The organism is Cohnella fermenti, from assembly GCF_004801405.1.
GTDB lineage: Bacteria > Bacillota > Bacilli > Paenibacillales > Paenibacillaceae > Cohnella > Cohnella fermenti.
Window position 1 is genome coordinate 173,014 of the sequence record NZ_SSOB01000005.1, and the last position, 57,671, is coordinate 230,684.

At 60.0% G+C, this 57,671-nt stretch carries 38 protein-coding genes, 1 tRNA gene and 3 pseudogenes (2 of these 42 only partly in view); 15 read left to right on the forward strand and 27 right to left on the reverse strand.

Going from position 1 to position 57,671, the window contains the following annotated elements; all coding sequences use genetic code 11:
* From E6C55_RS05530 to E6C55_RS05555, 6 genes are all read right to left on the reverse strand, one after another.
* Positions 1-7,083, reverse strand: the 5' portion of a protein-coding gene (locus tag E6C55_RS05530) for an S-layer homology domain-containing protein (protein ID WP_136368792.1). Its footprint begins 585 nt before the window's first position; 7,083 of the gene's 7,668 nt are visible here — the first part of the coding sequence; it begins with the start codon at positions 7,081-7,083; its stop codon lies beyond the left edge, outside the window.
* Between the two features lie 24 nt (positions 7,084-7,107).
* Entirely contained in the window at positions 7,108-12,288 is a 5,181-nt protein-coding gene (locus E6C55_RS05535; RefSeq protein ID WP_136368793.1) for a hypothetical protein, read from the reverse strand.
* Positions 12,285-12,980 (reverse strand): S1 family peptidase, encoded by a 696-nt coding sequence (locus E6C55_RS05540; protein ID WP_136368794.1) that lies wholly within the window; start codon positions 12,978-12,980, stop codon positions 12,285-12,287. Before E6C55_RS05540 ends, E6C55_RS05535 begins: the two co-directional genes overlap by 4 nt.
* A 480-nt stretch (positions 12,981-13,460) precedes the next feature.
* Complete coding sequence (locus E6C55_RS05545) at positions 13,461-16,499, reverse strand: hybrid sensor histidine kinase/response regulator (RefSeq protein ID WP_136368795.1); 3,039 nt, start codon at positions 16,497-16,499, stop codon at positions 13,461-13,463.
* The gene (locus tag E6C55_RS05550) at positions 16,496-17,647 is read right to left on the reverse strand and encodes a response regulator (protein WP_136368796.1); all 1,152 of its coding nucleotides are present in this window, start codon (positions 17,645-17,647) and stop codon (positions 16,496-16,498) included. The genes E6C55_RS05545 and E6C55_RS05550 overlap by 4 nt, the downstream gene beginning before the upstream one ends.
* A 120-nt stretch (positions 17,648-17,767) precedes the next feature.
* Complete coding sequence (locus E6C55_RS05555) at positions 17,768-18,664, reverse strand: helix-turn-helix domain-containing protein (RefSeq protein WP_136368797.1); 897 nt, start codon at positions 18,662-18,664, stop codon at positions 17,768-17,770.
* 144 nt (positions 18,665-18,808) lie between these two features.
* Here E6C55_RS05555 and E6C55_RS05560 point away from each other — a divergent pair, with 144 nt between their 5' ends.
* From E6C55_RS05560 to E6C55_RS05585, 6 genes are all read left to right on the forward strand, one after another.
* Positions 18,809-22,144, forward strand: a complete 3,336-nt coding sequence (locus E6C55_RS05560; protein ID WP_136368798.1) for a glycosyl hydrolase — start codon at positions 18,809-18,811, stop codon at positions 22,142-22,144.
* A gap of 67 nt (positions 22,145-22,211) precedes the next feature.
* Positions 22,212-24,035, forward strand: coding sequence for a cache domain-containing sensor histidine kinase (locus tag E6C55_RS05565; RefSeq protein WP_168735475.1), 1,824 nt, complete (start codon positions 22,212-22,214; stop codon positions 24,033-24,035).
* Positions 24,010-24,906 (forward strand): response regulator transcription factor, encoded by an 897-nt coding sequence (locus tag E6C55_RS05570; RefSeq protein WP_136368800.1) that lies wholly within the window; start codon positions 24,010-24,012, stop codon positions 24,904-24,906. Before E6C55_RS05565 ends, E6C55_RS05570 begins: the two co-directional genes overlap by 26 nt.
* 152 nt (positions 24,907-25,058) lie before the next feature.
* Complete coding sequence (locus E6C55_RS05575) at positions 25,059-26,585, forward strand: ABC transporter substrate-binding protein (protein ID WP_168735476.1); 1,527 nt, start codon at positions 25,059-25,061, stop codon at positions 26,583-26,585.
* Positions 26,586-26,677: 92 nt separating this feature from the next.
* The gene (locus tag E6C55_RS05580; protein ID WP_211093528.1) at positions 26,678-27,559 is read left to right on the forward strand and encodes a carbohydrate ABC transporter permease; all 882 of its coding nucleotides are present in this window, start codon (positions 26,678-26,680) and stop codon (positions 27,557-27,559) included.
* 18 nt (positions 27,560-27,577) lie between these two features.
* Positions 27,578-28,405, forward strand: a complete 828-nt coding sequence (locus tag E6C55_RS05585) for a carbohydrate ABC transporter permease (protein ID WP_136368802.1) — start codon at positions 27,578-27,580, stop codon at positions 28,403-28,405.
* A 64-nt stretch (positions 28,406-28,469) separates the two neighbouring features.
* Here E6C55_RS05585 and E6C55_RS05590 read toward each other — a convergent pair whose 3' ends face one another.
* The 3 genes and pseudogenes from E6C55_RS05590 to E6C55_RS35195 all read right to left on the reverse strand — a co-directional run.
* Complete coding sequence (locus tag E6C55_RS05590) at positions 28,470-28,730, reverse strand: hypothetical protein (protein ID WP_136368803.1); 261 nt, start codon at positions 28,728-28,730, stop codon at positions 28,470-28,472.
* A gap of 737 nt (positions 28,731-29,467) precedes the next feature.
* On the reverse strand, positions 29,468-29,776 hold the full coding sequence (locus E6C55_RS34560; RefSeq protein ID WP_330999601.1) for a hypothetical protein: 309 nt from the start codon (positions 29,774-29,776) through the stop codon (positions 29,468-29,470).
* Between the two features lie 397 nt (positions 29,777-30,173).
* Positions 30,174-30,824 (reverse strand): annotated as a pseudogene (locus E6C55_RS35195) (radical SAM protein); the annotation flags it as partial.
* 162 nt (positions 30,825-30,986) lie between these two features.
* Between E6C55_RS35195 and ilvB the strand changes: the two are divergent.
* From ilvB to nrdD, 3 genes are all read left to right on the forward strand, one after another.
* A complete protein-coding gene (ilvB, locus tag E6C55_RS05600; RefSeq protein WP_136368804.1) occupies positions 30,987-32,672 on the forward strand; it encodes a biosynthetic-type acetolactate synthase large subunit in 1,686 nt (561 codons plus the stop codon).
* A gap of 120 nt (positions 32,673-32,792) precedes the next feature.
* Positions 32,793-33,524 carry a radical SAM protein gene (locus E6C55_RS05605; protein ID WP_136368805.1) on the forward strand — a complete coding sequence of 244 codons (732 nt, stop codon included), beginning with the start codon at positions 32,793-32,795 and terminating at the stop codon, positions 33,522-33,524.
* 20 nt (positions 33,525-33,544) lie between these two features.
* The gene (gene nrdD, locus E6C55_RS05610) at positions 33,545-35,479 is read left to right on the forward strand and encodes an anaerobic ribonucleoside-triphosphate reductase (RefSeq protein WP_136368806.1); all 1,935 of its coding nucleotides are present in this window, start codon (positions 33,545-33,547) and stop codon (positions 35,477-35,479) included.
* A 213-nt stretch (positions 35,480-35,692) separates the two neighbouring features.
* Here nrdD and lpdD read toward each other — a convergent pair whose 3' ends face one another.
* Together lpdD and E6C55_RS05620 are read right to left on the reverse strand one after the other, a co-directional pair.
* Positions 35,693-36,022 (reverse strand): prenylated flavin chaperone LpdD, encoded by a 330-nt coding sequence (gene lpdD, locus E6C55_RS05615; protein ID WP_136368807.1) that lies wholly within the window; start codon positions 36,020-36,022, stop codon positions 35,693-35,695.
* A gap of 112 nt (positions 36,023-36,134) precedes the next feature.
* On the reverse strand, positions 36,135-37,583 hold the full coding sequence (locus E6C55_RS05620) for an L-fucose/L-arabinose isomerase family protein (protein WP_136368808.1): 1,449 nt from the start codon (positions 37,581-37,583) through the stop codon (positions 36,135-36,137).
* A gap of 178 nt (positions 37,584-37,761) precedes the next feature.
* On the opposite strand from E6C55_RS05620, the gene E6C55_RS05625 reads away from it, so the two are divergent.
* Together E6C55_RS05625 and E6C55_RS05630 are read left to right on the forward strand one after the other, a co-directional pair.
* Positions 37,762-38,586, forward strand: coding sequence for a helix-turn-helix domain-containing protein (locus E6C55_RS05625; protein WP_168735477.1), 825 nt, complete (start codon positions 37,762-37,764; stop codon positions 38,584-38,586).
* Positions 38,587-38,686: 100 nt separating this feature from the next.
* The gene (locus tag E6C55_RS05630) at positions 38,687-39,784 is read left to right on the forward strand and encodes an SGNH/GDSL hydrolase family protein (protein WP_136368810.1); all 1,098 of its coding nucleotides are present in this window, start codon (positions 38,687-38,689) and stop codon (positions 39,782-39,784) included.
* A 380-nt stretch (positions 39,785-40,164) separates the two neighbouring features.
* Here the strand turns inward: E6C55_RS05630 and E6C55_RS05635 are convergent, their stop codons facing one another.
* From E6C55_RS05635 to E6C55_RS05660, 6 genes are all read right to left on the reverse strand, one after another.
* Positions 40,165-40,797, reverse strand: coding sequence for a hypothetical protein (locus E6C55_RS05635; RefSeq protein ID WP_136368811.1), 633 nt, complete (start codon positions 40,795-40,797; stop codon positions 40,165-40,167).
* A 425-nt stretch (positions 40,798-41,222) separates the two neighbouring features.
* Positions 41,223-43,277: a glycosyl hydrolase family 28-related protein gene (locus tag E6C55_RS05640; RefSeq protein ID WP_136368812.1), complete on the reverse strand. Its 2,055-nt coding sequence runs from the start codon at positions 43,275-43,277 to the stop codon at positions 41,223-41,225.
* 87 nt (positions 43,278-43,364) lie between these two features.
* Complete coding sequence (locus E6C55_RS05645; RefSeq protein WP_136368813.1) at positions 43,365-43,694, reverse strand: aspartyl protease family protein; 330 nt, start codon at positions 43,692-43,694, stop codon at positions 43,365-43,367.
* Complete coding sequence (locus tag E6C55_RS05650) at positions 43,684-43,941, reverse strand: hypothetical protein (protein ID WP_136368814.1); 258 nt, start codon at positions 43,939-43,941, stop codon at positions 43,684-43,686. The genes E6C55_RS05645 and E6C55_RS05650 overlap by 11 nt, the downstream gene beginning before the upstream one ends.
* Positions 43,942-44,045: 104 nt before the next feature.
* Positions 44,046-45,290, reverse strand: a complete 1,245-nt coding sequence (locus tag E6C55_RS05655; RefSeq protein ID WP_136368815.1) for a multidrug effflux MFS transporter — start codon at positions 45,288-45,290, stop codon at positions 44,046-44,048.
* Between the two features lie 43 nt (positions 45,291-45,333).
* A complete protein-coding gene (locus E6C55_RS05660) occupies positions 45,334-46,383 on the reverse strand; it encodes an NAD(P)-dependent alcohol dehydrogenase (RefSeq protein WP_136368816.1) in 1,050 nt (349 codons plus the stop codon).
* A 182-nt stretch (positions 46,384-46,565) separates the two neighbouring features.
* Here E6C55_RS05660 and E6C55_RS05665 point away from each other — a divergent pair, with 182 nt between their 5' ends.
* Complete coding sequence (locus tag E6C55_RS05665; protein ID WP_136368817.1) at positions 46,566-47,114, forward strand: TetR/AcrR family transcriptional regulator; 549 nt, start codon at positions 46,566-46,568, stop codon at positions 47,112-47,114.
* 15 nt (positions 47,115-47,129) lie between these two features.
* On the opposite strand, the gene E6C55_RS05670 is transcribed toward E6C55_RS05665, so the two are convergent.
* Positions 47,130-48,647: an MDR family MFS transporter gene (locus tag E6C55_RS05670; protein ID WP_136368818.1), complete on the reverse strand. Its 1,518-nt coding sequence runs from the start codon at positions 48,645-48,647 to the stop codon at positions 47,130-47,132.
* 166 nt (positions 48,648-48,813) lie between these two features.
* Between E6C55_RS05670 and E6C55_RS05675 the strand changes: the two genes are divergently transcribed.
* Positions 48,814-49,245 (forward strand): MarR family transcriptional regulator, encoded by a 432-nt coding sequence (locus E6C55_RS05675; RefSeq protein WP_230986557.1) that lies wholly within the window; start codon positions 48,814-48,816, stop codon positions 49,243-49,245.
* Positions 49,246-49,266: 21 nt separating this feature from the next.
* Positions 49,267-49,701, forward strand: a complete 435-nt coding sequence (locus E6C55_RS05680) for a flavodoxin domain-containing protein (protein WP_136368820.1) — start codon at positions 49,267-49,269, stop codon at positions 49,699-49,701.
* Here the strand turns inward: E6C55_RS05680 and E6C55_RS05685 are convergent.
* The 8 genes and pseudogenes from E6C55_RS05685 to E6C55_RS05720 form a co-directional block, all read right to left on the reverse strand.
* On the reverse strand, positions 49,670-50,737 hold the full coding sequence (locus tag E6C55_RS05685; RefSeq protein ID WP_136368821.1) for an NAD(P)/FAD-dependent oxidoreductase: 1,068 nt from the start codon (positions 50,735-50,737) through the stop codon (positions 49,670-49,672). The genes E6C55_RS05680 and E6C55_RS05685 overlap by 32 nt on opposite strands.
* A gap of 32 nt (positions 50,738-50,769) precedes the next feature.
* Positions 50,770-52,413, reverse strand: a complete 1,644-nt coding sequence (locus E6C55_RS05690; RefSeq protein ID WP_136368822.1) for an AraC family transcriptional regulator — start codon at positions 52,411-52,413, stop codon at positions 50,770-50,772.
* 57 nt (positions 52,414-52,470) lie between these two features.
* Positions 52,471-53,421: an ABC transporter substrate-binding protein gene (locus tag E6C55_RS05695; RefSeq protein WP_168735478.1), complete on the reverse strand. Its 951-nt coding sequence runs from the start codon at positions 53,419-53,421 to the stop codon at positions 52,471-52,473.
* Between the two features lie 284 nt (positions 53,422-53,705).
* A pseudogene (locus E6C55_RS05700) lies at positions 53,706-54,026 on the reverse strand (VWA domain-containing protein); the annotation flags it as partial.
* A gap of 417 nt (positions 54,027-54,443) precedes the next feature.
* A tRNA-Leu gene (locus tag E6C55_RS05705) sits at positions 54,444-54,531 on the reverse strand.
* A 167-nt stretch (positions 54,532-54,698) separates the two neighbouring features.
* Entirely contained in the window at positions 54,699-54,917 is a 219-nt protein-coding gene (locus tag E6C55_RS05710) for a hypothetical protein (protein ID WP_136368841.1), read from the reverse strand.
* Positions 54,918-55,019: 102 nt separating this feature from the next.
* The gene (locus E6C55_RS05715) at positions 55,020-55,349 is read right to left on the reverse strand and encodes a hypothetical protein (protein ID WP_136368825.1); all 330 of its coding nucleotides are present in this window, start codon (positions 55,347-55,349) and stop codon (positions 55,020-55,022) included.
* Positions 55,350-55,481: 132 nt separating this feature from the next.
* Positions 55,482-56,051, reverse strand: coding sequence for a xanthine phosphoribosyltransferase (locus tag E6C55_RS05720; protein WP_136368826.1), 570 nt, complete (start codon positions 56,049-56,051; stop codon positions 55,482-55,484).
* Between the two features lie 281 nt (positions 56,052-56,332).
* On the opposite strand from E6C55_RS05720, the gene E6C55_RS05725 reads away from it, so the two are divergent.
* Positions 56,333-56,938: a hypothetical protein gene (locus E6C55_RS05725; RefSeq protein WP_136368827.1), complete on the forward strand. Its 606-nt coding sequence runs from the start codon at positions 56,333-56,335 to the stop codon at positions 56,936-56,938.
* Positions 56,939-57,437: 499 nt separating this feature from the next.
* Here E6C55_RS05725 and E6C55_RS05730 read toward each other — a convergent pair.
* Positions 57,438-57,671, reverse strand: a pseudogene (locus E6C55_RS05730) (ArsB/NhaD family transporter); its annotated part runs 1,008 nt beyond the window's last position; the annotation flags it as partial.

Consider the following 57,671-nt stretch of genomic DNA (forward strand, 5'->3'; position numbering starts at 1 on the left):
CAGCGCATAAACGCTGTTGCTCATGCTGCTGACATGCGCGTAATACTTGCCTTCCCTCACGACGATTCGAGTCGGCGCGTGCCTCGGCGTTCCGTCCTCTTCGGCGGCGATCGCCGTGGAGACGCCCTGCTCGGTCACACCCGCCGGAAGCGGAATCTCCCGCTCGACGAACGACGCCAATCGACGGAGCTCGGCGGACTTGCCGTTCGCGGCCGCCTCGATCCGGAATTCGACCGGCTCTCCGACGAGAGTCGTCTTCTTATCGAGCTTGATCGACTCGGCCGATGCCTTCGCCACCGTCACCGAGATCGCGATCTCCTTAAGCGCCTTGCCCAGGTACAGCGCCGCGATCTCCTTCAGATCCAGCGCTTGCGGATTCAGAATGTAGCGGCCCGAATCGGTCTCGATGTCGAGCGTGACGTTGTTCCGCTGCATCGCTTGAATCAGCTCGGCGTCGAGCTCGAAGCTCAGCGAGCCGATTCCGCCCTTCACCGGAAGGGACAGCGTCAGGTTCCCCTTCTCGATGCTGGCGAGGAACGCCTCTCTCGCAGGCTTGACGGTCAGCCGGTACGTTCCCGCTTCCGCATCGACGTCGGCGACAATCAACCCTTCCGTCGACGTTCCGTTTAACAGCAACGGAAGCTTGATGCTGCTGCCGCCTCGCGAGATATCGATGGACACGCCGCCGATCGTGATGATGCCGGCCGCTCCGCTTGTCGGAGAAGCGATGTATTCGTAAACCCGAATCGCCGGCGACGACGCGACGGTCAGCTTCGGCTCGTCCTTCAATCGCTTCGCGACGACGACGTATTCTCCGTCGTTCGCCTCGATAACCCCGCTTGCGGGAAGGGTTCTCCACGCGGAGATGTCCTGGTCGAACGTCGGCAGAACGGCTTGATCCTTGTCGGAATAAATTCTGTACGCCAGCTCGCTGCCGGTCATGTTGCCATTATGGCCGACGGACGTCACCAGCACCCGGGACTCGCCCTTGCGACCGGTTCCCGCCGTCGAAGCCTTGATCGTTCCCATCGTCGTCGGGACGGACTCGCCCTCCGCTGCCGAGATCGATACGACGTCGCTGCTCGTCAGCGTCAGGCCTTCCCATGGCGTGTAGTCGACCGTAATCAGCGCGCTGCCTTCCCGGCGGCCGACGAGTTGGCCGTCCGCGGACAGAAGCGCGTTCGAATCGCCTTGTTCGACGGCGAACGTCAGCTTGGACGCGTCCGCAAGGCCGCGGCTGCCGTCCTCGTATTCGACGACCGCTTCCAGTTGCACCGGCCCTCCGCCGCTTGCGATCTCGCTAGGAGCGGACAGCTTCAGCTTCTTCGGCAGCTTAAGATCGTCGTTAAGCACTTCGGTAACGGCGCTGTTCGCATTGCCCGCTTCGTCGCGGGCTTCGATCCGCAGCCGAATCGTCTTGTTCGCGGACGACGTCGGCACGTCGATCGCGAATTCGCCCTTGTCGTCAGGCTTGTAGGTCGCCAGCGCCTCCCGGGTGTCGGCGTTCGATACCGTCAAGGTCGCGTCGGCATTGGACGTCCCCTTCAGCACGACTTGGCCGCCGACGGAGCGGAAGCCTCCGTCCGGAGCGTCCAGATAAATCATCGGCGCCGTCGTGTCGACCGTCAGGTACAGCATGGACACGGAATAGTCGCCCGTCGCCTTGTTGCGGGCCCGCAGCTCCACCGCGTATGTCCCGTCGGTCGCGAAGCGGGTCAGCTTCAGCTTGCCGGCGGTTCCCTTCGCTCCCAGTTCGACGCTGCCCAGGCTCTCGTCGTCCGCATAAGCCTCGACGATCACGTTCGGCTGGTCGGCGGACAGCGAGATCTCTTGCACCGTCTCGTTCGTCATCAGGTCATAGCGGTTGTTCTGGAGCGTCTTCCCTTCGATGGACAGAACCGGCTTGGCCGGAACGGGCAGCAGCACGGACGCGGAATAAGCCGTCTCCGCGAACCTCATGTTGTCGCTCGCCCCGTCCCCATCGGACGGAATGCGCACCGTCTGGATGCCGATGCTGTATTGCTTCCCGGTCTCCAGCCCCGTATAGCGGTCCTCGACGTTGTCCATGACAATGTTGCCCGCGCTATCGCGCAGCAGATTGCCTTCCTCGTCCAGCTTCGGCTTGCCGACGAGGCTCCAGCCGCCGAGAGTCAGGCGATACTCGCCGTCCTGCAGCGAGCTCTCCAGTTGCTCCTCGGTGTACATCACTTCGCCGAACGGCTCGTAGACGTTGCCGTCCTTGTCCAGCGCCGTGAAGACGTACCCGTACTGGGCATCCTCTTGACCGGCCTTATGCTCCACGGGGCGGAACGCCACGTCGAACATGCCGTTGCCTGCCGCCTTGAGGTCGATCGCCTCCACCTCGTCCGGCGCAAGCGGATCGACGATCCGGAACGTATCCGCCGAAGACAAGGCGGAGAAAGCCGTCTCGGTCTTCAGCTCCGTTCTCAGGTAATACTCTCCTTGCGGCAGAAGACCGCGAATGTCGACGCCGCCGAGCGTGTCCGCCGAGCTCGCGTCGATAACGATCGTGCCCGACGCGGTTCCGTCCGCCGCAATGTCGCTTGCCTGCACTTCGATGTCCCGGGCGATAAGCAAGCCGGGATCGACTTCCTCGTCGGGATTCGGAACGGCGGACAGCTTGTCCTTGGACAGGTACAGGCTGACCGCATCGCCGACCGACGCGTTCTTGACGGTCCAGCTTGCCGTGAACCGGTCCGAATTGGCGGAGTCCGTCGCAAGCGCAGTCTCCGTCAAGGCCGGCTGAACGGGAACGTTCATCAGCTTGGTGCGGATCGGCCGATCGCTCGTCAGCGTCCAGTTGCCCGTCTTCGCTTCGCTCTCCGGCACCGCAATATAAAGCCTGCGGACGTCCGTCGATGCCAACGCCTCCTGCTTCGTCACCGTCGTACCGTCGCTCTTGACGTCGCCTTCCCGAAGCGCCGGAATGATCTGCTCGAAGGCGGTCGCCCCGGAGTCGGTGATGTCTCCGACGACGATGCCGTACTCGCTTCCATCCTCGCGGGTCAGCTTCAGCTTCGGACGCTGCGTCTCGTCGTACTCGACCTCGAGCAGCGCATCTCCCGTTACCTTGTTCATCGGGATGCTGTGCACCTTGGAGCCATTGGACGTAACGATGCCGCCAATGCCAAGATTGCTCGATCCGTCGTCGATAAGAGAGATTCCCTCTCCGACGGCGGTGTACTTGATCTCCTGCGTCTCGTTCTCGTCGATCGCCTCGTTCTCCCAGGACGTCGCCAGCACCTCGACGCCTTCGCCGATCGCCATAACCGTCGGGCCCAGCTCGGGGTCGTCGACGAGCAGGTACATCAGCGCGTCCTTGCCTTCCGGCGAGCCGTCCGTTCCGAAGGCGATGCCGCCGCCCCAGTAGTACGTGACGCCGAGGGAGAAGAACAACAGGCTGATGCCCGCCCACACCTTATCGTTGTTGGCGCCGGCGCGAACGCCGAAGCCGATCCCGCCGACAACGGGAACGCTCTGGGGCACCTGCAGCTTGGCGCTGATCATGCCTTCGAAGTCGGTGCGATGCTTTTCCAGATTCTCGCCGATGAAGATGCTCGCCTTGCCGACGATAATGCCCCAGCCGGCCACGTCGACCGTGGCCCGCGCCGTGAGGAACATCGGACTTGCCCATTGGGTCTGGATAAGCGCCTCCGTCAGCATTTTGATCACGTCGTCGTCTTCCCCGAGCCCCAACGTGCCGACAACCTTAAACCCGGTCGACTTCAGCGTCAGATCGACCGTGCCGGAGAACACGGCGGGCTTCACGCCCACCTTCATGTCGACGCCGGCCTCCAGCGTCAGCGGGATGTTCCGCTCGCCTCCGGCGATCGTGTTCGCCAGCTCGCGGACGGCTCCGCGAATGCTCGTAATGTAGGTAGCCACGGCCACCGTGATGCCCGGATCGGGCAGATCGGTTCCGAAGGCGATGACGTCGGGCAGTATTCGCCCGTCCGCTACCTGCTTAAACGCGAGCTCCGCCGTGATGCTCATCACCTTCTCCAGCTTGGCCTCGAATTTGATGCCGTAGCTGTTCTGAACATCGTACTTGTTCGGGTCCTTGTAATGCGTAATGTCGATCTCGCCGCCGACCTTGTCGTCGCTGGTCGGCTTGAACAAGCCGATCGTCTTGTCCAACTGGAACTTCAGCGACGTGTCGATGCCGACGAAGCCTTCCTGGTTGAAGATGACGTTCTTCACTTCGCCGTCGACGATAGCCAGCTTAATCGAGCCGCCGAAGGACACTCCGTCCTCTCTCAGAATGAAGTCTCTCAACTGTAGAGAGAAGCCGCTGATCGAGAAGCTAGGCGTCGCGAACAGCGATTGCCGGTTGAAGTAGACGTGGGACACCAGCAGGTTCTGGAACGGATTGATCGCATCGGCGATCAGACCGTTCGCCCATTGGAGGTTGCCGTTCAGCGAATCGTCGCCGGGGTTGCGCGCGGATTCCCACTCCTCCTGCTCCGGCTCCACGGAGTAGCCCGTGCCGAGGCTCTTGTCGAAGCCATTGTAGAAGTCGACCGTCCATTCCCCTTTGTGGAAAATAAACCCGCTGTTCGCGATGCTTAACGTGCCGTCGCCGACCGCGAACAGGGAGTGGAGGAACGGAGTATCCGTATTGCCGCCCACGCGCGAGGCGAGCGGGAACTCGCCGACCGGGAAGCTCAGATCCTTGCCCTTGTAGGCAACGCTCTTGTTGATAATGGCAGGCTCCGCGTCGGTGCTGACCGTGTATTGAGCGTTCGCGCCCTCGCCCGACTGCACGATGCTGCCGCGAACCTCCAGCACGATCTCCTGATGGTCGTCTTCCTCGGCCAGCTTGTCCTTGAACGCAGCCAAGGCATCTTCGGAATCGAACGCGTTCACCGTGTAAACGGGCACGGCCGAGAGGTCGATCGCGTCTTTAAGGCTCAGGTCAGGATTCACCTTCTTCGCTGCGGTTGCGATCGCTCCGCTCGCGGCTTCGAGCACGGCCTTGTCGGACGAACGCTTGGCGATGAACTCGGAATCGCTTAAGGAACCGTACTCCTTCGGCAGCGCTTCGGCGAACCTCTCGCGATCCTGCGCCCCGCTCGCGGTCAGATCGAGCAGCCGCTTGGAGACGGCCAGAATGCTCGCCTTGCGAAGGCGGGTCTCCTCGTTCACGGTCACCTGGAACGTCGTCTCCGTCTCGAAGCTCAGCGCTTCCGCAATGTCGGCATCCGACTTGTCCTTGAAGTCGACGACAACGGAGTATTCGCCGAGCGGCAAGCTCTGGGCATCGATCGTCTCGATCGTCTTGCCCTCCGAGTCCACCAGCTCGCCGCCGCGGAAAACAATTCTCATGTCGCCGGCGAATCCGTTGCCGAGCGGCTGCGTCGTGACCGAGCTGCTCACGGGCACCTTGTAGCGATCCCCGCTCTTCGCATTCTTCAAGTAGAGTTCGAAGTTGGAGGACGAATTCAGCTCGACGCTTCCCGGGTCGTACGCCGCAATATTGGACACGTTGAGAGAGATGTGCTTATCGTCCTTGTAGTACAGCTCTCCCGGAGTCATCGCGTATACGATCGTCGGGCTCAGCTCGCCGACCGGTGGCAGGAACACGAAGTTCGCCTTGGAGGATTCATAGACGGCGCGAATCTCTGCCTCTTCCTCCGGAGCGGCTTCCGCGAGCTTGGTCTCAAGCTTCTGCTCCGTCTCGGGACTGCTCACCGATACCAAGTATTGACGGGTCGTCGGCCACGGCCGGCCGGACGCCTTCACCCTCCACTTCGCCGAGATGATCTCGCCAGGCTTGTAAGGGATAACCTCGATCCCTTGGGAGGCTTCCTCCGGCGGAATGTCCTTCTTGAACTCCAACGTCTGGGCGGAGCCTCCCAGCTCCCGGCCCGACTCGTCCACGAATGTCAGCCCGTTCTCAAGCTGCAGCGTGACCGTAATCTTGCTGTGCTCCATGTCGTACATGGCCAGGTTCTCGATCTCCGCGTTGATCTCGAAGATGCCGTCGTTCTCGTAACCGGTCTCCTCTTCGTTCGCGGCGAGCTTCTGAACCGTGTCGAGGAAGCGCACGTCGAACACCTTGTCCGGAGCGACGATCTCCCCGAGCCCGTAGACGACCTCGTACGTCTTGCTCGCTCCCGCCGCGATCGGATCGGGCTGCCAGTAGTAGGCGACAGCCGTGTCGGCCGTGCCGTATTCGTTCGTGTTCAGGGTAAAATCCAGGTTCTCGTTCGGCTCGTAATCCCACTTGGAATTGGCCAGGCCGTTCCAATGGCCGACAATCATCTCGTCGACGATGTTGATGCCGCCCTCGAACAGGTTGTTGAAGCCGTAGGCGATCACGTTCGTCGCCAGCGGATTGCTCAGGTCGAGCCGGTCCCGCATGACCCAATACGCGGGCAGCTTGTGAAGGTTGTAGGCTTGCTCGTCGACATTGATATCGTAGCCCAGATCCTCCGGCTCGTGGACAAGCTTGCGCTCCACGGAGAGAGGCTGCAAGTAGTTCTGCCCGATCTGGAAGGCGGGCCCGTCGTTGCCGCCGATCGACGTGTCGAGCAGCACACGGGTGCCGACCTCGACCGTCGAATCGGTCGTGTTGTCCACCTGATAGGAGATTCGTACGTTGCCCGCGTTCTCCAGATCGTCCGTCAGGATCAGCGTGATGATCTGACTGATTCGGATTCCCTTGATCGTCCATACGGTGATCAGGCTCTCGGTGCCGTCGTCATTCTTGACGATAACCGGCTCGGTCACCTCCGAGAACCAGTCGACTGCCAGCTTGTACGGGTTGCCGAAGATAAACTCGGTGCCGTCGATCTTGAACGTCGTGAACGATGTCTCGGGATTGTCGCCCTCGAAGATCAGATCGACGTTGCCGTCCTTCTTGCGGATCGGTTGGCCGTCCACCGTGCGGACGCTGTAACGGCCGCTCGCATTGTCGACCGTAACCTTGACGTAGCCGTTCTCGATCGAGGTCGTCTCGGCCGAGGCGACGACGCCGGCAATCGAATGCAGGGGCACGCTCGTCAGGATCAGGACGGCTGCCAAGAGCATCGCAATCGCTCGTAATGCAGTTCTATTCATGGATTTGCTCCTTTTGCCTTCCGTTTAGTAGACCTTGCTGACGAGCAGAGTCGCATATATCCGTTCCCTCTCCTGGTTGCGGACGATAATCGTGTACCATCCCGCCTTCGGGAAGGTCACGGTGAAGTTGCCTTCGACAAGCTGCTTATACGTCAGCTTGGTCGCGATATACTTCATCTGTCCTTCGCGCACGAGACCGGAATAGTACAGCAGGTCGAACGTTCCCGCTTCGTTGATCGCCTTGCCGGTTCCGCCGTTCGTCTTGATGACGTTATAATTCAGGACGTTAAAGGTTACGGTCGCACTGCTTACGATCGCCGTCTCCGATTCCACCTCGGACAGCGGTTGCCCGTTCGCCGTGACGAACATGCCGTCCGTCGACCTTGCGTAGACGATCTGGGTCGCCGTGCTCTCGTTGCCAACCTGATCCCGCGCGATGTACTTCACGAGATGCTTGCCTGCCTTCGACAGGTCGAGCGGCCGGTCCTCGTATTGGCCGCCGACCAGCACCTGCTCGACGATCCGGACGGCGATGTCCTCGGTAGCGGATACGTTGTCCGTCACGGCATAGCCGCCCAGATCGGTCGCGAAGTCGAAGTCGGCCTTGTTCAGCGCGACAGAGACCGACGATTGGTTCAGCTTCAGTGTCGGCGCCTCGTTATCGAGCCCTTCGATGACGAACGATTGGCTTAACCGGTTGCCCAACCGGTCCGTCAGCACCAAGGTCGCCTTCTGGTTGTCCGCATAATCCCGCCTGAACGAGGAGACCGGCTCGCTGCCGATGGTGATGGTGTTCTCCGGTATCGAAGACGCCTCCAGCTCGAACGAGACACGAATCTTGCCCTTGGAATACGTCTTGCCGTCGATGGTGGCCAGATTCTCGGCCGACACCTCGTTGCCGTTGCCGTCGACTCGGGTCAGAGTCGTCTTCTTCAGCTTCGGCAGACTCGTCACCAGCGCCTGGAGCACCGGCGTCTTCACGACCGTCGTGTTGCCCGCCCTATCCATAATGGTGAACGAGGCTTGCTTGCCGCCGGTCATGACAATCGTCGAATCCAGCCCGCCCGCGCTGTTCGCGGACACTTGATAATCCAGCTCTCCGCCTTCCTTCGGCTTGATCTCCGCAACGATCCGGCTGGTCGCCAGCACGTTGTCCGTCGTTGGAAGGACCCCATAATTGACGCTATTGCCCTGCGAGTCGTAGCCGTTCCCGAGGCTGTCCACGACGATCATCCCGAATTCGGATGAGATCAGCGCCTTCAGCTCGTTGTCATTGTAGTGAAGCGCGATGTCCGCCTCCGGAGGCATCGTATCGATGTTGCTCACAACCGCCGTCGCCGTGCCCGTGAACCCGACCGCGTCCTCGTATTCGAACGTGAATTCCCCGTTCTCCTTGAACGTCTTGGACGACGTATCGAGATTGGTGATGCGAATCGGCTCGCTCGACTTCAGGCTTGCAACGACCGAACCGTTGGTTGGGGCGATCGTGGAATACTTCACCTGGACGACCGGCTCCGTATCGTCGAAGTTCGAGACGACGATGAACACCACGGCCTCCTTGCTCCCGTCCTTGACAGCGAACGAGTAGCTTCCGTTCTGATAGATCCGGTACCGCTCTCCCGCCGCGATCGTCTCCGGCATCTCCGGATTCGCTTCGGTCGGTTCAATCGTCTTGCCCGCCGTCTGGTCGAAGACAATGTCGAGGCCGTCGTTCTGCCCTCCGGCCGACCGCTTCTCGCCGCCCCGCACCGGCTCGATCTTCTCCAGCGAAGCGAGCGCATACGCCGGTGTTTCTTGCAAATTCAAGCTCGGCGAATAAATCTCGCTGATGTTCGTTCCGTAATACCCCTTGAACTTGACCTTGATCCGATCCGCCAGAACGTCGGCATCGTCCGTGTCGACCGGCACGCCCACATAGTTCGTATAGGGGCGCCAGGTGCTCCAGTTCGTCCCTCCGTTCGAGGAGACGGAATAGAAGTAGCCGACCTGGGACGGCACGTCGACCTCCAGCTTCAGGATCGCTTCGTATTCGCCGCCGCCTTCATCCTCCACCTTGATTAATCCGGCGCTGCCGACCGGAGGCTCGTCGCTCAGCAGGAATGTCGCGAACACGCTGCTCGTCTTGTAGATCGCGCCGTTGCCCAGGCTGTCCTTGGCGTATACGTACAGGCGATAATTGCCGTTATCCGCCTTGTCGTCCACAGAGAGCGCAATCTCGCCGCTCGAAGGCGCCTGCTTCCAGCCTGAGGAGTCCTTGTCCGGCGCCGTCTCTTCAACGCCTTCCGTCACCTTGACCCATTGGTAGAGCACATTCTTCGCGGCGACGCCTGCGAAGTCGACAAGCGAGTCCTCGACGGCAATCATCGTCGACTGCTCCGGCATCGGGTACAGATAACCCTGGCTGCTGAACGTTACCGTCGGAGGCAAATGGTCGAACTTGTACTCCTTGAAGTAATAGTAATAACGGTTCATGTCCTGCTGCTTCACCTTGATGTGCACGTAAACCGTGCCGTTCCAGGTCTGATCGGGCGATATCTCGTACTTGGCTCCCGCCTCTCCGCTCAGCGTCGCTTCCGCGGCAGGCTTCTCGAACGTCTTCCAGCCGGTCGCCGCATCCGGGCGCTCGGAGGAAGCCGAGTATTGGTATTCGATCGTGTCGATCGGCACGCCCGCAATCGTGAAGTCCGGTCCGTCATTGATCGCATACGTGCCCGGATACGTCTCGAATTGCGTGAAGATGACGAGCACGTCCACCTCGAGCAGCTTCGCAACCGTCTCGTTGCCGGCTTCGTCGATCGCCTTGCCGTAGAGCTCGTACATGCCGCCCTTGTCGATGGCCGGGTCGTTCAGCGTCGACACCGTGGCCTTGCCCTGCTCGTTAAGCGCGGCATCCTGCCACGCGCCCGAATCGGGCTGCTCTCCCGGCTTGACGAACTGATACTGAACCTTCCCGTCCTTGATCGAAGAGGTCGGGTCGGAAGCCGTGATCGTGGCCCGTACATTGTCTGTCTTGTTGTCGGCGATATCGCCTCCCGAGACGGAAGGCTTGTCGTTGTCGAGCTTCAGCTCGCCTACGCTATACGCCCAGTTGGAGTCGTCCTCCATGAAGTCGGACAGCGGCCACTGCTCCAGGTTGTCGTATTCGGCCAGCCCTGGCAGAATGTTCTGCCGGAAGTTCGTCTCGATCTCCATCGGCGTCGCGTCCGGATTCTGAGCGAGGTATTCCGCCCGCTGGGCGCTGCCCTTCTCGTACTGCTTCAATTGGCGCGCCGAATCCCAAGTCATGTCGGCCGCCCAAGTGTGCAAGTACCACGAGCCGCTGCCGCCTTCCGCTTCCGGCGGAAGCGGGATGGTTGCGCCATTCTCCGCAACGCCCAGAACGACATCCTCATAGCCGGACGGATACAAGTCCTCGGAAGGCTGCTTCAGTGCCAACGAGTAGCGCTTGATCGCCGCGAAGCGATCGTCCTCCTTGCCCGCGAACGGATCGTCCGGGCTGCGGCTGATCCAGTAATACACCAAGCCCGAGCCGGAGCCGGGACGGAACAAGCCCTTGCTCGCCTGGCCGTTCAGATCGGGATCGCTCGCCTGAAGGACGAAGGAACCGCCGCTCACATATTGTCCGGCCGGCACCTCGACCCCCTTCTCGTTCTTGAAGCCGAAGCCGATGTCGGGGGCGGTGTTGTCGATCGACAGGTCGGCCCAGGCGATCGACTTGACCGTCTCGGTCAAGTAATTGTGAGCGTAGTCCCAGAGCGCCTTGCCGTCTCCCGGAGCGTCCGGGTGCTCCAGTGCCGTCGTGTTCAGCGTTGCCGTCTCCACGTCCTTGCCGTCCGGCACCGTGGCGACGAACGTCCAGGTCGCGGTGTTCGAGCCGCTCTCGTACTCGGCCGTCATGCCGTTCGCGAATGCAAGCCTCGTGTTCTCCGTCGACGAGTTGGCGGCCAGCACCTTCTCGTTCAGGTTGACGTCGAAGCGAATCTGCTTGCCTCTGTTCAGCACGAGCCCGGTCAGAATGTCCGGCTGCACGCCGTTCTTCACCGCCGAATATTGCGGCGGCCGCGCATCGATGATCGTGCGATAGGTTCCCGCGGGGTTCGCATTGTCCGCGAACGGAACGACGCCGATTCCGGTCAACGTTGCAAGCGGATTGCCCGCCCCGTCGACGAAGCCCGCGTCATTGATGCGCTGAAGCAAGGTCGGGCGATCCTCGTCGGATGCCTTCGTCAGGCGCGTCGGGTCGAGCGGCGCGTTGCCGGAGCTGTCGTTCGCCGCCGCCGTGTACTTCAGGTTAAACGACGTTCTTGAGTTGTCCAATAGAGTCAGAGCACCGGAAGCGAAGCTCGAGTAGCCGGCGTCCACGCTTGATAGATAGTAAATCGAGGGATCGAAGCCGTCTCCTCCCGGATTGTTGAACAGCTCCGTGCGCAGGAAGTTGTACTTGCCGTCGATCCGGTCCGAAGCGTCTTCCGCCGTGGAGGGGAACACCGGCTCGCTGAAGTTGAGCGCCAGGTTGGCCGACGTGCCCGCTTTGAGGAACAGCTCGTTCTTCATAACTGCGGGGTCGTCGTTGTAGCGGACCGTACCGTCCGTCGTGAACGTGTTGCCTGCGTAGGTCGGCACGTCGATGTCCGCGAAGTAGAGTTGCAGGTCGTTGAATTCGCCGGAGAGGATAAGAGAGTTGAGATTAATCTCGATTGTATCGTTCTGTCCGAATGGAATCCAACCCGATGTAACGCTTTTTCCATTTTCGGCAATTCCGCCGTATTTTTCGCTGCCGTTTACGAACACTTTGACTTCCGTCCACGCGTCTCCAATAAATTTGCCGGAATTGAACAGCAACCGTGCGGTACCGCCTTGAGCTAACCGTTTTAAGGTCGGATTTTGACTGACGTTGATTTTAGCACTGAATTCGTTATTCTTGAATAATTCGAAGACGACTCCCGTAGAGGAATACGATCTGGTTGTCGTGACAGACGTTCCTTCAGCCTTGCCCTTGAACATCGGGAAGCTGTTCGCGCTGAAGTCGCTGAAGCTCGTATTCCAGCTCGTCATGTCGCTCCGGTTGACAATCTTGCCGCCGCCCGGCACCACAACATCCACGTAATCGGTTGCCGCCGATACGCCGGAAACAGACGGCCATCCGGACAGCATTAATGCGCAAGCCAATAGTGCAGCGATGACTTTCCTGATTCTCCTCGTCATTTGCCAGCCTCCATGCTCAGTACTTGTCTGATTTGCGACGCCGAAGCGCACAGGTGAATGTTGTCCATCGTCCGGAAGGAGCCGGAGATGATTCCGGCCACCCGGCCGTACCGGTCGAACAGCGGCCCGCCCGACATGCCGCTCGCGATCTGCGCGGACGTCAGCAGCCGCGCGACGCCGTTGACCTTGGCCGCGGGAGCGTTGACGATCCCTTCGGTGACGATCTTCGTCTCCTTAAGCGGGTAACCCATCGCGTAAGTCCGCTGCCCGTAGCCCGCATCGTCCGCCGCCAATTCAAGCGCCTTCCGCCCCGCCGCCGACACGTTCAGCACCGCGACATCGAGCTCCTCGTCCGACCTCGCGACGGACAGCCCGCGAATTGTCGTTCCGTCGTCGAACACCGCCTCGAACGCCGCGCCGTCCTTGACGACATGGGCTGCCGTCAAAGCCTGTCCGCCGCCGATCAAGAAGCCGCTGCCAACCGTCTTGAGCGTCCCGTCCTGCTTGTACGTCTTCAGATAGAACACCGACGCCGCCCGCGATTCATAGAGCTGGGCCGCCGTCATCTCCGTCTCTGCGGAGGCGTCCATCGCTTCCCAACGCCCCCCAAGCAGCACTCCCGCCGCCAGCAGCACCGCCATGATCGCCATCGTCCATTTTGCCAGCCTGATTCTCCTCGTCATACGGTTCATACGGTTCCTTTCCCTCCGGTGAGCGCGGCCATTCCCGCCGACTGTCCGGATATCTTCTGCTTGGGAGAAGTATACAAATGGAAATCTTAAAGAAACCTTAAAAAAACCGTCCGCACGCACGCGGTCCAAGGCGAACCATGTCGAGTCGAGCCGGTTTTATGCGGTTTTTCACATTCGCTGGTTGGGATTGGAGGGAATTGCGACGTTTTATGCGGTTTTTAGCATACATCCCGCATTTCCTGCCGGATTTTTCTCCACGAATGCGGTTTTTCGCATATAATCGTCCAAACTGCCCGTTATCGGGTGCTGCGAATGTGATTTTTCACATAAATCGGTCAGTCAGCGGCCGCCTGGCGATATCGGGAGCATCTCGGGCCGGAACCGGCTCCGCGAATGCGATTTCTCGCATCGAGCCGCACAAATAAGAATAAAAAAACAGGCCCCGTCGTCATCGACGAGAGCCTGATCTTCAATTCCCCATTACCCGGAGGAGGCGGGAATCCATAGCGTTACGGTCGTTCCGGTCCCCGGCTCGCTCTCCACCGTCAGCGTGCGCCCGTATTCGTACCTTAGCCGCTTGTCGATATTCAGCAAGCCGACGCCTTGCCGCCCGTCCGCCGCAATCGGATCGAACAGCGTCTTCACCTTCTCCGGCGGAATGCCGACGCCATCGTCGGAGATCGCGAATCGCCACCCGTCTTCCGTATGCTGCGCCGACAGCTTCACCGTTCCTCCCTCGAGACGGTCTCCGATGCCGTGGCGAATCGCATTTTCCACCAGGGGCTGGAGCGACAACGGCGGGATGCGGACTCCGAGCGCACCGTCTTCAATCTCGTATTCGAAGCGAATGCGGTCCCGGAACCGCGCGCGCTCAATCTCCACATAGGTATGGATCAAGCCGAACTCTTCCGCGAATTCGACGCTCCCCTCCGCATTGCTGAACCGGAAGCTCCCTCTCAAGTAGTCGGCCAGCGCGACGATCGTTCGCCTCGCCCGCTCCACGTCCGTGTAGCTGGAAGCCAGGATGCTGTTCAGAGCATTGTATAGAAAATGCGGCTTGATCTGAGACTGCAGAAAAGCCACTTCCATATGGATCGCCCGCCCGTGCGAAGCCTTCATCGCCAGCAAGCTGCCGATCCGCGCTCTCAGCTCCTCAAGATCGAACGGCTTCGGCAGGTAATCGTTCGCCCCGGCCAGGAAGGCCGCCACCTTGTCCTGCGGTTGAATGGCCGCCGTCACCATCAGCACCGGGAGCTCCAGCAGCGAATAGCGCTTGCGGATGTCCTGGCATACTTCAAATCCCGACATCCCCGGCATCATCAGGTCGAGGACGACCAGATCGACCTTCTTCGCCCGGTCCAGCTCGCCGAGAGCTTCATAGCCGTCCTTCACCGCGATCACATGGTAATCGGGGCCCCGCAGCGCATCGAGCAGCACTTTGAGGTTGACGAATTGATCGTCCGCGACGAGGATCGTGTGCTTGCCGTTCGCATTCGCATGGTGCGGCGTCGCGAAGGAATAATCCGGCTCCTTCGGGCTGATCTCGTCGTACGAACGGGTCGCCGCCGGCATCACGCCTTGCTCCGCCGCCGGCAGCGTAAACGTGAACACGGACCCGGCGCCCGGAGCGGAGACGGCGGACAGCTCGCCTCCCTGAAGCTCGACCAGTTGCCTCGCGATCGACAAGCCCAAGCCGAAGCCCTGGCCTTGCGAGCCTTCAAGCGACTTGAACGGTTCGAAAATATAGGGAAGATCGCGCTCCTCGATCCCTTTGCCCGTATCCTGCACCGAGATCTCCAGCCAGCCGTCGCGGCTCGTCCCCGTCACGACGACGCTTCCCTGCTCCGTATGCTTGACGGCATTGTCCAGCAGATTGCCGATGATCTGACTGAGGCGGCTCTCGTCCGCCAGCGCCAGCGGAAGCTCCGCGGGAATGCCGTTGACCAGTTGAAGCCGCTTCTCCGTGGACAAGTACGAATAGAACCGGACTTGCATCTCCGCCACGGCATGAACGTCGACCGGCACCGGCGTCAGGCTCAATTGCCCTTGCTTCAGCTTGGACAGGTCCAGAATGTCGTACACAAGCCGGGAGAGCCGTCTGGAGATGTCCGAGACGAGTTCAAGCTTCTCCCGCTGCTCGGCCGTCGGCGGCGAAGCGAGATCGTCAAGCATGGAACGGGAGATATTCATGATGCCGTGAAGCGGCGTCTTGAACTCGTGCGAGGTGCGCGCGAGGAAGTCGTCCTTCATCTTGTCCGCCTGCAGAAGCTGCTCCGACAGGTCCTCGATTTTGCGGAAGGCGTTCGAGAAGCGCAACGACATCAGCAGCGCGAGCATAAGAAGAACGAGGAACGGCTCGACCGGCGGCAGGGAATAGATCGGCATGCCGAAGTACACGTTCAAGTTCTGGTTCATCGTCAGCGCGTTCAGCGCAAGGGCGGCTATGGCCAGGTACGCGCTTCCCGCGATCCGATGCAGCGCCGTCAGGACGAACACATAAGTGGCATAGAGCAGCGAGACGGTCACATAGATGGAAGAGAGCTGACGCCACGGCTCTGCGGTAAGCAGCGAGGCGAAGCCGATATTGAGCGCGAGGAACGCGAGTCCCGCCGCCAGCCCGCCCCGGACAAGCCAGCGGAAGCAATAAGGACGGAATGCCGTATATACGTACAGAAGGAAGCCGAGCCCCACGCCGAAGACGGAAATAATCTGAAGGCGATAATAGAGCCAGAACGGAAGCGGACCGATCGCGGTGAGCAGCACCCGTTCTCCGCTGACGCTCGTGTACAGCGCAATGAAGATGCAAGCCGCGCCGAAGACGACGTGGGACGGATCGTTCCGCCGCTGCGTGTACAAGCCGACAAAGTACAAGCCCATGATCAGAAAAGCGGTCAAGGCGACCCAGTCGTGCGCGAGCGCCCGTTCGCGCACGGCGGCGACCTGGCCGGCTTGCCCGAACACGATCGATTGGAGAATGCCGCTGCCGGCCTTGAAGTCGTAGTTCGCCACTTGAATCCGGATCTCGTTCCAGCCCGGCTGCAGCTCGAAGTAGCTGACGTAAGGCTTGTTAAGCGCCGAATAGTTCGCCTTGTCGGCCGGATTCCCGCTCTCCCCGACGACTTGGCCGTTGACGATAAGCCGATTGGCCAACTGAATCGCTGCGGTCTTGAGCCCGAAGACGCCGTCCGCCTCGCCCAGCCGAATCCGCAGCCGGTACGTCGACGCGCCAAGCGTGTCGATCCCTTGCGCCGCCCAGGAACCGGGCACTTGAACGAGGACGGCTTCGGAGGGAAGCGGAACAGGCTCCCGCTCGCCCAGCAGCTTGCCCGGGTACAGCTCCCATTCCCCGTCCAGCCGGATCGTTCCGTCCTCCTGGAAGCGCCAGCCGCTCAGGTCGAGAACGCCTTCCGCCGCTTTGGGCATCGATCCCTTCTGCACGTTGAAGTAAGCGAACAGCAGACCGTATGTGACAACGAGCAACATCAGCGTGATAAGCGCCGCCGCTGTTTTTCTCCTCACGTGCTCTGCCGCCGCGCCTTCCCTTGGACCTGTCGAATGAGCGCCAACGTCATCTCCTCCAATTCCGCCCCGAGCTGCATCCGGACCGCTTCTTCGAGCTGCCGGCAGACGCGGAGCGCTTCCTTCCGATTGCCAGCATCAACGTGCAGGCGAATCAATTCGCGCCCGTCCGGCTCCGATTCGGGAACAAGGGCCAGCACTCGCTGCAGGCTGTCCGCCGCAAGCGAAAGATTGCCCTGGCTGCGGAACTGCGAGTGCCCCGTTCGAAGAGCTTGGACGTACGAGGACTTGATCTTGAGCTGCCTCGCCGTCGCCCAGCGGTAATCGCAGCCATCCAGGTAATCCCCTTGATAGAGAAGATTCAAGCGCTCGTACAGGCGGCCGTCCAGCCGCCTTCCCGACAATATGCCGCTCAGCAGCCGCTCGAACACGACTGCGTCGATGGCCGCCTCCTCCGCTTGCGCAACGTAGCCCTGACCGACCTTCTCGACGGCGATGGGGATGCGATGCTCCGACAGCGTTCTCCTCAAGTAGGACAAGCAGGTGTAGAGATACGACTTGGCCTTGTCCAGATCGTGCATCGGCCATAGCGCTTCCACGATCTCCGCAGTGCCGACGGGCTTGCCCGCCTGATGAAGCAGGTAGGCGCACAGCTCCTTCTCCTTCTTCGTTCTCCAGGCAACGCCGCCGGCTTCCCCTTCCGGCGCTTGAATATGGAACCCGCCCAGGCACTGGACGATGGGAGAATCGCCCTCGTTCGCATCCGGCGGTTGCCCGGCGTAAAGAGAGAGCGATTGCCGAATGCGCTCCACCGCGGCATACAGCCGCTCCGGCTTAAACGGCTTGAGCAGATAATCCGTGGACTGAATCTCGAAGGCCTCCACCGCATATTCCGCATAAGCCGTCGTGAAGATGATGGGAATGCGGGGCAGCGCGCCGCGAATCCGTCTGGCCGCCTCCATGCCGAGCATTCCCGGCATCTGGATATCCAGGAACACCGCATCGACGGGAGTGCTTCCGATAGCTTCCAGAGCCTGGACCGGACTCAAGTACCGGCCAGCCACTTCGATATCGTCCATCTGTTCGAGCAAGATGCCGAGCAAGTCCAGCGCATCTTCTTCGTCGTCTATGAGCATGATGCGAATCATCGGTGTTTGTCTCCTTACCCTCATTCCTATTCTTCGGCGCAGTTCCGCCGAATTCGTTCCTGTCCTTGCTACTTCGACAACTTGCTACTTCGACACGCGCGAAGCGAATTCCCCCTTGCGCTATTCCTGAGGTTCGGGACGCAAGCGGAATTCCGACGGCGACAGTCCGGTCGCCTCCCGGAAGCTTCGCGAGAAGTAATGCACGTCGGCGTAGCCAAGCGCCGCCGCGATCTCGGTGATCCGCTCTCCGGTCAGCAGCAGCCGCTTGGCGCTGGCGATGCGCTCCCGCATGGTGTATCCCTTGGGGCTTAGCCCCGTCGCTTCTCGGAAGATCTCGGCGAAGTAGGTGGGATGATAGCCGCACAACTGCGCCAGCTCCCGGCTCGACCAGCTGCGCCCCGGCTCGCGGGCGATCGCGTCCAGCGCGGGCGCGACTCGCCGGGCGGACGGGCCGGGCCGCTCGTGCAGCTGCCGACGCACGAGCGCGACCAGCAGCGCGGCCATATAACCGCGCATCGCAGCTTCGCAGCCGAGGCGCTGCTCCCGGTACTCGTCGATGATCGGCCGGAACAGCGGCTCGAGCTCGGGGGCGTGCAGCACATCCGCCAGCGCGATCGGCGAACCTCCGCGGCCGGCGGCGATCCGGTATTCGACCGGCGGCGCCTCCCGCTGCGCGCCGACGCACGGGCGAATGGCCGGCGCAGGATGCACGGAGACGGGCGCCCCGCCCGTCCAATCGAAGTGAATGCTGTACAGCCCCGTCGACTCGTTCGCAGCCGTCTCGATGCGATGCGGACTGCCGCTTCCGTAGAACGCGCAGTCGCCCGGAGACAGCGAATAGCGCTTCGGACCGAGCGCCAGCTCGGCCCGCCCGAACAGTACGTACAGCAATTGGCAGTCCGGGATGACGCGATGCCCCCAGACGAAGCCCGGTTCCGGAACGGCGCGCTCGGCGAAGTGAACGATCGGCCGAATCGACGCCAGCTCGATCGACCGGACTCTCTCGCTCGTTTGCATCGGCACAGCTCCTTCCCGGCATTATAGGCAAATTATAAGGCATCCCCTGGCAAAAGTGCACCTCATTCCCGTCGCCGCTGCAAAGACAAGCGCGAAGCCGCCGATTAAACTGAGCTGGAACATCGACAAGGAGGTTGTGTCTTCATGCTTATTCCTGCAAGGCTTGCCGACAAGCACCGCACCGGCTTCGCCGATCCCGCCGCCATCTATCGCCCCGCCCCGCTATGGGTGTGGAACGACGATATGGAGCCCGAAGCGATTCGCTTCCAACTGCGCGAGCTCGCCTCGCACGGCTTCGGCGGCGCCTTCGTCCACCCCCGTCCCGGCCTGGTGACCGAGTACCTGTCGGAGACGTGGTTCGAACGCTGGGGCGACGCGCTGGAGGAAGCGTCCCGACTCGGCCTGAAGCTGTATATTTACGACGAGAATTCCTATCCCTCCGGATTCGCCGGCGGCCATGTGCCCTCGGAGCTGCCCGACTGTCTCGCGAACTCCGTGCTGTTCCGCGATTATGGAACCGACGAGCTGACGCGGATGCTGGAGAACTCGTCGCCGATGCTGAACCGTCCCGGACATCCGATCAAGGCGTTTGCGGTGCGGGAGAAGCCGGGCCGGACGCCGGCCTGGGAGATCGTCCGCGACGTCACGCTGCTGCCGCTGCCGCAATGGCAGGAGCACGGCGAGCGCTTCTGGGTGTTCGAGCTCGGAACGCCGATGACGAACAATTGGCTCGGCGGCTTCGCCTACACGGACCTGCTGCGGCCGGAGGTGACGGCGCGCTTCCTCGCCGTTACGCACGAGCCGTATCGCGAACGCTTCGGTGACCGGTTCGGCTCGCTCGTCCCGGCGCTGTTCACCGACGAGCCGGAGATCTCGCCGGGCAATCTGTTCGAGCACGGCTCGCCGCTGCCGTTCAGCTTCTGGTTCGCGGGCGAGTTCGAGCGCCGCAACGGCTACGACCTGCGCGATTATTTGCCGTTCCTGTTCCGCGATGCGGCAATGGCGGGCGAGGCGGGGACCGCCGTCGATCCGCCCAAGGTTCGGTTCGATTACTTCGAGACGATCCGCGAGCTGTGGGTGAACAACTCGGTGCGTCCGATCTCCGAATGGTGCGAAGCGCACGGCCTCGCCTACACGGGGCACTATATCGAGCATCAATGGCCGCACCCGTTCCACCGTACGTCCCCGGCCGTCATGTCGTTGTACGAGTACATGCATTGGCCGGCCATCGACTTGCTGGAGACGAAGCTGCTCCGTTCCGACGGCAACGCCGGCGGCGCGGGGTTCGCGCCGCCGCAGGAAGCGCAGCGCGCCCAGGGCGCGTACAACGATCCCGCGGCGCTGCTGATCGTCCGCGAAGCGCACAGCGCCTCCAACCAGTTCGGCAAGGAGCGGGTGCTGTGCGAGGCGTACGGCGCCGGCGGCTGGGACTCCGTGTTCGAGGATTACAAGCGGATCGGCGACTGGCTGTATGTGCACGGCATTAACTTTCTCAATCAGCATCTGACCTACGGCACCATCGTCGGCGCGCGGAAGCGGGACCACCCCCAATCGTTCGACTGGCGCCAGCCCTGGTGGGACGAGTATACGCAGATGAACGACTATTACGGCCGTCTGTCGTATGCGCTGTCCCAAGGGCGAACGGTCAACCGCATCGCCCTGCTGAACCCGACCACCTCCAGCTTCGTGATCACGGCCGAGGATGTCGACGGCGATCCGGCGTACCGGCAAGGCATCGCCGACATGCTGGAGCTCGTGCAGACGCTGTCCGACCGGCAATGGGACTACGATCTGTGCGACGAATACATCATGGAGCGGCACGCTCTCGTCGAGGAATCCCGGCTGTGCGTCGGTCAAGGCCGCTACGGGATCGTCATCGTCCCGGCGGCGATGACGCACATGAAGGCCGCGACCGTCGGCCTGCTGCGCCGCTTCCTGGAAGGCGGAGGCATTGTCCTGGCTGCGGGTCCGGCGCCGACGCGGGTGGACGGCGCGCGCAGCGAAGAGGCGGCCGAGCTGGCCCGCCATCCCGGCTGGCATGCGGCGGAGCATACGGCGGCGCTGCTTGCGCAGTTGTCCGCCTGCTTGAAGCCGCGCCTCCGCCTTGCCGGCGAGGAGCCGGAGCCGCCGAGCGGGATCGCGCATCTGCGGCGCGAATGGGACGACGGCTCCGTCTGCTACTTCATCGCCAATTCCCGGAGCACTCGCTTCGACGGCACGGCGACGCTGCGCGGCCTGCGGGCCGAGCTGTGGAACCCGATGGACGGCGGGGTCACGGAGCTCGGCACGGCGCAGGACGGCGACGGCCAACTGACGCTCGGGCTGTCGCTGAACGCCTCGGGCTCCTTGCTGCTGCGCGTCTGGGAAGACGAGACGGCGGGCGGCGGAACCGGACCGGACATCGCCGGTGCGGCGGCAGCCGGAGACGGCCGATCCGAATCGACGGCCGCGGGCGCAGCGGGATGCGCTCCGCAGCCGCTCGCGCGCCGGCCGGCCGCAGAGCGGCGCGTGCGGGTCGAGTTGTCCGCGCCCGACATTGTGCCGGAGCGCGACAACGTCCTTCCGATCCTGCACTGCGACCTGCAGGCCGGCACCAAGCGCTATCTCGGGCTGCACACGGTGCATGCGGCCCGCTTCGCCTTCGAGCATCACGGCTTCGACAACAATCCGTGGGACAATGCCATCCAGTTCAAGCGGCGGCTGCTGGACCGCAACGATGCCTTCGACGAACGCAGCGGAATTGTCGCCGACTATCACTTCCACGTGGAGGATCGGGACGGAATCGGCGCCGTGCGCTTGGAGCTGGAGCGGCCCGAATGCTACCGGATCGCCGTCAACGGCGTGCCGGCAGAGGCGGTCTCCGGCAGCTCGCGTCTGGACCGTCACATGGGCGCCGTCGATATTACCCGGACGCTGCGGCCGGGGCGCAATACGATCCGGCTGGAGGGGCGGCCGTTCTCGATCCTGATGGAGCTTGAGCCGGTCTATCTGTTCGGGCAATTCGCGGTCGCGCCCCATCCGGCGGGAGGCTGGAGCCTGGCGGCGAACCGTCCGCTCGGGCCGGGCGCGTGGCGCGATCAGGGCTATCCCTTCTATTCCGACGCGGTTCGCTACCGCCATACGTTCAAGCTGCCGGAGCAGGCCGGCCGCGTCGTTCTCTCGGCGCCGTCCTGGAGCGGCGCGGTTCTCTCCGTGCTGGTGGACGGACGGACAGCCGGCCTGCTCGGCGTGGAGCGGGGAGACGAGCTGGAGCTGACCCCTCTCGTGCGTCCGGGCGGCGTCCACACGGTCGAATGCCGGTTAAGCGGCACCTTCCGCAACCTGCTCGGGCCGCATCTCGATGCCGCCAAGCTGCGCAATACGGCCTGGCCGGGCGCCTGGAAGCGTTCGCCGCTCGAAGGGCCTCCGCCGGCGGAGGCCTACGACCTGCTGCCGTACGGACTGCTGGCTCCTATTGAGATTTGGACGATTCCCCGGTAACATACTGCTTAATACCGAGCCTGCGGCGACGCCGCAGCCCGGGGAAGACGGAAGGACGGGGAGCGCATTGAAGAGAATATTGGCGTTTAAGCAGAAGCTGGTCCTGACGTATGTCATCTTCATTGTGCTCCCCATGTCCGTGCTCGGTCTGGGCGCTTACCGCCTCTACAGCCAGGCCATGGAGCAGAAAGTAAGCGATTTCGTACAGCAAGTGGCCGTAAGCACCTCGTCGAATATCGAGATGTACATCCGCGAGCTGGAGCAATTCACGCTGATGCCTTACTACAATCGCGAGCTGCAGGACATGCTGACATCAGGCGCGGCCGCCGAGGAGCTGTCGGACGCCGATATCAAGCAGACGCTGGAGCAGAACTTCAGCTTCTGGCAATCGCAGCGCGGCAGCATTGAAAATATCACTTACTTCAGCAAGCCGGGCGAAGGAACAAGACGCATCTACAGTCTTGGCTACCTGCTGCCCGGTCTTGCTGTCGAACAAATGCCCTGGTACGCCGCCTTTAACGATTCCGACGCGCTTGTCGCCGCCCTGAGCCTGCATCGGCCCGAAGCGAACCAGCTTGTGCAGGACGGAGAGCCGCTGCAGGTTTTTTCCCTCGTTCGCAAAATTTATTACTCCTCCACCTTGCTGAGAACCGCCGGCTACTTCCAGGTCGACTTTACGCTGGAGGATATCGAACGCATCATGAGCCGCGTCAACAAAGAGAAGAACGGCTCCTTCTTCGTCATCGACCAAGACGGGCAGATCGTGTACGCCGACGATCCGGTGAAGCCCGAGCTGCTGTCCTCCGTCGCCGGTCTGGACGCCGACAGCTCCGGCCCGCAGACGATCTCGCTGGACAACAAGAAAACGATCGTCGTGCAGCACCCTGTGGGCAAGATGGGGTGGACGGTCATCGGGTACGTTCCCGTGTCGCGAATCGTATCGGGCATCGCTTCGGTCCGCAACTCCATGCTGCTGATCGGCACCGTCTGCATCGCCATCGCTCTCGTCGTATCCGCCGGCATCTCCTACCGCATGACCAAGCCGATCTACAGGCTGATCTCGCTGATCAAGCGGGTCGAGCGCGAGGACTTCGAGATCGAATACGACAATCCGCCGCGCAACGAGCTCGGACAGCTTATCCGCAGCTTCATCCGCATGAGCCGACGGCTCGACGAGACGATCCGCCATCTGTACCAGGCGGAGATTATACGCAAGGAGAGCGAGCTGCAGGCGCTCAAATCGCAGATCAATCCGCACTTTCTATTTAACACGCTGGAGACCATCAAGATGAGAGCGGAGCTCGACGAAGCCGACGGCACCGTCGACATGATCACGGCGCTCGGCAAGCTCGTCCGATCGTCGCTTCGACCCGGCGGCGATTTTATTACGCTGCAGGATGAGAAGAGCTACTTGATAAATTATTTCTTTATCCAGGAGAACCGCTACGGCGGACGCTTCGATATCGCGCTCCATGTCGAAGAAGCGCTGCTGACGGGCTATATCCCCAAGCTGCTCGTGCAGCCGCTCGTCGAGAATGCGTTCTATCACGGGCTCGAGATGAAGCCGGGCAAAGGCAAGCTGAACGTCAGCATCACGGCGGAGAGCGGCGCCGTCAAGGTGCTCGTCGCGGACGACGGCCTCGGCATCACGGCGGACCGCCTGATGGAGCTGCGACGCCGGATCGGCGCGGAGATCCTTAAGCCGCAGCACGACGGCGGCAGCATCGGGCTGGTCAATGTAGCGGCCCGCATCCAACTGTACTTCGGTCCTCCTTATTCGATGCGCATCGACAGCCGTCCCGGCGGCGGGACGGAGGTTGTCCTGCTGCTGCCCCTTATCGTCAGCGAAAGCGAGGTCGAACGCTATGTATCGGGTTATCATCGCGGATGACGAAGCCTCGATCCGTCAAGGCATCCGCAAAATATTGCAACGCTTCGCGCCGCAGTGGGAGCTCGTCGGCGATGCCGAGGACGGCGATGCCGCGATGCGGGAGATCGTTCGGCTGCAGCCCGACCTCGTCATTCTCGATTATCGGATGCCGGGGCTTACCGGCATCGAATGCTGCGAGCGGATTGCGGCGGAGGCGCCGCATATCCATCGGATTCTGCTGACGGCCTATCAGGAATTCCAACTGGCCAAGCAGGCGATCGGCTGCGGCGTTGCGGCGTTCATCACCAAGCCGCTCGACCGCGGCGAGCTGCTGCAGACGCTGGACAAGGTCGCGCAGACGATCGACCAGGAACGCAGCGAACGGGCGCGGCTGGACGCCCTGCAGCAATCGCTCAGAGCCGCGCCCCTGGCCGAGAAGCTCTACTACAGGCACTTCCGTTCCGGGCAGGACGACCGGGAGCCGGCGGAGCAGAGCGAGCTGTCCCTGGAACAGTTGCTGCACGGCAACGGCGAGGAAGCCGATGCGATCGGGCAGCAGCGAAGCGCACCGGACGCTCCGCTGCTGCAGCGGGTCCAGCAGTTCGTCTCGGAGTCGCTGGCCGACGGCGTCAGCCTGCAATCGGTCGCCGATCGCTTCGGCATGAATGCGAGCTACTTCAGCCGTCGCTTCAAGTACGAGACGGGGCGGAATTTTGTCGTCTTCCTCAAAGAATGCCGCATGGAGCGGGCCAAGAAGCTGATCGAGCAGAGCGAGCACAGTCTTCAGGAGATCAGCGAGCTGATCGGGTATGCCGATCTCAAGCACTTCTATCGCGTCTTCAAAGAGCACACCTCGTATTCCCCCAGCGAGTACAAGAAGCGGCACAGCTAGCGGCGGGCGGCAAGGCGGCGACAAGGCGGCGGCAAGGTAAAGAAATTCATCCGAAAGTAAAATCTCCCCCACTATCGTGCGTATCCGGCCTGAACTAAGATGAATACAGAAATGATTACGCTTTCAAATAATCTTTGTTGAGGGGGATGGCCATGGTGACGAACAACGGCGTCAGAAGCTCTGCGGCTCTGGCCGCACTGGTTCTCTTGCTTAGCGCATGCGGCGGCAACAACGCCACGGGAGGCAATTCCGCTTCGCCGGCGCCGGCATCGAGCGGAGCCGCCAGCGGCACGGAAGGAAGCGCGGCTGGCGCGGCCGGCAATTGGACAGGCACGATCACGATGTATGCACAGTCGTACACGCCCAACGCCAAAAATATTGCCGGTCTGAAGCAACAGACGGCGCTGCAGGATGTCGCCGACGAGTACGAGGCGGCCCACCCGGGCATCAAGATTGAATTCGTCGACGAAGAATTCAAGGACTATACCCAAACCGTTCGAGTCAAGGCTGCAGCCGGCGAATTGTTCGACGTATTCTGGGGCCAATGGGCCGATCTGAACAATACGTTCCCCAAGGGCATCGCGGAGGACTTGACGCCTTACTTCAATCAACCGAACCCGTATATTCCCGGCAAGGCAACCTGGGGCGAGGCGATGAATGCCACGGTCGTGAGCGAGACGAAGTCCCCGGACGGCAAGAGCTACAACATCAACGGCGATTATGTGGCGACCGCGTTCTTCTACAACAAGGATCTGTTCGCGCAAGCGGGCATCTCCGCGCCCCCGGGCAGTTGGGCGGAGCTGATCGAGACGACCAAGAAGCTGAAGGACGCCGGCATAACGGCCATGTCGCAGGCGCCGGATTACGACTGGTTCCAGCGCCACTTCCTGTCCGACTTCTACGCCGGGGAGTTCGAGCAGATCGCCGGCTACGACCAGAGCCCCGGCGTCTCCTCGCTGGATCAGAGCGTCGCCATCGACAAGGGCTTGCTGAACACCTCCGACGAGCGCTTTATGGGGTGGTGGCCGCTGTTTAAGCAATTGACCGACAACTGGAAGCAGGATTACTTGTCGTCCGACCCCGGCGTCGTCGGCAGCAACGCGCGCAACGACTTCCTGGCCGGGAAAACCGCGATTTTCTATGACGGCAGTTGGCTTCCGGAGAACGCCAAGGACGCCAACGTGAACTTCGAGCTTGGCTCGTTCAACTTCCCGGTGCTGACGCAGTCGGACACCCCTTACACAACCGGCACCGACGTCTCCGGCGCGGTCGGCGGTCCCAACGCGGCCTTCCAGTTCGCCGTCGCGACCAAGCAGGCCGACTCCACCATGAAGGAAGAAGGCAAACAAGCCGCCGTCATCGACTGGCTGCAATTCGTCGGCACGCCGGCGAACGTCGAACGCATCGTCAACGAGCACGGCACCTTCGTGCCGACCTGGCCGGACACGAAGCCTGCGGAGAGCATGACCGAGCTCGCGAACCAGGCATCCAATGAATTGAAGGCGCTCGGCGTCGGCGGTTCCTCGCCCAATATGACCAAAAATATGCAGCGCATCTTCGGCCTCTACCTGAGCGGCAATATCGATCTCGCCAAAGCCACCTCCGAGGTGCAAAAAGAGCTGGACGCGGCGATCAAGGAATATCAATCCAAAAACAGCGTCGATCTGGGAACCTATTAAGGCGCTGGGTGGATCACAGGAAAAAGGGAGCCGCCGCTTGCACGCGCTCCCTTTTTCTATCGCCCGAGCGCCCATGAGAGGAAAGGTGCCGCATGACAGGCAAAACAAAGCTCAAAACCGCGCTGACCGGATACGCTTTTATCCTGCCGACGTTTATTTTCCTGATCTGGTTTATGTATTATCCGGTCTATCAGGCTCTGATCGGCGCCTTCACCGATTGGGACGGCTTCAATGCGCCGCATTATATCGGCCTGGACAACTTCGTGCGGCTTGTTGGCGACGAAGTGCTGCGGCAATCCACGATCAACGCCTTGATCTGGGTCGTCCTGTCGATCGTGCTGGCCGTCGTCCCTCCGTTCCTCGTCGCAGAGCTGATTTTCCACTTAAGACGCGAACGGGCGCAATACGTCTACCGGACACTCTTCGTCGTGCCGATCGTCATTCCCGGCATCGTCACCATCCTGCTGTGGCGGTTCCTGTACCAGGGAGACGGCGCCATCAACCAGTTGCTGAAGCTGATCGGGCTCGATTCCTTGCAGCAGCTCTGGCTCGGCGATCCGAATATCGCGCTGTATTCGATCATCCTGATGGGCTTCCCGTGGATCAGCGCCTTTAATCTGCTCATCTTCTACTCCGGTCTGCAGAGCATCTCCTCCGAGGTGCTGGAGGCCGCCAGGCTGGAAGGAGCGACGGGCTGGAAGCGCGTATGGCGGATCGACATTCCTTCTTCCTATCCGCAACTGCGGCTGATCGTCATCCTGACGCTGATCGGCAGCCTGCAGAACATCATCCCTCCGCTCATCATGACGAACGGCGGTCCCGGCTATTCCACCTATGTGCCGATCCTGCATATGTACAACGTCTCGACCGTCAACGGCGAGTTCGGGTACGGCATGTCGATCGCGCTTGTCATGTTTGTCATCATCTTGCTGCTGACCCTGATCAACATGAAGCTGATCAAATCCGAATCCTGAGGACGGGAGGTCCAACCGATGCGCGCTCTCCGCCGGCCAGGAGCGGGGCAATTGTTGCTGCTGCTGCTGCTCGTGTTCAACCTGCTGCCCATTTATTTTATTGTTGAGAATTCCGTCAAGACTCCGCTCGAATTCGCCTCCAGTACGCTGAATTTCCCCCAGACGCTGCAATGGAGCAATTATGGCGTTGCCTGGGAGAAAATCGGCGGATCGCTCTACCATACGTCCGTCATCATCGCGGCCAGCATCGTCGCCATCGTCGCCTTCTCCGCGATGAGCGCCTACGCGTTCTCCAAGCTTCGCTTCCCGCTCCAAAACGCGCTGTTCCTGCTGGTGTTCGGCCTGCTTCTGATTCCGGGCTTCCTGACGCTGATCCCGCTTTATCTGCAGATCAAGAAGCTGGGCATAAGCGACAGCTACCTGGCGCTTATTCTTCCTTACATCGCAGGCGGACAGGCGTTCAGCATCTTCGTCCTCAAGACGTTCTTCGAACAGCTGCCGGACGAGATCTTCGAAGCGGCCCGCATCGACGGCGCCGGCAATATCCGCATCTTCTCGACCATCGTGCTGCCGCTCTCCGTCCCGATCTGCACCACCGTCGCCATCATCAACATCACGAGCCTGTGGAACGATTACCTGCTGCCGTCGCTGCTGCTAAACCGCGCCCATCAGACCGTCACGATGGCGCTCGTCTCGTTCGAAGCGGCCGCCGGCAACTACGGTCTCAGCGATTACGGCGGCATGATGGCCGCCTATCTGATCGCCGCCGTCCCGCTGCTGCTGCTGTTCTCGCTGCTGATGCGCAACTTCGTCGAAGGCATCTCCAGCGGTTCGATCAAGATGTAGCCGGTTATCATGCAGTCGGTCACCATGCAGTCGGTCACCATGCAGTCGGTCACCATGCAGCCGCTCACCAGAGAACAAGAACGTCGCCGGTTGCGCCTTCCGCCCGGCAAGCGGAGCCGTCGAACGTCCACGGCAGCGGTTCTTCGCTGTGCAGATCGAGCATCGCGAAGCCCGCAGGCGGCTTCGGGCCGTCAAGGGGCGGCAGCACGGTCAGCGTCGCGTTCTCCAGCGAACGGACCTCGATCGCGCGCTGCTGCGCATAAGTCGTCGTCTGGGCTTCGCGGCACGCAACGACCGCGCGGCGGCGCTCCCGAAATCTATACATTCGGCCTGGATGACATACGCTTCCGCAGAAAAACGGTCAGGGAAGCTCGCGGGGAGCTTGCTCTGACCGTTTTTTGGGTGGCGGATTGGGTGGCGGATTGGGCTGCGGAGGGTATGCGAGGTGCTATTCGCTCATCAGGCCTGATGACTTTTGCGATTTTATATCATTTTTCACATTCGTCGGCGTGGATTAGGGGAATTTGAGCCGTTTTATGTGATATTTCGCATATATACGATAACTCGAGCCGGGAATGTCTCTATGAATGTGATTTTTCGCATATAATCGCCCAAACGACCCGTTTTCGTGCTGCGCGAATGTGGTTTTTCACATAAATTCCTGCCTCCAGCGGGTTCGGTGGGGTCGATGGGGGTGGCGGATTCGATGGGTTCAATGAGATTGATGAGTTCGATAGGTTCGGTGAGTTGGTTGGGGCGATAAGTTTGATGAGTTCGGTGAGTTTGGCGGATTCAGTAGGTTCGGTGAGTTGGGAGGGTGAATAGGTTCGATGGATTCGATGGATTCGATGGATTTGATGGATTTGATGGATTTGATGAGTTCGGCGGGTTCGATGAGTTCGGTGGAGTCGAGGGGTTCCGGCCGCCTTCATTGCTCTTGTAGAGCTCGAATGGGGGGGGCGGAACCCGCGCTCTTCCGGTGCGATGCCTCAGTTCAAATTGCCGGGCACCGATTTTAGAATTTTGCCGGATGGGTGCGGCTGCGCCCCGGATACGGCAGGTCTAATGAGCTTCATGTGGCCATTCACCTCCTTCGCGGCGTTGTTCCTGCCTCCACAGCAGGCCGAGCACCCGCTTGAGCTGCCTCTTCTCATGCGGGCAAGGGCGTTGTCCCGTGCGAATCCGGTACAGCGGACAATGATTGCCCTGGCAGGCCGGACGGAAAAAGCAGGAGCGGCACACGGAGTCCCGTTCTTCTCCCGAGTCGGTCCAGAGCGCAATCTTGTCCCTGTCGAGCTGCACGCTCCCGTCCGGGAACAGCCGGCCGACCCGATTCGCCTCGTCGTCGAGCGCGATCGAGCACTTGTACAGCCGACCGTCCGAGCCGACGACAAGCGAGTTCGACTTGGCGGCGTAGCCACACCGAGCCGGACGGCATAAGCGCGTCCGCGATCGTCTCGCTCATCGCGAGCCCGCAGCCGATGCCGCGGCCCGTCAGCTCCCACAGATGCCGGTCGGCCGCCGTCCGGTCGCAGACGGGAATCCGCTCGTCGCCCGGGCCGCCCCAGCGGCCGACCGGCCTGACGAGCAGCCGGAACCGGTCGTCTCCGCCGAACAGGGCCGCCAGTTCCTCCAGCAATTCCGGCACGACGCCGACAATATCCTCGTCGAAGTTAACCCGCAAATCGATCTCGAAAGGATCGCTTAGAGCGCGCAGCCCATGCAGATTGGCGACAATCGTCGCGTAGGTCGGCCCGCCCGCGCGCAGCTTCCTCCTCCGATCGTGAACCGCGGACTTCCCGTCCAGCGTCACCATGTACCGGCGAATGCCGCAATCCAGCAACCGCTTCATTCGTTCCCTCGTCAGCCAATACCCGTTGGTGGACATATCCGCCGAATAGCCCGCTCCGCCTCGCGCGCAACTGTCCATAAAGCTGAGGGACAGCTCCTCGATCGCGCCTGCCGCAAGCAGCGGCTCCCCGCCGAACCAACTGACCGACAGATGCTCGATCCCGGGTGCCATCCGCCGGACGTACGCGCCGAGGCCGTCGAGCGTCTCCCGGCTCATCGCGCCGCGGGGGAACGTCTGGTAGCAATAGGTGCAGCGGAAGTTGCAGGCTTCCGTCGGCATGATGACCAAGTGCTGCGACTTCGCCGCCTTCAGCGCCTCGTGCAGCCGCTGCGCCTGCACCTGTTCGTCCGCGCCCGCCGGCGTCAAGAATCCGGCTTCGGCCAGCTCGGCCGCCAATCCTGCGTTCGCCTCCGCAACCCTTCCTTGGTTCAGCAGCCCGCGCGCTTCCCGCGCCTCCTTCGGCGAGAGGGACGCGATCGCTCCGGTCAGGCTGTTGCAGAGCATCGCCCCCCGATCTTCCGTGCTTGCCATGCGGGTATATCGAGAGACCGTCCATCTTCGCTCCATGCCAACTCACAACCTTGCCTTCAGTATCCTCCAGTATGCAGCTTCACTTTAACACAATCGGACCGGGCTCATTGTGACGCCCGTCACCCGGACGCTTCCGTTTATCTGCTAGGATGGGAGCTATGTCCCGACACCGCAATTCAGCGAAGGAGGAATCGGTTCATGAATGGAGCCCAAGCGCTTGTTGAATTGCTGCTGGAGCATGAGGTGGACACGTTGTTCGGCTATCCGGGAGGCGCCGTACTGCCGGTGTACGATGCGCTGTTCGACTGCGAGCGCATCCGGCACGTGCTCGTCCGGCATGAGCAGGCAGCCGTCCATGCGGCGGACGGCTATGCCCGGGCGACCGGCCGGCCGGGGGCGGCACTCGTGACGAGCGGTCCCGGAGCGACGAACGCGGTGACCGGCATCGCCACCGCCTATATGGATTCCGTGCCGCTCATCGTGCTGACCGGCCAGGTGGCGACCGGGATGATCGGCCTCGACAGCTTCCAGGAGGTCGACATCTATGGAATGACGATGCCGATCACCAAGCACAATTACATCGTCAGAGACGTCGCGGAGCTGCCGCGCATCGTTCGGGAGGCGTTCCATCTGGCGACGACGGGCCGTCCCGGGCCGGTGCTGATCGACCTGCCCAAAGACGTCATGACGGCCGCGCTCCCTGCCGGGCGCGACTCGCTGCGCCGCGGCCCGCTCCGGATGCGCGGCTACCGTCCGAGCCGACCCATCGCAGACTCCGTGCTCGACGCCGCGGCGGAGCGGCTGAACCGCGCGGAGCGGCCGGTGCTGCTGATCGGCGGCGGCTGTCTCGCGGGCAAGGCCCCGTCGCTGCTGCGGAGCTTGGCGGAGCGCTGCCGCCTTCCCGTCGTCTCGACGCTGATGGGGATCGGCGCGTTCCCTTCCCGCCACCCGCTGCATCTCGGGATGGTCGGCATGCACGGCACCGCCCGGGCGAACCGGGCCGTGTTCGCCGCCGACGCGCTCGTGTGCCTCGGCATGCGCTTCAGCGACCGGGTGACGGGCAGCCGCCAATCGTTCTCGCCGCATTCCTGCAAAATCCAGATCGACATCGACGAGGCCGAGCTGAACAAGAACGTCAAGGTCGACCTCGCGATCTGCGGCTCGGTCGAGGATGCCTTGCGCGGCCTCGCCGCCCGGCTGACGCTGCGCGTGGACGAGCCCTGGCACAGCAAGCTCGCGTCATGGTCCGGCCGCGCGCCAAGCTTCGCGCCGGGCGCGGAACAGCCGCCGGGCAAGCGGCTGACGCCGCAGGAGGTCATCCGCCTGCTCGACGAGGCGACCGCGGGAGACGCGATCGTCGCCACCGACGTCGGCCAGCATCAGATCTGGACGGCGCATCATTACGCCTTCTCTGCGCCGCGTTCGCTGCTGACGTCCGGCGGCCTCGGCACGATGGGCTACGGCTTGCCCGCGGCGATCGGGGCGGCCGTCGCCTTCCCCGACAGGCAAGTCGTCTGCGTCAGCGGGGACGGGAGCTTCCAGATGAACATGCAGGAGCTGATGACCGCCGTCGACCTCGGAGCCAATGTCAAAGTCGCCATTCTCCGCAACGGATACCTGGGCATGGTCAGGCAGTGGCAGCAGCTTTTTCTCGGTCGCCGCTATTCCTCCGTGCGGATCAGCTCGCCCGACTTCGCCGCATTGGCCCGCTCGTTCGGCGCCCAAGGGTATCATGCCCGCACCTTGGACGAAGCGCAAGCCGTCATCCGCTCGGCGCTGCAGACGGCCGGGCCCGCCGTGCTGGAATTCGATGTTGCCGAGGAGGAGAACGTCTATCCGATCGTCCCGCCGGGAGCGAGCAACCAGGAGATGATCGAAGAGTAGCGCGGCTGAGAAAACGATGCAAAGAAAATAAGCCGCCTGTGATGCCCGTCACTTCACACACACTATATATTGGGTTTATCATTCTTCTTGTAAACTAAATATAGTGAACGGGAGGTTCATATGCTTGCCTTCTACCCGCGCTTCGTTCGCACGTTCGACGATCTGCCCGGACATGTCAGCTTGCTGATTCACAGTTGGAGCGGCTGCAATATGCGCTGCCTGGGCTGCCACAACTACGATGAATTGATCGCGGCCAAGCCGGACGGCCGGCAGTTGTCGGCGGCTCAGGTCATCGAGCGGCTGAGCGACGGGTGCGGCCTGTTCGACGCGCTGCTGCTGAGCGGCGGGGAGTTCCTGATGAACGGGCTGGCCGAGATCGAAGATTTCCTGCGCCGGGCGCGGGAACGCTTCGACGGACCCGTCGTCGTTCTGACCAACGGCTCCTACCCTCGGAAGCTGCGACGGCTGCTCGACAACGGGCTGCTCGACGGCGCCCTTATCGATATGAAGCTGCCCTTCCACCAACTCGATCCGCAGGAGGATCGCGACATCTACGAGGCCATCATCGGCATCGTTCCGTCGGAGCGCCGTCGCCGGGATCTTCTCGAGTCGGTGGAGGCCGTTATCCGTCACAACAGCAAGCTCAGCCAAGTGCGGACGGTACGCTACCCGCTGCTGAGCGACGAATACTTCGAACAGATCCGCGTCTTCGTCGATACCATGAACCGCCGACACGGCAGCTCCGTCCCCTGCTTCCTGAACCCTTTTTTCCCGCCGGAAGTGCCTGTGTCGCCCGAATCGTCTGTACCGTCTGAACCGTCTAGATCGCTTGAACCGTTGCTCCACTCTTAACCTGGAACGGAGGAATTCCCATGTTTCGCCATACCGACGATATTATCCGCACATTCACCTCGTCATCCGAGACGAAGCAGGCCGACTACCTGAAGCGCGAGAACAGCAACTTCGTCTATTCGCTGCCGCTGCTCAGGCACAACCTGACCAATCACGCCGAAGAGCGGTTCCTGCTGGAGCAGATTCTGCCGCAAAGATTGACCGAGCTGTACCGCGACGGTGTCGTGTACATCCACGACAAGCAGCTTAGCCCCTATTGCCTGAGCGTGGCCTGCAAGGATATCGCCGCGAACGGCATTCCCACGCTGGCCAAGAACATGATGATCTCGAAGCCGACGCGCAAGCTCGAGACGCTGCTGCGGCACTTCAGCAACATCGTGGTGCTCATGTCCCAGCAAGTGTCCGGAGCGGTCATGCTGTCGCAGATGACGACGATCTCGGCGTCCTATCTGTATGTCGAAGAGACGCTGCACGGCCGCCGCTTCTCGGAGGACGACCTGAAGCAGTTGTTCCAGAGCCTGATCTGGGAGATGAACATGCCTCTGCGCGGCGGCTCCCAGTCGGCGTTCACCAACATTACGCTCGAATTCGGCAAGCCGTCCGACGAGATCAAGGACGAATGCGTCGTCATCGGAGGCGTCCCGCTCGGCTTCCGCTACCGGGACATTCCGTCCGGATACTTCGACCGCATCAACCGGGCCGTCATCGAAGTGATGAAGCAGGGAACCGGCACCGGCATTCCGTTCACCTTCCCGCTGCTGACCGTGCCGATCGGCGACGACTTCGACTATGAAGACCGCTTGTTCCTGGAGCTGCTCGACGGGATGTACCAATGGGGCGGCGTGTACTTCGAGAACTTCCGGACGGAGCCGTTCCGGAATGAGCATTATCGCCGGCTGAACCCGTACCTGAAGCCGCGCGATCCGGAGGCAAGCCGCAGCTTGTGCTGCCGGCTGCAGATCGATCTGACCGTGCTGTCGCGGGTCGGCAGCGGCATCTTCGGCAGTTCGACCGGCTCGACCGGCGCGGTGCAGGTGCTGAACCTGAATATGAATCGGGTGCTGATGGAATGCGGCCGCGACGAGACGCTGCTGTTCGCCAGGCTCGAGGAACTGCTGAACATGATGCAGGAAGGCCACATGGCCAAGCGGAACTGGATCGAGCGGAACAAGGAGCTGTATCCGACCTTCTTCGCCTTGAACAAGGACTTGTCCAACTACTTCAACGTGTTCGGCGTCGCCGGCATGCATGAAGGGCTCGTCAACAGCGGCTATCCCGGCGGCATGAACGACGAGGCGGGTCGGCGGCTGGCGCATCGGATTATGCAGTTCATGACGGATACGATCAACGAATTTATCGTTCGGGACCGCGTCGCCTGCGGGATCGAATACGCGCCGGGGGAGAATGCGGCCATCAAGCTCGCGCGGCACGACGTGAAGTGGGCGGCAAGCCGGGGTCGCGACATCTACGTACAGGGAACGGGGGAAAATGTATACTTAACGTCGGGCTGCATGCTGCCCTTCAGCGAAGACGACTTTCTGCGCCAGGTCGAGAACAGCGCCGAATTCCAAGCCTATGCGACTTCCGGCAGCATTTTGCATCATTTTGTGGAGAGCAAGCTTCCGCCGGAGCGGCTGGCCGATTATTTGAGGAAAATATTCGCCAAGCCGATCCAGTACATTACGCTGACGCCGACGCTGACGAGCTGCCTGTCATGCGGACAGCAGCTCGCGGCGGAAGACGGCAAGAATGTGGACAACTGCCCGGTCTGCGGCAGCGACGATCTCGCTACCTTCAGCCGGGTCATCGGCTATGTCAAGATGATCGCGCGCAGGAAGCTAAGTGTGGACCGCGAGGGCTACTACACGGGCGAGTATAACTTCTGGAGCCAAGCAAGGCGCTTCGACTGGAACACCCGCAAGCGGCTGAAGGAGAAGTCTCTCGGGCTCGAATGAGCGAATGAGCAACGAATAGAGGGGCACTCCCCCCTCCCAGAGTACCATCCGGCATGTCCTAGAAGGGTGCCTTATCCCTTCTGTTCAGGCCTCTCGGAAATTTTCCATAATTTAACAAACTGACTGGAAGGGATAAGGCACCCATTTGCGAAAAGGGATAGCGGCAATATCGGACGGTGCGGCGGCGTATACGGGGCAGGGGTATATAGGCGCTTAACAGCTAAACTCGTCAAGCGCCTGTCGCATCCGGCTTCGCGCCGCCGCCACCGCTTCTTCGATCTCGAGCCGGGTCGGCCGATCGAGATGAATGCCGGCGAGGACGGCGACCGTGCGTCCGAGCGACAGCGCAGCCATCGCCGCAAGCTCGGCGGCAAGCTCCTCCTCGCGATGGCCGGGCAGCTTCCAGGCGCTCGCGTGAACGATGCGCCCGTCCTCGCCGCAAGCGACGGCGGCCGCACCCAGATGGGCAGTTCCGCCGGTCACGATAAACACGACGTCCCGCCCCATCGACACCCGGCGAATGTCGATCTCGATTCCGCTCACGTTATCTCCTCCTCTGATGGTCTACGTCAATACTAGCGGCAGGCCGCGGGGCCTGCCGTGACGCCCATCACGCTTAGGGATAACGAACGACGGAAGCGGCGGCTCGCTTCGATCAGATCGTCTGCAGCGGAATGCCGAGCATGTCGGCGACGCGTTTGATCTTGCCGTTCACGTGACCGATGCCGAGCGCGAAGTGATGCGTCGGCCCTGCCGCGCACCAGCGCTCGACGAACTCGGCAACGCTGATGTCGAACCTGCAGCGCGTGTTCGTGTTGCCCGTCTGCGGAATCTCGCCCTTGATCGACTCGCCTTCCGCGGCGATCATCTTGTACTTGCCGTCGGCCGTCTGCGAGATGCCGAGCAGCGTGACCGGTCCGCTCTTGATGCTGAATTCGACGCCGATGCCGGAGCCGCGCTTGCCGTGGAACAGGTCGAGCCCGCGGATGATCGGGCGGCCGTCGCTGATGCGGATGTTATGCGGCCCGTCGTGGCCGACCAGCACGATGTTGTCGACGAAGTCGCACGGGTGCAGCTCGGCGAACGAGCCGCCTGCTCCGAGCCGGTCCATGATCAGCATCGCGGCGCACGTCTTCAGGTCGGCTTCGCCGGCGAGCGGAATGCCCTTGCCGGTCAACAGCGAGTTGCCGAGCACCATGTTGGAGCCGATCCGCTCGTATTCGTTGTCGTCCAGTCCCTTGTAATAATAAGCGAGCCCCGTCAGCCCGAAGTCCTCGATCAGCCGGTCCAGCCCGACCGCGACGCGCGCCGACCAATCGAGGTGCTCCTGCTTGATCGGACGCGTCACGGGGTCGATGAACGGGTCGGCGATTGTGAACATGGCCGCGATCTCCTCCAGCTTGCTCTTGATCGCCGCCGGGCTCGCTTCATGCACACGCTTGGCCAAGTCGCACATCTCGAGCATCTGCACGTGCGAGCCGAACGAAGCCGTGAACGCCGTCGGATCGGAGTTCATGTCGTACATGCCTTCATACGTGTGGCCGAGATAACCGATCCGTGCATACTTGAACGCGCGGCGCGCATTCGCGGCCTGGCACCAGCTCTCCAGCTCCCGCTGCGCCCGCTCGTCTCCGTCCAGCGTGCCGACGATCATGCCCGCCGAAGGCCGTCCTGCCCGGACAAGCACGCCGGCGATCTCCGGCAGCGAGCAGATGTTGTCGTTAGCCAGCTGCATGTACGTCGTCGTGCGCTGGTAGTCGAGCCGGTCGCGCGGCTGCAGCGCTACAAGCACGGTGGGCACTCCCAGGTTCAGAATCGGCGTCGCCGCCGTCGACGAAGTGACATACGTGCTCAGGAAGCTGAACAGCAGGTCGATGTCCTGCTTCTTCAAATATTCGGTTGCCTCGAACGCCTTGTCGACGGAATCGACGAACCCGGCCGAGACGACCTCCACATCGTACTTGCGCAGCATCTCTTCGAATCTCTTGCCATACCCCTCCAGCTCCTCGCGCAGCCCCGGGAACTGCTCCCAATACGGCTCGTGCCCCACCGTCATGACGCCCACGCGAGCCTTCGCTCTCCATACGTTCAGCTTGTTCGCCATCTCTTCGCCTCCGCAATCTCTCTGCCTCGAATTGAATAATTCCACTTCATCATAAGAAAAATCTTCTGCGAATACGATGAGTCATCCCACAACTATTGGAGTTATTCTACGATCGATGTATACTGACAGGTATACGAAGCGAATAGAAAGTTGGAGTTCTCGGAAGGAGAAGATACGCGTGATCGAACCGATCGCCATTTATTACGAGCGGTGCGAGAAGGGCTGGCAAGTGCCGCGCTCCGCGACAGCCAATCGCATCCTGCTGCTTGTCGTATCCGGAACGATGGAATATACGATCGAGGAGACGGTCCATCGCCTGACGAAGGGCGATATGCTGTACGTGCCCGAAGGCTCAACAAGAAGCGCCGTCAATTGCGGCGAAGAGGCATTCACGATGTACGTGGCGCACTTCCGTTATGAGGGCGACGGCGAGAAGCTGCCCTTGCTGCAGGACCACAAGCCGCGCACCGCCTCCGTGTCCGGCTTCGATTATGCCCGGCGGCGCTTCTCCCTGCTGACCCAGCATTGGCTGCGCAAGTCGCCCTGCTGCGGCGCGCTGTGCCACAGCGCGGCGCTCGAGCTGCTGGCGATTCTGCAGGAGGAGGCCGATATGTCCGCGCTGCCGGACAAAGCTTACGATCTTGTTGTCCAGTTGCAGGATTACATTCTGCGCAACTATCGGAGAGTGATCCCTATCGCCGAACTCGCCTCTCACGTCAATCGTACGCCTAATTATGTCAGCCATATTTTCCGCAAGACGACGGGGCAGACGATCTCCGCTTACATGCAGCAGATCCGCGTCTCCGCCGCATGCGATCTGCTGACCGGCTCCCATATGTCGATCGGAGAGATCTCCGACCTGTTGGGCTTCTGCGAGCAGTCCTACTTCAACAAGGTGTTCAAGAAGACGACCGGCTTCACGCCTTCCGTCTACGTCAAGGAGAAGCCGAAGCTGTGGCTGACGACTTCCTACGCCGCTTCCGCCTCGGGCTCGCCATCGTAGAATCGCTCCAATAAACGTAGCTGCGTTCCTTGCCGGGGGCTGCGCCCGTCTCCTAGAATGAGGGGTGATCGCCATCTCTCATAATGGAAGGTGCCTGCTCATGTCAGGAAGCAAATACGAGAATCGCAAGCTTGATCGCGCGCTCGGCACGGATTCGGCCATCGGCGCAGACTGGCGCTGGGTGTCTCCAGGGGAGAAGCCGCTCGCGCTGACGGGGCTGCCCTGGTTCCGACAAGACGGAGCGTATCGGCGCCTGCCCGTTCGCCCGGCTTATCCGCTTAGGCCGGAGGTGGACCGGCTGGCGAACTTCCCGACGGGAGTGCAGATCCGGCTGCGAACCGATTCGCCGAAGCTGGCCGTCCGGGTCGAGCTGGCCGGTCCGTCCGGCGCCTATACGATGACGCCTGCGGTGCAGTGCGGGGTCGATTGTTACTTGGGAGGGCCGGGAGAGCAGCGCTATGTATCGACGAGCCGGTTCGATCCCGAAGCGTCGGCCTACGAGTCGCTGCTGTTCGAGAACAAGGGAGACGGCATGAAGGACATCACCTTGTACCTGCCGCTGTATCAAGGCGTTAAAGATATCGCGATCGGGGTCGCTCCCTCCGCCGAGCTTCATCGGTTCCCTGCCTTCGCGGACAGCAGGAAGGTAATAATCTATGGCACGTCGATCGTCCACGGCGCGGCGGCTTCGCGGCCCGGAATGGCTTACCCGAACATGCTGAGCCGCCGCATCCCGCTCGAGTTCGTCAGCCTGGCGTTCTCGGGCAATGCGCGGGGCGAGAAGGAGCTTGCGCTGCTGGCCGCCGAGATCGACCATCCGGGCTTGCTCGTGCTCGATTACGAAGGCAATGTGCTCAGCTTCGAGAGCCTGGTGGAGACGCTGCCAGCGTTTATCCGAACCTACCGGCAAGCTTGGCCGGAGGTGCCGATTCTCGTACTCTCGCAGATTCGGATGGCCAAGGAGGCATTCGATCCCGAGCTGCGCCGCGAGCGGGAGCGAAGATTGGCGCTCCAGCGCAACATCGTCGAGCGGTTCCGCCTCGCCGGGGACGCTAACGTGCACTTCCAGAGCGGAAAGGACCTGCTGGGGGACGATTACGAGGAATGCTCCGCCGACTCCGTCCACCCCTCCGACCTCGGCTACCGGCGCATGAGCGACGCGCTGCTGCCCGTGTTCGAGCGGTTGCTGGGGTTGTAGGCGCGGCCACAGGGGCGTAAAGCACAAAGAACCGTCAGGAAGCGTTCCCCCGCTCCTCGTCGGTTCTTTCTCCTCTGGCCCGACCTAATTTCCGATGACTATTGCGATTTTATATGAATTTTCACATTCGTCGGCGCGGATTTGGGTGAATCGAGGCGTTTTATGTGATTTTTAGCATACATCCAGCACCTCGGGCCGGAATTTTCTCCATAAATGTGATTTTTCGCATAAAATCGGGCAAAGTCCCCGGTATGGGTCAGCGCCAATGTGATTTTTCACATAAAATTCGTCATCGCGTAATACTCGGCATCTAACGCCATTCGGCATCTAGCCGCATCCATCGACAGTTTCCGCTCCCGGTTCGCCCCGTCAACGCGCGCCTACTCCCGCTTCTCCGCAGGCTTCTTCTTGCTCGCCATCTCTGTCGCTCTCTTGAGTAGATAGTCCTTGTTCTTTAATCCCAATTTCCCCATAAAATCCACGTTTTCATCGTTTCGCTTTTTCCGTTTTTCTTCGGCTTCCCTTCTGATTTTATCTTTCTTTTCTTTCTCTTGCGCTCTCAATCTCTCTCTCAGCTCTTTCATTTTCTCCGCTCGCTCGCGATCCCTCTCCGCCTTCGACTCCGACGCAAGCTCCGGTGCAATCGGGATTCCTTCCATCCCATCCGAGTCGTCGCCGGAGTCCCAGTCCAGAATCCTGGAATCCACCTCCGGGCTGGGCAGATCAGGCTGCGGCGCTTCTTTATATCGTTGAATCGTCGCCGTCGTGCCCGCTGTTGCTCTCTGGGCGACATTCGACGCACCTCCACGCAACAAGGCGCCTACAGCGCGATTGCCGATCTGGCGCTGCAACTGCATGACCTGCTCCGGCCGAACCATGGCGGGATTGCGCGACAGATCGAATGCGCCGCCGACCGGATTGGCGTTGGCTGTTTCGCTTGTGCTTGTGTTGGACTGCTTGCTTGGCTTCCGATGCTCTCGTTGGATATCCCCAAATCCCATCCGGATTCCCACTCTCGACAAAAATATATGTATAGCAACCACGAATTAAGTTTGAGACTATTGTATCATAACGCTCTTCAGTGCTCCTCCGCAGGAATCTTAATGAAATCTTAAAGGTTTGAACCGGCGCCTCCTCCAGTGCTGTATCTCGGTGACTTCTATTGCTGAATCGGAGGAAGGCAATGCACCGTCCGAATGCCGTCCGTTGCCATCCTCATCCCGATGCGCCTCTTTCTCGTTGCACGCCCAATAGCCCCTGCCTGGCAGGGGACCGGATCTTCATGTAAGAATGCTGTCACATGACATGCGCCATCTGGCCTTCCCCACAAGGGCGCCTTATCCCTGCTGTTCAGGTCATTTTTTCCAGTAATTAGGATACTGACCAGAAGGGACAAGGCACCCATTTGCGAAAAGGAACAGGGGGAGGGGGGGGACCATCAGACAGCGTGGCCGACCTCACCCGAACGCCCTACGTACAGAGGAATCGTGTACGAATGCATAAACCGAATCGGCAGGTCCTCGCCGCGAAGCTCCCGAACGTCCCCCTGCCGGATCTCCCTGACCGCGAGAGGGAAGCGTTGCAACGGGGAATAGAGGCAGGTCGAAGCGAATACCGACACGTTGGAGTTGTCGTTCAGCACCAGCGGATAAGGCTTGTCCAGCCCGATGCAGAACGTGCCGCCGAGCACCTCCGTAGAGCCGCCGTTATAGGTCGCGAACGCCGTGCCTTCCTCCTCCGTCTTGAACCCGAGCACCCACAGGCGGCCGCCGTCGTTCACGACCTCGCGCAGCGAGCGCTCCGGATTGAGCTGCCGGCAATAGACCTCTTGGCCGATGAAGTGGAAGCAAGGAGTCTCGCGCGAATACGGGAACTTCTCCTCCCAAGGCAGCTTCTCCTGGCGAACCCCCGCCCCCGGAACTCCGCCTATGGTGCACCCCGTGTTCTCGATGAATATTTTGCCGCCGGTGACTGAATTGAAGTAGAGAGATGCCGCCTGCACATGCACGTCGCTTAAGATGAGCGTTCTCCGGCTGGCATGATCGATCAGCGTCATGAAGCCGTACAGCTTCTCCCAGGCGAACAGATCCTCGATCACAAGCGGCGTGTCCGCTTCCTCATCCACTACGAAGATGCCGCCCCGCATCGTGGTCAGACGGCTGCCGGCCGCGAGGTCGCCATACATGAAGTTGATCCGATTAACCGTCGCCGGCACCCGGATCTGCCCATCGATCAAGTACCGTCCCGGTTGAAAATATACCGTCGAGCGGCCGGAGTTCAGTGCGAGCTGGATCGCAGCCGTATCGTCGTGAAGACCATCGCCGACAGCGCCGTACTCGTTCACGCTGACCCATTCCTCGGGATCGTCCCATGCCGTCTCCGGCGTCTCCTCCACCGACAGCGCCAGAGTGCGGGCGTCGATACCGGAGAACAGCGTCTTGGGCCCGTGCGAGCCATACTCAGCGACATAATCCTTTATCCCCGCCGCCGCGAACTCGTAGCCCTCCGAACGGACATTGCGCAGCAGGAGTTGCCCGAACTCGTAACGGACGGCGGAATCCAGCGGATTCCCGCCTCTCAGATCCCCGTCGACCAAGGCAACGAACGCAGTCACTCCTTGCAAGCGGAGTGCGGGAACCCAGTTGTCGCTCTGCAGATCGCGGATGGAGACGATCGTGTTGCCGACGAAGAAGCCGCAGCGCAGTTGACGGCTGAGCCGGATATGCTCGAACACCGTAAAATGGGTCTGGGGAGTCACCTTGACCCCGTAGCGGAACCCCGTCACCTCCAGGTTCTTCAAGTAGCACGCCGACACTTTGTCGTGAACGACGGCGAAGCCCGTGTTCCCCCGGTACTCGGGATCGCTGGAGACGATGCGAACATCGCGGACAGCTCCGGTATTGTTGGCGAAGAAGACGACACCCGTTGCCCCCGGATTGCCGCTGCCGATGTCATTCGTCATATTCTCCAGCATGTTCGTCATCGCGATATTGGACGCTTCCCCTTGCATGAAGCTGATGACGGGACGATCGTTGCCGAACTCGAAGCCCGGGCAGTTATCCTTCAGCTTGATAACGACCCCGTCCCGGCTCTCGCCCGCGAATCGGAGCTGGCCGTTCATCTCCAGATGGCGCAGGCCGAACAGGAAGTTGCGGAACTCCTCCTGCGCATAGGAGATCGTGTCGCTGACCAGATACGTTCCGTTGGGAAAATAAACGATTCGCGAGTCCGGAAGCGTCTCCGGGAAAATCACGTTCGCCCTCCCGTCCACCTTGCGAATCTCGAAGCTGACGAGGGCGTTCGGATCGTCCATCCCCTCCAGCTTGAGCTTCGTCTCGTAGAAGTTCCGCTCGTAGGCGCCAAGCGCGTCATTCACGATTCGCCTCAATTGTGCGGTGCAGTCGTTCGTTCCGGTGTTGTCCACATTGTACGGCGGCTTCGTCACGTCGATAATCGCGCGGCAATCGCTCGGATAACGCAGTCCATTCGTCATTTTGGCTATGTCCTCCCTCGACCATGCGGTCCATTCCGCTATTATGCTAGGGGAATTCCGGGGCGAAGACAATGAGCGGTGCCATCATTATTGGAGCGATTCTACGATGGGGATAAAAGAAATAGGCAAACACGAGTAGAACCTTCTCCGTGCTTGCCTATCCTGCATTTGGAATGAATGAAACTTCACCAGATCGATCTTCCTGCGAACAGAGGCCTCCCTTCCCCCGATTCCCGTCATAAAGCGAAGCTGGTCCTCAGGCTCGTAGTCGTTGAACAATTCCTCCACAGCATCAATCGAAAGGATAGATTCAGCCGCTCCTGTATCAATAACCACATTAGGGATGATCATGGTTTTGCCGCGATGCATAATAGTGATGCTGGAAAAAAGCAGTCCACCGACATAATCAAGATCCATGCTTTGACGCTCTCCTGATCATAGGCTTGTCCCGCACTTCCACGACGATGTTTTCTTTCGAGGTATGGTAAACAAAGCGTTCATTTTTTGCGGAAAACAATTCCTTCCATGCCGCTTTTGGATCAGGAATGGGTTTAATGACCGCTACTTCTTCCACATGGAGCTTATTGTCTTCGTAATGAGATTTCAATTCTTCCATCAATACAAATTGATCAGGAAAAAGATTTCTCACTTCAGACCATAACATCTCTAGCCCCCCCTTTGGCATCCTTCCCTTTATTTTACCATCCTTTGTATGTTCTGAACACATAACTCGTGAGCGCGTAGATGATTTGCCTCTTGCATCCGAATTTAATGGAGCGGCGACCGAACCGGCTCCTTTAAAGGAGCGGCAATGCGCGGTCCCCTTCTCACCAGCAGGACATTCGCGAGCATGGCGGCCGTGCTCGTTGCCAGAATAATAACGCCCAGCGGAACGGCCGTGTCTTCCCCTGCGATGCCGACAAGCGGAGCGACGACCGCTCCCAGCAGGAAGGGAACGACACCGAGCAGTGCGGCTGCGCTGCCCGCATTCCGGGCCTGGCTCTCCATCGCCAGGGGGAAGGCCGCCGTGGACGTCATGCCGATGGAAGCGACGAAGACGAACAGGGGAATGACCAGCGCGAACAGCGGTCCGTGGACGATCGCGACCGTCAGGACGGCGACGCTGGCCGACAAGGCCAGCCAGAGGCCGAGCCGCAGGAAGGCCTGCTCGGAGACGCGGTGCGCCATTCGGCCGACGATCTGGGAGCCGATGATGAGGCTGATGCCGTTCGAGCCGAACAGCAAAGCGAACACCGTCGGCGTCGCCCCGTAGATGTTCTGATAGATGAACGGGGTTCCCGATACATATGCGAATACCCCGGCCATCATAATTCCCTGTGCCAGCATGTAGCCGACGAATTGGCGGTCCCGCAGCAGCGATCCGTAATTGCGGAGCTGCTCCGCGAAGTTAGCGGGCTTGCGACGATCGGAGGGCAGCGTCTCCGGCAGCCGCCACTTGGTCATCGCCCACAAGTACGTTCCCAGCAGGGTCAGCGAGATGAAGACGCCGATCCAGCTCGTGAACGAGAGGACGCCGCTGCCGGCCACCGGCGCCGCGAGCGGTCCCAGATTGCCGACCAGCAACAGCAGCGAGAAGAACTTCGTCAATTCGCTGCCGCTGTACAGATCGCGCGCAATTGCCCGCGAGATGACGATGCCCGCCGATGCGGCGAATCCCTGCACGAACCGGAAGACGATCAGAAGCCCGATCGTCGGCGAGAACGCGCAGGCGAGCGAAGAGATAACATAAGCGATCATGGCGATCAGCAGCGGGTTCCGTCTGCCGTGGACGTCGCTCAGCGACCCCATGACAAGCTGGCCGATGCCAAGTCCAAGCAGGCAAGCGGTAAGACTGAATTGCACAAGCGAAGCTGTCGAATCGAACTGCTTGACGATCTCCGGGAATGCCGGCAAATACATATCGATCGTAAAAGGCCCCAGCGTCGAGAATAAACCGAGCAGCAATGCCTGTCTGATCACTCGTTGGCGATGATGACTGTTGGGTTGGGTCATGATCAAACGACTCTCCTATTCTGTGTATCGTGGTCGTGTATCGTTAACCGTTGGCCATTGTGGCGATATCGATCACGAAGCGATAGCGGACATCCGACGCAAGCACGCGCTCCCAGGCTTCATCGATCCGATCGGCGGAGATCAGCTCGATCTCGGGAGCGATGCCGTGCTCCGCGCAGAAGTCGAGCATCTCCTGCGTCTCGCGTATGCCGCCGATCATCGAGCCGGCGAACGACCGGCGATGCCCGATCAGCGAGAAGACGTTGACGGACAACGGCTCCGGCGGCGCGCCGACATTGACAAGCGTTCCGTCAAGCGCCAGCAGCGACAAGTAGGCGCCCATGTCGAGCTTCGCGCTCACCGTGTTCACGATGAGATCGAACGATCCCGCCAGCTTCTTGAACGTCTCCGGATCGCTTGTCGCATAATAATGGTCCGCGCCAAGCTTCAAGCCGTCTTCCCGCTTCTTCAGCGTCTGCGACAACACCGTCACCTCGGCCCCCATCGCATGAGCGAGCTTGACGGCCATATGGCCGAGCCCGCCAAGTCCGATGACGGCCACCTTCTTGCCCGGTGCGGCTCCCCAATGGCGCAGCGGCGAATACGTGGTGATGCCGGCGCACAGGAGCGGCGCGGCGACGTCAAGCTCGAGACCGTCGGGAATGCGAACGACGAAGTCCTCCGTTACGACGATATGCGTGGAGTATCCTCCCTGCGTGTACTGCCCGTAACGATCGATCGCCCCATACGTGCCGGTCATCCCATTCAGGCAGTACTGCTCCTCTCCCTGACGACAATGCGCGCACTCCCCGCAAGAGTCGACCATGCAGCCGACGCCGACCCGATCGCCTGCGGCATACTTGGACACCTCCGAACCGACCCGGGCGACAATGCCGGCGATCTCGTGCCCCGGAACGAGGGGATACTCGATAGGTCCCCACTCGCCGCGGGCGGTATGAATATCGGAGTGGCAGATGCCGGCGTACTTAATCTCGATAAGAACATCGCGCGGCTGAAGTTCCCGGCGCTCGATGACGGTTCGTTGGAACGGACCTTCCGCGCCGAATACGGCGCTTGCGGCAGCGTTAATCATAACATGACCTCCTGGATTCCATTCGCCGATAAACAAAAACAATTGTTTAATCAACTCATGTCCATTATTATAAAGGCAAGTGCCTCGCGTTCAATGGTTAAAAAATCGCAATTCGTTCATATCTCAACAAACCGCGCCAAATTGTTGATTATCTAAAAAAGGGGAATGAGGTGCACAGCAAGATGGCGAAAGTGGATCGGCGAATCCTCAAGACCCAAGAAGCATTAAAAAAAGCCGTCATCGAATTGATGACGGAGAAGAACTTCGATGACATTACCATTCAGGAGATCGCCGACCGGGCCAACGTCAACCGCGGCACCATCTACCTTCATTATCAGGACAAATACGATCTGCTGGATCAACTCATCGAGACGCTTCTTCGCGAGATGTGCGAGCTGGATGAATGGGCTTGCCAGTTGGAGTGGACGGAGGCGCTTGTGCCTTACTTCGAATTTTTCGAGAAAAATTATTTGTTCTTCTCCACCATGCTGGCGAGCAAGGGAGCCCCGGAAGCGTTCCGCGCCCGGCTTCTGGTGGCATTCATGGAAGGCTTCAAGTGCGAGATCGACCGCGACAGCGACCGCAATACGGATTTAAACGACGACGTGATGCTGCAATACGCCGGAACCGCCTATGTCGGCGTCATCGAATGGTGGATACGCAACGGGATGCCTTACCCGCCCCAAGCCATGGCCAAACAAGTGGGCACCTTGATCGGGCGAAGCTTGTGAGCGGGGAAAGCTCTTCTAACTGTTTCGATTAATCTCCATCTCGGAGGCCGGATCGAACTTCTCGCTGCTCATGAAGAAAGCTGCCGCAAGCGCGATGACCGCCGGGATGCTCGCCCACGCGAAGGTCTGAACGAGCGAGGAGGTTAACGCTTCCGTAATTTTCTCCAGAACGGGCACAGGGATATAATCCCGCGTCTGCGGGGTCAGTATATTGCTCGGATCGCTTAGATCAATTCCTTCCGTCTGTTGCCCGCCGCTGAATGCGGCCGTTAATCTATTCAAGAAGACATGGCTCTGAATAATGCCGAAGACCGTAATTCCTAGCGTCATGCCCAACTCCCGATTGAAGTTAAGCGTCGAGCTCGCGGAACCGCGTTGCCGCGCGGTGAAGCCGTGTATGGCCGCATTGCTCAGCACCGAGAATGAAGAACCGATCCCCAGTCCGACCAGAATCATGAAGATCGTGACCATGAAGCGCGAAGTATCGGTCGTCAGCGTGGTTAATAGCGCTATGCCGATAACCAGCAGCGTTGTCGTCGGAATCATGATGGAGCGATACTTGAGCTTCGCCAGTAATGCCCCTCCGCCCGCTGCCGTCACGACCGAGCCGAGCATCATCGGAAGCAGGACAAGCCCCGAATTCGTCGCCGATCCGCCGAGAACGCCTTGAATAAATACCGGAATATAGATGGATGCCGTAATAAACGCCGCTCCGCTGAATATTGCCATAACATTACTTGTTGAATAGAGACGGTTCTTAAACATTCCGAAGGTGATGATCGGTTCTTCCACTCGCCGTTCGATATAAACAAAGGCAAGGAAGAGTAAGGCGAACAACGCGAATAACCCGATGATCATTCCGGAGTCCCAAGCATATTCCTTGCCGCCAAGTTCAAGCGCGAACATGAGACTAACGATCGAAGCGACAAGCGTCATCGCGCCGAGATAGTCGATTTTCTGCTTGGAATGCTCAATGGACTCTTTGTAGAAGAACGCGATCAAGACGAAGGCAACGAGCCCAATCGGCAAGTTGATGTAGAAGATCCACGACCAGTGGATGTAATCCGTCAGATACGCGCCTATAAGCGGTCCGAAAATGCTGGAGAGACCGAATACGGCGCCAAACAGGCCGCCCATCTTGCCGCGCTTGTCTGCAGGTACCACGTCGAACATGATCGTGAAGGCGATCGGCATCAACGCGCCGCCGCCGATCCCTTGGATCGCGCGATAGATGCTTAGCTGCACGATTGTTTCTGCCGTCCCGCATAAAGCAGATCCGATCATAAATATAATCATGCCAAAGACAAAGAATCGCTTGCGTCCATACATATCCGATAATTTGCCGAATATAGGCATGCCGGCCATCTCCGCAACCATATACGCCGAAGTGACCCACATTAATTTGTCGAATCCACCCAAATCCCCAACGATTGTGCCAATTGCCGTTGCGACGATGGTATTATCCATCGATGCCATTAGAATGGCTAACAGCAATCCTCCAAGTATGATGCCCATCTTATTTCCCTTTGCCATCTTTGCTTGCCTCCGATAGGAAGTTGATTTATATCGCACCATCAAGTATATTGTTCATAAAGAATCTTGATGGTCAAGATATTATACATCCTAAGAGGAGGACTGCCCTTTGTCAAGCGATCGACAGCTACAACCAACGGAACTGCAGGAGAACTTCACGTTGCGCATGCGAGGCCTGGGAACCCGAACGGTGCTCTATCAGCAAAGCGTCGCGACCGCTCTCGGGTTATACAATAACGACTTCTTATCCATCGATATCCTGCACGAGCGAGGCCCGATCACCGCAGGCGAGCTCGCGAAGCTAACCGGGCTCACGACAGGGAGCGTTACCGCATTAATTGATCGGCTGGAGAAGAACGGCTTTGTTCACCGACAGCCTGATCCGCAAGACCGCCGCAAGGTGATCATCGTCCCGCTGTACGAGAATAAAGAGGAAGTCAGCACAATATACCTTCAGCTTCATGCGGAGATGGTGAGGCTGGCCGCTTCCTACTCGGATGAAGAGCTCGCGCTCATAACCCGGTTCCTTGGCCAAGCGAGCGCGGTCCTGGAGGATCAGATCCATCATCTTCATTCGAATGCGCGCAACAAATCCTAACGAGATAAGGGTGAAGCAATAATGGCTGTACTCGTTCTGTTCGCAACAAAAACCGGAGCAACGGCGCAATGCGTAAACGTCTTGTCAGAACAACTGCCGGGTTGCACGACATGCAACTTGGAGACGGACAAGCCCGCCATCGGACAGTTCGACCGCATCATTCTGGGCGCGGGAGTAAGAGACGGGAAGATCTACAAGCCGATTCGGGACTTCATCAAAAAAAATCATGACGATCTCCTGAAGAAAAGCATGGGATACTTTATTTGCAACGAGAAGCCCAAGGAGACGGAAGAGATTATCGAGAGGAATATTCCAGCCGACCTAAGAGAAGCCGCGCTCTGCATCGAATCGTTCGGAGGCTACAAAGCCTACAAGGCACCGAAGGAAGGCGACGATCAGTTGCAAGGGATTTTTGTCGATCGGATCAAGGCTTTCGCCGAGAGGTTCGCGCAGTAACAGGCGGCTCCTCCGTGCAACTGGCGAGCTGCCGATTTTTCTCCGCAAACCTGTCGTTATGGGAGGACACGCCCGCCGTCGCCGCAGACTGCGGGTCAATGTACAGCTTGGCACTGTTGACAGCAAGAATGGCATCCGTGAAGGCTCCCGCGAGCAATCCGACTTTGCCTCCGTGGGACACGAAATCGCCTGCGCCGAACACGCCGGGAATGTTGGTGGTCATCTTCTCCCCCACCTTCGCGGTCCATTCGCTCATATCAAGTCCCCACTTGTCGAGCGGACCGAAGTCGCTTCTCGACCCGTGGCTGACGATAATGGCGTCAACCTCGAGCACCTCCTGTTCACCCGTCGCCACATTCTCGATCGATACTTGCTCAATCGTTGTGCGATTGACGCTGTGCAGCGCCAGCACCCGATACGGAATCCGTATGTCAACCCCGGATGCGCGCATGCGATTAACATTGCCCTCGTGCCCTCTGAACCGATCGCGGCGATGCACGATCGTTACCGAGTCGGCGATCGCAACAAGCGCATTGGCCCAATCTACCGCCGCGTCGCCGCCTCCGGAAATAACCACTCGTTTTCCTTGAAAATCGGCCAAATCTTGTACGGTATAATGAAGGTTCGTTCCTTCGAAACGTTCGGCTCCTTCGATATCCAATTTCGCCGGCTTGCTCTTGCCGTAGCCGACAGCCAAAATAATGGCACGCGTGCGATGTCTGGCGCCGGTGTTTGCAGTCAGGACAAACGTTCCATCTGCCATTTGCTCGCAGACGGCGATCAACTGACCCAACACAATCGTCGGCTCGAACGTTGTCGCTTGACGAATCAATTGTTCGGTCAGTTGCTCCCCCCGAACCGGCGTCAGACCGCCGACATCCCACACCACTTTGTCCGGATAGGCAAGCATCTGTCCGCCAAGTTGCTCCTGCGCTTCGATCAGCTTCGTCTTCAAGTCCCTCAGCCCGCTATAAAAGGCCGCATACAGTCCGGCCGGACCGCCTCCGACAATCGTGACATCATAAAGCTCCGGCATACGATTCCGCAACCTCCCTGATCGATATGGCTTTACCGTAAAATATCGGGCAACTGCTCCAACACGCCGAATCTGGCGATAGCGTCATCCACGTTAATCTGATGCGGCAAGCAGCGAACTTTGTTCTGGCGCACCGCAGGAAGCATCTTCCAATGACGATTGCCCACAAGCTCTTGCTTCATTCGCAGAAGACAGCCTTCGGAGCCGTGCAACAGGAAGATGCGATCGCCTGCATATTGCTCGAGTTCTTCGGCTTCAATCGCAAAAAACGGTATTTGCTCTCTCAGCATCGGCACAAGCCGCTCTGGCGGATTGAAGCCGAGCGGGTGGTACAGCGCAAATGCCAGTCCCTTCAGCATAATGTATAACACTTCTTCGGATTGCAGCAGGACAGTCGCCGTTTCTCCGGGCTGCAGCAGCGAGCGAAGCTGCCGCCATTGCTTGTGGGCCTGTTGCTCATACTTGGCAATAATGCCTTCCGCTTGTTCCATCCGGCCGAGAGAACGCGCAACCTGACGCAGTCTCTCATTCGGATAGGCGTTGTGATTAAACACGACAGCCGGAGCAATTCCGGATAAATCATTCGCCTCCGCCTCGTTAAAGAACCCTGACAGCATAATCAGATCGGGCTCGAGAGATGCAATAATGTCCCGATCCCCCGTATGGCCGATATCTACAACATGCTGCAAGCCAGGCAAGAAGGAGTTGTGCCGAATGTTCAGCAAGTCTGCGCCGATCGGCTGCAGCCCCAATGCCAGCAGATCGCCGATAAAATTACCGGAGAACACGATGCGTTGCGGCTGTGCGGGCACTTGAACGTCCCTGTTCCATCGATCCCGATAGCTGATCGTAAGCCGCTGCTTCCGCTCACGCTTGAACTCCCCCGGGGATATGCCCGTCGCCTGCCGGAAAATGCGATTAAAATAGTATTCGTCTTTAAAACCGACACGAACGGCGATATCGCGCAGTCCCAAATCGGTGCTCGTCAACAACGACTTCGCCTGCTTCAGGCGGAGCGAAGCCAAATATTCGAGCGGACGCTGCCCGGTCAGTCTTTTAAATACTTTGCCATAGTGCCACGGCGGCACGTTCGCCCGCTGCGACAATGCCGCAACCGACAACGACTCCTGATAATGGCTCTCCATATAAACGATCGTTTCGCTTACGACCGCTTCCGCTTTACCATCCGTTGCCTGCTTCGCGGAGGCTGCGAACAAAGAGGCAAGCAGATGCTGGAAGCTCCCTTGCCGTCTAAGCCGAACGGGCGTGTCTGTCGACTGGCCCCCGGCTAGCAATTCGTCCAGTTGCTGCTGCAGCCATACGAACGGGCGAACAGAGATCGGCTGCAACGACTGCAGCAGCGGTTCGGTATACAAGGCGAATGACGGCGTGCTGCAGATAGCCGCGAAAAACACCGCGTACATGACCAGCTTCCCGCGCCCCGGATAAATCACGAGAGGATCGCACCGGGGAGGCAGAAACAACGCATGCTCGGCTTGTACGACGATAGACCCCCTGTTCATTCGGATATGAAATTGCCCGGTTGCCGCGATCAGCAGCATATGCAGGCCCGGAACGTGTTCCGGCAGCAGTTCCGAAGGGTAATCGATACGCCGCACATCGCGGAGCTGGAACAGAATCTCCGACGAATCAGACGAATCGGACAAATCGGACAACAGCAACACCCCTTGACCGAATAGAAGTGATAAAGCGCCTTGCAAGACCAAATGGCTTCAGGATGCCGAATTCGGTTGCAGAATCGTTTTCAGTTCATTCAGCAACTGCTCGCGCACAATCGCCCCATCATGGTTCCACTTGCTGTCCACATGGAATACCTTTCCGTTCCGGACTGCAGGAAGCGATTGAGCAAACGAGCTTCTGAGAAATTCGTCAACAAACTGATTGTCTTCATCGTCTGCCGAATTGATAAAAAATATATAATCGCCTGCATATTCCGGCAACAGCTCGCTGGAGATGTCTACGAAGGGCTCTCCGTCGCGAATTAAATCGGCTGTTTTGCCGGCCGGGGCAAATCCGTGTCGTTCATTGAACAGCGTTAACGGCAAACCGCGATTGCCCATGATATAAAATGTTTTGCCTTCATAGATAAATACGGAAGCGGTGGACCCGGCAGGCACCGTAGAAGCCAACTCCGACCACGCCTGCTCAACCTTGGCCTCATAGCCGGCAATCCAGGTTTCCACTTCTTCGCGTTTATCCAATACCTCGCCAAAAAAACGCAAACGATCGTATAGGCTTTTGCCATGCTCGTACGCAACTGTCGGCGCAATGGCTTCCAACGACTCCATGCCTTGCGCGTCCATTACGTTGATGCTGGCTATAATCAAGTCGGGATTAAGGGCCAAGATCCGTTCCGCATCGCCCGGATGACCGACATCGACGATGGACTCCATTCGTTCGTCATAAACACCCTTTGTCATATTTTGCAAATTAGCGCCTACAGGCGCAATGCCCAATACGAACAGATCGTCGATGCTGTTTCCGATAAACACGATCCGCTCCATACGGGCCGGCAGAACGACGTTCTTGCCCCTTGCATCGACGACCGTTCGGGCATCCTTGCTTTCTTCTACGCTTGCTGAACTGCCGCATGCCGTCATAATCGTCCCAAGCAGCAGCAAAATCATTGCACCCACCGCAAAAACTTTTCTTTTCCCCGCCATTACGCATCCTCCTGCAACCCTATAAGTGATGATAATCGTTCTCAACATCATTAAATATAGCTAACTGTTTTTGGGTTTACAATGGACAGAATCTACGACTTATTGGGATAAAATCAATGCGGGATCACAGCTCCAAGACTCCGTCGGTCCAAGTCAAGAGCAACACCCTACAACTCCCAATCACGCAGAAAAGCTCCCGAATCGTCGTAAGGACAGATTCAAGAGCTTGTTCATGGCAAGGAATTGTCGGCGTGCTTCGTATCCATTCCGAATGCAGGCCGCTCCTACTGTCGGACCTTGCCGATCCGGCTCGCCAATTGCTGCAGATCGTGCCCCTTCAGCGCGCCTTCGATCAGCTCCGGCAGCCTGTCGGGAGAGCAGCCGAAGCAGGGGATGCCGAGCGCCGACAGCTTCCGCGCGACCTCCTCGTCATAGACCGGCAGGCCGTCGTCGGACAGCGCGAGCAGGCAGATCGTGCGGACCCCGGATTCGTGCATGTCGCGCAGCCGCCGGATCATCGCCGTCCGGTTGCCGCCTTCGTACAGGTCCGAGACCAGCAGGAAAATCGTCTTGCGCGGCTCCGTCACGAACGGCTCGCAGTAGGCGCACCCCGACCGCCGCCGGGGCGCCGGCTTTTGCCCTCTGGTCCGCCGGCCTTTGCCCTCTGATCCGCCGGCTTTTGCGATTTTATGCGGTTTTTCACATTCATCGGTTTGAATGAGCCGCCATCTCGGCGTTTTATGTGATTTTTAGCATACATGCGACAACTGGAGCCGGAATTTTCTCTATATAGGCTATTTTTCACATAGAATCGTCCAACCTGCCCGTTATCGCGCCGCTCGAATGTGATATTTCACATACATTCCTATCCGGCGAGTCCGGCGAGATGCCCGGCCCCCCTCCCGCACGATTCTTAATGGGCTGCCCCACAACTTATAGATTCTTATATGTAAAATGATAAGACGCGCCGAAGCCTTTGAAAAAAAGAAAAACCCTTCCGCAGAAGAGTTTGTTTAAATAGATGGTGCGGACGAGAGGACTCGAACCTCCACGGGGGGTTAGCCCACTGGAACCTGAATCCAGCGCGTCTGCCAATTCCGCCACGTCCGCATATCGTTCGCCGCCTGACGTGCACCTTCTCGAAGAAGGCCGTCCGCTGCAGCAACGAAATTTATCTTATCATGCGCCCCGCGCCAAGTCAAGCGAAGATTGCCTGCGAATCGAAAGTTCCAATTTTCAGACATTCACCGCCTGTACCCTTGCCTATTCCCGGCCCCTTAGAGCTCGAACTCCGGCCTCGGCTCGTTCTTCGGCACGATCCGGCACGCCCGGCTCATCTTCACGACCCGGCGGTTCCGTCTGCGAATGAGCAGGCTCTCGTCGTCCCAGGCCACGACAAAACCGATGATGTCGTTCATCTCCAGCGCGTCCCGGATGACCCGGATCAGCGTTCCGTCCACCCGCAGCTTGTCCAGCTCCTCGTCCGTCATCCACATCTCGGCCATTCCCGTTCCTCCTCCTCTTCGCGAAAAATCCGCCCCGATCGCCTAAACGGCGGCCAAAGCGGATTCCTCCGGTCATGCAGCGTTCTGTTCGATTCAGCCGACATGCTCGCGCGATTCGTTCGTCTCGTACCAGCAATCCAGCACCTTGCTGGACATAACGCGTCCCCGCACATATTCCGCCTGGCGTTCGGTGAAGCTGCTCTCCCACCCGATTCCGAGCTTATCGCACAGTTTGACGATCGTCAGCAGCTCCGACCAAGCCACGTATCTCTTATACCAGAAAAACTGCGGATGCTCGATCATATAAGGATACAGATCATCGAATTCGGTGTGCTTGCAGTCGAGCGCGCGCTCGAAATGGATCTTGGCATCATGCAGCTGCTCCGAGAAAAATTCGGCCGACTTCTCAACGTTATCTCCCATCTCCTGCTCGCCTCCCCTCTGCAACTTTACTTTATTATAATTCATGCGCGCACAATCGGAAAGCCGCCGGCGCCTATTTTCCGGGAAGGAATCGCTTCCAGTCCTTGTTCAAGCGCCTGAGTGCGCCCGCTCTTATTCGAAAGTGATCTTCTCGCCTTCCAGCGAAGAGATGCGCACAAGCGTCTCCACCTGGTACCCGAGCTCGCGAAGCGCCTTGCCTCCCGCTTGGAACGACTTCTCCAGCACGATGCCGATGCCGGCCACCGTGGCTCCCGCCTGTTCGACGATCCGCAGCAGCCCGCGAGCCGCATCCCCGTTCGCGATGATGTCGTCGATGAAGAGAACCGAGTCCTGCTCCCCGAGCAGATGTCTGGAGACGATCAAGTCCGTCACGATCCCCTTCGTGAAGGACGGCACCCGTTCGATGTACGCATCGGCATCCCCGAGCAGCGTCTTCTTCCGTCTCGCGAACACCAGCGGAACTCCGAGCGTCAGAGCCGTGGCGAACGCAACCGGAATGCCGGACGATTCCACCGTGATAACCTTCGTAATCTTCTTGCCCTCGAACCTTCTCGCGAATTCCTTGCCCATCTCCATAGTGAGCTGGGGGTCCACTCCGTGGTTGAGGAGCGAGTCCAGCCTCAGCACGCCCGAGTTCACGATCGTCGCTTCCTGGAGGATGCGTTCCTTCAAGATATCCATTCGCTCTCACCGTCCCTTTTCGTATGTTTTCATTAGATTATAACGGCTGGGGCGGGGTTTGCAACCTTTTTTTGAAGGGGGACAAGGAAGCGATTCGCAGCCGCAACAAGCGGGGAATGAATAGGACAACGGTCGGTTCCCGCGCCCGATTCCGCCGACGCTCTAGGACCTTAGCACTTTTATTTCTTGGAGACGGCGGAAGAGCGGAACTTTTGCCTGGTGGAAAATGTCATACATAATAACGAAGCTAATTCCAAGCTTAACCGAAGGGGGACAACGCGGTGAGAACAATCGGCGGAACGTGCGCATCCATCTTGTTGACCGGGCTGACCGCCCTGCTTCTGGCGTCCTGCGGCCAAGCTTCCCTGATCGGGGAGCTTCCGGCCGAAGGAGCCGCGCCGTCATCGGCAGCAGCCGAAGCGATTGTCCCCCCGGCCGCTTCGGAAGCGGCGCACGCGCAAGCGGCCTCCCTCAAGGAAGAGCCGGTCTCCGAGCTTGCGTTCGACCCCAACGACCCGCAGCTCTCCGGAATCCGGCTCGGCGACTCGGCCTCCGAAGCGGAGCAGCGGCTCGGCGACGTCCAGGCGGAATACGAGCTGCCGAGCGGCCGCTCCGATATACATATGAAGGAATATGCCGGAGCGACCGTCGGCTTCGACGACAGCGGCCGGGCCGTGTACGTCGAGCTGTCCGGGAGCGCCTCCTCGTCCGGCATCAAGGGCGTCCGCCTCGGCGGCAGCGCCGAGGAAGCGGCGGCGGCGCTCGGCCTCGCGCTGGCCCCGGAGGACATGCTTCTGCTGCTCGACGTGAAGGGCGGCCTGCTCAAGCTCGACCTCGACCCCGTCAGCCGCGATATCCTGTCGGTGAAGCTGATCGGGAACTCGTGATGCCGCAGGATTATAGGTGTATGGTGCGGCGTTGTGCGCGGTTTGATGCGTGGAACGGTTTGATTGGCAGGACGCGGTACAGCGACATGGTTGGTTTTGGTGCGGATTTATATGATTTTTCACATTCGCGGGGTCCCTTTTGGGGCCCATTGACGGTTTTTATGCGATTTTTCGCATTCGTTGCCCACTTAGGAGCCTCGATTGGCACTTTTTATGCGATTTTTCACATTCATGGGCCGCTTTTGGGCCTCATCTGACCAATTTTATGTGATTTTTCGTATTCGTTGCCCGCTTTGGAGCCTCGATTCGCTTGTGCTTTTTATGCGTTTTTTCACATTCGTGGGGAACGGTGACGGGCGGTAGGCCCCCAAAGTTGGCCCAGGAGCAGGCGCCCCCTATCCTCCCGCCCACCCTACGGCGACAGCAAAAGCGTCTGCAGCCAGAGCGCTCCGAGCGACAGCAACAGAACCGGCAACGCCAATAGCGCGCCGACCTTCATGTACTCGCCCCACGACAGCTTGATTCCGTCCCGCCGCAGCAAGCCGAGCCAGAGCAGCGTGGCGAGCGACCCGATCGGCGTCAGCTTCGCCCCGATCGTAAGGCCGAGCAGCGCGGCGAACGGCAGCAGCTCTCCCCCTCCCGCTTCCGTAATCGACATGGAAGAGATCAGAACCGCCGGCAGGTTGTTCAGAACGGCCGCCAGCAAGGAGACGAGAATCCCCGTTCCGAAGAT

Coding starts and splice junctions, on each gene's coding strand:
- E6C55_RS05715 (WP_136368825.1), bottom strand. CDS start 55,349: ATGGGAGATAACGTTGAGAAGTCGGCCGAATTTTTCTCGGAGCAGCTG.
- E6C55_RS05550 (WP_136368796.1), bottom strand. CDS start 17,647: ATGATTCGCATCATGCTCATAGACGACGAAGAAGATGCGCTGGACTTG.
- E6C55_RS05640 (WP_136368812.1), bottom strand. CDS start 43,277: ATGACGAATGGACTGCGTTATCCGAGCGATTGCCGCGCGATTATCGAC.
- E6C55_RS05540 (WP_136368794.1), bottom strand. CDS start 12,980: ATGAACCGTATGACGAGGAGAATCAGGCTGGCAAAATGGACGATGGCG.
- E6C55_RS05670 (WP_136368818.1), bottom strand. CDS start 48,647: ATGGCAAAGGGAAATAAGATGGGCATCATACTTGGAGGATTGCTGTTA.
- E6C55_RS05665 (WP_136368817.1), top strand. CDS start 46,566: ATGGCGAAAGTGGATCGGCGAATCCTCAAGACCCAAGAAGCATTAAAA.
- E6C55_RS05560 (WP_136368798.1), top strand. CDS start 18,809: ATGCTTATTCCTGCAAGGCTTGCCGACAAGCACCGCACCGGCTTCGCC.
- E6C55_RS05585 (WP_136368802.1), top strand. CDS start 27,578: ATGCGCGCTCTCCGCCGGCCAGGAGCGGGGCAATTGTTGCTGCTGCTG.
- E6C55_RS05650 (WP_136368814.1), bottom strand. CDS start 43,941: ATGTTATGGTCTGAAGTGAGAAATCTTTTTCCTGATCAATTTGTATTG.
- E6C55_RS05685 (WP_136368821.1), bottom strand. CDS start 50,737: ATGCCGGAGCTTTATGATGTCACGATTGTCGGAGGCGGTCCGGCCGGA.
- E6C55_RS05580 (WP_211093528.1), top strand. CDS start 26,678: ATGACAGGCAAAACAAAGCTCAAAACCGCGCTGACCGGATACGCTTTT.
- E6C55_RS05630 (WP_136368810.1), top strand. CDS start 38,687: ATGTCAGGAAGCAAATACGAGAATCGCAAGCTTGATCGCGCGCTCGGC.
- E6C55_RS05590 (WP_136368803.1), bottom strand. CDS start 28,730: ATGTATAGATTTCGGGAGCGCCGCCGCGCGGTCGTTGCGTGCCGCGAA.
- E6C55_RS05605 (WP_136368805.1), top strand. CDS start 32,793: ATGCTTGCCTTCTACCCGCGCTTCGTTCGCACGTTCGACGATCTGCCC.
- E6C55_RS05680 (WP_136368820.1), top strand. CDS start 49,267: ATGGCTGTACTCGTTCTGTTCGCAACAAAAACCGGAGCAACGGCGCAA.
- E6C55_RS05655 (WP_136368815.1), bottom strand. CDS start 45,290: ATGACCCAACCCAACAGTCATCATCGCCAACGAGTGATCAGACAGGCA.
- ilvB (WP_136368804.1), top strand. CDS start 30,987: ATGAATGGAGCCCAAGCGCTTGTTGAATTGCTGCTGGAGCATGAGGTG.
- E6C55_RS05710 (WP_136368841.1), bottom strand. CDS start 54,917: ATGTGGATGACGGACGAGGAGCTGGACAAGCTGCGGGTGGACGGAACG.
- E6C55_RS05695 (WP_168735478.1), bottom strand. CDS start 53,421: ATGGCGGGGAAAAGAAAAGTTTTTGCGGTGGGTGCAATGATTTTGCTG.
- E6C55_RS05570 (WP_136368800.1), top strand. CDS start 24,010: ATGTATCGGGTTATCATCGCGGATGACGAAGCCTCGATCCGTCAAGGC.
- E6C55_RS05720 (WP_136368826.1), bottom strand. CDS start 56,051: ATGGATATCTTGAAGGAACGCATCCTCCAGGAAGCGACGATCGTGAAC.
- nrdD (WP_136368806.1), top strand. CDS start 33,545: ATGTTTCGCCATACCGACGATATTATCCGCACATTCACCTCGTCATCC.
- E6C55_RS05555 (WP_136368797.1), bottom strand. CDS start 18,664: ATGCAAACGAGCGAGAGAGTCCGGTCGATCGAGCTGGCGTCGATTCGG.
- E6C55_RS05660 (WP_136368816.1), bottom strand. CDS start 46,383: ATGATTAACGCTGCCGCAAGCGCCGTATTCGGCGCGGAAGGTCCGTTC.
- E6C55_RS05535 (WP_136368793.1), bottom strand. CDS start 12,288: ATGACGAGGAGAATCAGGAAAGTCATCGCTGCACTATTGGCTTGCGCA.
- E6C55_RS05675 (WP_230986557.1), top strand. CDS start 48,814: ATGCGAGGCCTGGGAACCCGAACGGTGCTCTATCAGCAAAGCGTCGCG.
- E6C55_RS05575 (WP_168735476.1), top strand. CDS start 25,059: ATGGTGACGAACAACGGCGTCAGAAGCTCTGCGGCTCTGGCCGCACTG.
- E6C55_RS05620 (WP_136368808.1), bottom strand. CDS start 37,583: ATGGCGAACAAGCTGAACGTATGGAGAGCGAAGGCTCGCGTGGGCGTC.
- E6C55_RS05645 (WP_136368813.1), bottom strand. CDS start 43,694: ATGGATCTTGATTATGTCGGTGGACTGCTTTTTTCCAGCATCACTATT.